The organism is Actinomadura fibrosa, assembly GCF_900659615.1.
Lineage (GTDB): Bacteria > Actinomycetota > Actinomycetes > Streptosporangiales > Streptosporangiaceae > Spirillospora > Spirillospora fibrosa.
In genome coordinates, this window is sequence record NZ_CAACUY010000046.1 from 1 (window position 1) to 52489 (window position 52489).

Annotated in this window: 59 protein-coding genes and 1 pseudogene; 52 read left to right on the forward strand and 8 right to left on the reverse strand. The window is 70.8% G+C overall.

The window, feature by feature from the left end; all coding sequences use genetic code 11:
• Nucleotides 1-103 precede the first annotated feature (103 nt).
• Nucleotides 104-922 (forward strand): annotated as a pseudogene (locus tag E1300_RS52545) (Sco1979 family transcriptional regulator); the annotation flags it as partial.
• Between the two features lie 51 nt (nucleotides 923-973).
• Complete coding sequence (locus tag E1300_RS52550; RefSeq protein ID WP_242619223.1) at nucleotides 974-1663, forward strand: PP2C family protein-serine/threonine phosphatase; 690 nt, start codon at nucleotides 974-976, stop codon at nucleotides 1661-1663.
• 54 nt (nucleotides 1664-1717) lie between these two features.
• Here E1300_RS52550 and E1300_RS52555 read toward each other — a convergent pair whose 3' ends face one another.
• Nucleotides 1718-2797, reverse strand: coding sequence for a barstar family protein (locus E1300_RS52555; protein ID WP_242619218.1), 1080 nt, complete (start codon nucleotides 2795-2797; stop codon nucleotides 1718-1720).
• 26 nt (nucleotides 2798-2823) lie between these two features.
• Nucleotides 2824-4308, reverse strand: a complete 1485-nt coding sequence (locus tag E1300_RS18030; RefSeq protein WP_131758184.1) for an MFS transporter — start codon at nucleotides 4306-4308, stop codon at nucleotides 2824-2826.
• A gap of 235 nt (nucleotides 4309-4543) precedes the next feature.
• Between E1300_RS18030 and E1300_RS18035 the strand changes: the two genes are divergently transcribed.
• Nucleotides 4544-5053, forward strand: a complete 510-nt coding sequence (locus E1300_RS18035) for a hypothetical protein (protein ID WP_131758185.1) — start codon at nucleotides 4544-4546, stop codon at nucleotides 5051-5053.
• A 15-nt stretch (nucleotides 5054-5068) separates the two neighbouring features.
• Here the strand turns inward: E1300_RS18035 and E1300_RS18040 are convergent, their stop codons facing one another.
• The gene (locus E1300_RS18040; protein ID WP_131758186.1) at nucleotides 5069-5875 is read right to left on the reverse strand and encodes an SAM-dependent methyltransferase; all 807 of its coding nucleotides are present in this window, start codon (nucleotides 5873-5875) and stop codon (nucleotides 5069-5071) included.
• 46 nt (nucleotides 5876-5921) lie between these two features.
• The gene (locus tag E1300_RS18045) at nucleotides 5922-7010 is read right to left on the reverse strand and encodes a hypothetical protein (RefSeq protein WP_131758187.1); all 1089 of its coding nucleotides are present in this window, start codon (nucleotides 7008-7010) and stop codon (nucleotides 5922-5924) included.
• A gap of 183 nt (nucleotides 7011-7193) precedes the next feature.
• On the opposite strand from E1300_RS18045, the gene E1300_RS18050 reads away from it, so the two are divergent.
• The 23 genes from E1300_RS18050 (at nucleotide 7194) to E1300_RS18160 (ending at nucleotide 31689) form a co-directional block, all read left to right on the forward strand.
• Entirely contained in the window at nucleotides 7194-7679 is a 486-nt protein-coding gene (locus E1300_RS18050; RefSeq protein WP_131758188.1) for a GNAT family N-acetyltransferase, read from the forward strand.
• Complete coding sequence (locus tag E1300_RS51610; protein ID WP_207399819.1) at nucleotides 7676-10153, forward strand: MFS transporter; 2478 nt, start codon at nucleotides 7676-7678, stop codon at nucleotides 10151-10153. Before E1300_RS18050 ends, E1300_RS51610 begins: the two co-directional genes overlap by 4 nt.
• Nucleotides 10150-10815 (forward strand): response regulator, encoded by a 666-nt coding sequence (locus E1300_RS18065; protein WP_131758189.1) that lies wholly within the window; start codon nucleotides 10150-10152, stop codon nucleotides 10813-10815. Before E1300_RS51610 ends, E1300_RS18065 begins: the two co-directional genes overlap by 4 nt.
• A gap of 99 nt (nucleotides 10816-10914) precedes the next feature.
• Nucleotides 10915-11136 (forward strand): DUF7489 domain-containing protein, encoded by a 222-nt coding sequence (locus E1300_RS18070; RefSeq protein ID WP_131758190.1) that lies wholly within the window; start codon nucleotides 10915-10917, stop codon nucleotides 11134-11136.
• 304 nt (nucleotides 11137-11440) lie between these two features.
• A complete protein-coding gene (locus tag E1300_RS18075; protein WP_131758191.1) occupies nucleotides 11441-12235 on the forward strand; it encodes an ABC transporter ATP-binding protein in 795 nt (264 codons plus the stop codon).
• A gap of 16 nt (nucleotides 12236-12251) precedes the next feature.
• Nucleotides 12252-12890, forward strand: a complete 639-nt coding sequence (locus E1300_RS18080; protein ID WP_131758192.1) for an SRPBCC family protein — start codon at nucleotides 12252-12254, stop codon at nucleotides 12888-12890.
• Nucleotides 12887-13759 carry an HpcH/HpaI aldolase family protein gene (locus E1300_RS18085; RefSeq protein WP_131758193.1) on the forward strand — a complete coding sequence of 291 codons (873 nt, stop codon included), beginning with the start codon at nucleotides 12887-12889 and terminating at the stop codon, nucleotides 13757-13759. Before E1300_RS18080 ends, E1300_RS18085 begins: the two co-directional genes overlap by 4 nt.
• Nucleotides 13756-14784 (forward strand): amidohydrolase family protein, encoded by a 1029-nt coding sequence (locus E1300_RS18090; RefSeq protein WP_131758194.1) that lies wholly within the window; start codon nucleotides 13756-13758, stop codon nucleotides 14782-14784. Before E1300_RS18085 ends, E1300_RS18090 begins: the two co-directional genes overlap by 4 nt.
• On the forward strand, nucleotides 14781-16421 hold the full coding sequence (locus E1300_RS18095) for a thiamine pyrophosphate-binding protein (RefSeq protein WP_131758195.1): 1641 nt from the start codon (nucleotides 14781-14783) through the stop codon (nucleotides 16419-16421). The genes E1300_RS18090 and E1300_RS18095 overlap by 4 nt, the downstream gene beginning before the upstream one ends.
• Nucleotides 16421-17260: a substrate-binding domain-containing protein gene (locus E1300_RS50120; RefSeq protein ID WP_165502895.1), complete on the forward strand. Its 840-nt coding sequence runs from the start codon at nucleotides 16421-16423 to the stop codon at nucleotides 17258-17260. Before E1300_RS18095 ends, E1300_RS50120 begins: the two co-directional genes overlap by 1 nt.
• Nucleotides 17248-18411 carry a DUF3500 domain-containing protein gene (locus E1300_RS18100; protein ID WP_165502896.1) on the forward strand — a complete coding sequence of 388 codons (1164 nt, stop codon included), beginning with the start codon at nucleotides 17248-17250 and terminating at the stop codon, nucleotides 18409-18411. The genes E1300_RS50120 and E1300_RS18100 overlap by 13 nt, the downstream gene beginning before the upstream one ends.
• Nucleotides 18408-19274, forward strand: a complete 867-nt coding sequence (locus E1300_RS18105) for a hypothetical protein (protein WP_131758197.1) — start codon at nucleotides 18408-18410, stop codon at nucleotides 19272-19274. Before E1300_RS18100 ends, E1300_RS18105 begins: the two co-directional genes overlap by 4 nt.
• Nucleotides 19275-19304: 30 nt before the next feature.
• Nucleotides 19305-20279, forward strand: coding sequence for a substrate-binding domain-containing protein (locus tag E1300_RS18110; RefSeq protein ID WP_131758198.1), 975 nt, complete (start codon nucleotides 19305-19307; stop codon nucleotides 20277-20279).
• A 25-nt stretch (nucleotides 20280-20304) separates the two neighbouring features.
• Nucleotides 20305-21165, forward strand: a complete 861-nt coding sequence (locus E1300_RS18115) for an amidohydrolase family protein (protein WP_131758199.1) — start codon at nucleotides 20305-20307, stop codon at nucleotides 21163-21165.
• Nucleotides 21166-21257: 92 nt separating this feature from the next.
• On the forward strand, nucleotides 21258-21962 hold the full coding sequence (locus E1300_RS18120; protein ID WP_131758200.1) for a GntR family transcriptional regulator: 705 nt from the start codon (nucleotides 21258-21260) through the stop codon (nucleotides 21960-21962).
• Nucleotides 21959-23548, forward strand: a complete 1590-nt coding sequence (locus E1300_RS18125) for a carboxylesterase/lipase family protein (protein WP_207399820.1) — start codon at nucleotides 21959-21961, stop codon at nucleotides 23546-23548. Before E1300_RS18120 ends, E1300_RS18125 begins: the two co-directional genes overlap by 4 nt.
• A 148-nt stretch (nucleotides 23549-23696) precedes the next feature.
• Nucleotides 23697-24560, forward strand: coding sequence for an ABC transporter permease (locus E1300_RS18130; RefSeq protein WP_131758201.1), 864 nt, complete (start codon nucleotides 23697-23699; stop codon nucleotides 24558-24560).
• 90 nt (nucleotides 24561-24650) lie between these two features.
• The gene (locus E1300_RS18135; RefSeq protein WP_131758202.1) at nucleotides 24651-25802 is read left to right on the forward strand and encodes a lactonase family protein; all 1152 of its coding nucleotides are present in this window, start codon (nucleotides 24651-24653) and stop codon (nucleotides 25800-25802) included.
• 80 nt (nucleotides 25803-25882) lie between these two features.
• Nucleotides 25883-26962 carry an ABC transporter substrate-binding protein gene (locus E1300_RS18140; RefSeq protein WP_207399821.1) on the forward strand — a complete coding sequence of 360 codons (1080 nt, stop codon included), beginning with the start codon at nucleotides 25883-25885 and terminating at the stop codon, nucleotides 26960-26962.
• An 85-nt stretch (nucleotides 26963-27047) separates the two neighbouring features.
• The gene (locus tag E1300_RS18145) at nucleotides 27048-28931 is read left to right on the forward strand and encodes a PD40 domain-containing protein (RefSeq protein WP_207399822.1); all 1884 of its coding nucleotides are present in this window, start codon (nucleotides 27048-27050) and stop codon (nucleotides 28929-28931) included.
• 144 nt (nucleotides 28932-29075) lie between these two features.
• Nucleotides 29076-29747 carry an EthD domain-containing protein gene (locus E1300_RS18150; protein WP_131758204.1) on the forward strand — a complete coding sequence of 224 codons (672 nt, stop codon included), beginning with the start codon at nucleotides 29076-29078 and terminating at the stop codon, nucleotides 29745-29747.
• 66 nt (nucleotides 29748-29813) lie between these two features.
• Entirely contained in the window at nucleotides 29814-30629 is an 816-nt protein-coding gene (locus tag E1300_RS18155) for an aminoglycoside 3'-phosphotransferase (protein ID WP_131758205.1), read from the forward strand.
• Nucleotides 30630-30801: 172 nt separating this feature from the next.
• Nucleotides 30802-31689 carry a serine protein kinase RIO gene (locus E1300_RS18160; protein WP_242619219.1) on the forward strand — a complete coding sequence of 296 codons (888 nt, stop codon included), beginning with the start codon at nucleotides 30802-30804 and terminating at the stop codon, nucleotides 31687-31689.
• 54 nt (nucleotides 31690-31743) lie between these two features.
• Here the strand turns inward: E1300_RS18160 and E1300_RS18165 are convergent, their stop codons facing one another.
• Nucleotides 31744-32223 carry a macro domain-containing protein gene (locus E1300_RS18165; protein ID WP_131758207.1) on the reverse strand — a complete coding sequence of 160 codons (480 nt, stop codon included), beginning with the start codon at nucleotides 32221-32223 and terminating at the stop codon, nucleotides 31744-31746.
• Nucleotides 32224-32511: 288 nt separating this feature from the next.
• On the opposite strand from E1300_RS18165, the gene E1300_RS18170 reads away from it, so the two are divergent.
• The 5 genes from E1300_RS18170 (at nucleotide 32512) to E1300_RS18190 (ending at nucleotide 35698) form a co-directional block, all read left to right on the forward strand.
• Nucleotides 32512-33390, forward strand: a complete 879-nt coding sequence (locus tag E1300_RS18170) for an aldo/keto reductase family oxidoreductase (RefSeq protein WP_131758208.1) — start codon at nucleotides 32512-32514, stop codon at nucleotides 33388-33390.
• A 153-nt stretch (nucleotides 33391-33543) separates the two neighbouring features.
• Nucleotides 33544-33885 (forward strand): ArsR/SmtB family transcription factor, encoded by a 342-nt coding sequence (locus tag E1300_RS18175; protein ID WP_131758209.1) that lies wholly within the window; start codon nucleotides 33544-33546, stop codon nucleotides 33883-33885.
• Complete coding sequence (locus E1300_RS18180; RefSeq protein WP_131758210.1) at nucleotides 33882-34325, forward strand: SRPBCC domain-containing protein; 444 nt, start codon at nucleotides 33882-33884, stop codon at nucleotides 34323-34325. The genes E1300_RS18175 and E1300_RS18180 overlap by 4 nt, the downstream gene beginning before the upstream one ends.
• On the forward strand, nucleotides 34322-34519 hold the full coding sequence (locus E1300_RS18185; protein ID WP_131758211.1) for a hypothetical protein: 198 nt from the start codon (nucleotides 34322-34324) through the stop codon (nucleotides 34517-34519). Before E1300_RS18180 ends, E1300_RS18185 begins: the two co-directional genes overlap by 4 nt.
• Nucleotides 34520-34570: 51 nt before the next feature.
• On the forward strand, nucleotides 34571-35698 hold the full coding sequence (locus E1300_RS18190; RefSeq protein WP_131758212.1) for a terpene synthase family protein: 1128 nt from the start codon (nucleotides 34571-34573) through the stop codon (nucleotides 35696-35698).
• A gap of 156 nt (nucleotides 35699-35854) precedes the next feature.
• Here E1300_RS18190 and E1300_RS52565 read toward each other — a convergent pair whose 3' ends face one another.
• Both E1300_RS52565 and E1300_RS18200 read right to left on the reverse strand, forming a co-directional pair.
• Nucleotides 35855-36238, reverse strand: coding sequence for a G5 domain-containing protein (locus E1300_RS52565; protein ID WP_131758213.1), 384 nt, complete (start codon nucleotides 36236-36238; stop codon nucleotides 35855-35857).
• Nucleotides 36239-36560: 322 nt separating this feature from the next.
• Nucleotides 36561-37073, reverse strand: a complete 513-nt coding sequence (locus tag E1300_RS18200; RefSeq protein ID WP_242619220.1) for a LysE family translocator — start codon at nucleotides 37071-37073, stop codon at nucleotides 36561-36563.
• 478 nt (nucleotides 37074-37551) lie between these two features.
• Here E1300_RS18200 and E1300_RS18205 point away from each other — a divergent pair, with 478 nt between their 5' ends.
• The 7 genes from E1300_RS18205 (at nucleotide 37552) to E1300_RS18240 (ending at nucleotide 45219) form a co-directional block, all read left to right on the forward strand.
• Complete coding sequence (locus E1300_RS18205) at nucleotides 37552-38280, forward strand: IclR family transcriptional regulator (protein WP_242619221.1); 729 nt, start codon at nucleotides 37552-37554, stop codon at nucleotides 38278-38280.
• Between the two features lie 129 nt (nucleotides 38281-38409).
• Complete coding sequence (locus E1300_RS18210) at nucleotides 38410-39564, forward strand: Rieske 2Fe-2S domain-containing protein (RefSeq protein WP_207399823.1); 1155 nt, start codon at nucleotides 38410-38412, stop codon at nucleotides 39562-39564.
• Nucleotides 39565-39799: 235 nt separating this feature from the next.
• Entirely contained in the window at nucleotides 39800-40765 is a 966-nt protein-coding gene (locus tag E1300_RS18220) for a PDR/VanB family oxidoreductase (protein WP_131758216.1), read from the forward strand.
• A 791-nt stretch (nucleotides 40766-41556) separates the two neighbouring features.
• Entirely contained in the window at nucleotides 41557-42201 is a 645-nt protein-coding gene (locus E1300_RS18225) for an AAA family ATPase (RefSeq protein WP_131758217.1), read from the forward strand.
• An 881-nt stretch (nucleotides 42202-43082) separates the two neighbouring features.
• Nucleotides 43083-43580 carry a Pycsar system effector family protein gene (locus E1300_RS18230; RefSeq protein WP_131758218.1) on the forward strand — a complete coding sequence of 166 codons (498 nt, stop codon included), beginning with the start codon at nucleotides 43083-43085 and terminating at the stop codon, nucleotides 43578-43580.
• A 175-nt stretch (nucleotides 43581-43755) separates the two neighbouring features.
• The gene (locus E1300_RS18235; RefSeq protein ID WP_131758219.1) at nucleotides 43756-44205 is read left to right on the forward strand and encodes a hypothetical protein; all 450 of its coding nucleotides are present in this window, start codon (nucleotides 43756-43758) and stop codon (nucleotides 44203-44205) included.
• A gap of 180 nt (nucleotides 44206-44385) precedes the next feature.
• Nucleotides 44386-45219: a class I SAM-dependent methyltransferase gene (locus E1300_RS18240; RefSeq protein WP_131758220.1), complete on the forward strand. Its 834-nt coding sequence runs from the start codon at nucleotides 44386-44388 to the stop codon at nucleotides 45217-45219.
• 59 nt (nucleotides 45220-45278) lie between these two features.
• Here E1300_RS18240 and E1300_RS18245 read toward each other — a convergent pair whose 3' ends face one another.
• Nucleotides 45279-45941 (reverse strand): GntR family transcriptional regulator, encoded by a 663-nt coding sequence (locus tag E1300_RS18245; protein WP_131758221.1) that lies wholly within the window; start codon nucleotides 45939-45941, stop codon nucleotides 45279-45281.
• A gap of 363 nt (nucleotides 45942-46304) precedes the next feature.
• Between E1300_RS18245 and E1300_RS18250 the strand changes: the two genes are divergently transcribed.
• From E1300_RS18250 to E1300_RS18315, 14 genes are all read left to right on the forward strand, one after another.
• A complete protein-coding gene (locus E1300_RS18250) occupies nucleotides 46305-46652 on the forward strand; it encodes a hypothetical protein (protein ID WP_131758222.1) in 348 nt (115 codons plus the stop codon).
• Between the two features lie 115 nt (nucleotides 46653-46767).
• Nucleotides 46768-47355, forward strand: coding sequence for a hypothetical protein (locus E1300_RS18255; RefSeq protein WP_131758223.1), 588 nt, complete (start codon nucleotides 46768-46770; stop codon nucleotides 47353-47355).
• On the forward strand, nucleotides 47352-47573 hold the full coding sequence (locus E1300_RS18260; protein ID WP_131758224.1) for a hypothetical protein: 222 nt from the start codon (nucleotides 47352-47354) through the stop codon (nucleotides 47571-47573). The genes E1300_RS18255 and E1300_RS18260 overlap by 4 nt, the downstream gene beginning before the upstream one ends.
• A gap of 97 nt (nucleotides 47574-47670) precedes the next feature.
• Complete coding sequence (locus tag E1300_RS18265; protein WP_131758225.1) at nucleotides 47671-47859, forward strand: hypothetical protein; 189 nt, start codon at nucleotides 47671-47673, stop codon at nucleotides 47857-47859.
• A 41-nt stretch (nucleotides 47860-47900) separates the two neighbouring features.
• Complete coding sequence (locus tag E1300_RS18270) at nucleotides 47901-48167, forward strand: hypothetical protein (protein ID WP_131758226.1); 267 nt, start codon at nucleotides 47901-47903, stop codon at nucleotides 48165-48167.
• Nucleotides 48154-48534: an RRQRL motif-containing zinc-binding protein gene (locus E1300_RS18275; RefSeq protein WP_131758227.1), complete on the forward strand. Its 381-nt coding sequence runs from the start codon at nucleotides 48154-48156 to the stop codon at nucleotides 48532-48534. Before E1300_RS18270 ends, E1300_RS18275 begins: the two co-directional genes overlap by 14 nt.
• Before the next feature lie 41 nt (nucleotides 48535-48575).
• Nucleotides 48576-48956, forward strand: coding sequence for a hypothetical protein (locus E1300_RS18280; protein ID WP_131758228.1), 381 nt, complete (start codon nucleotides 48576-48578; stop codon nucleotides 48954-48956).
• Entirely contained in the window at nucleotides 48956-49315 is a 360-nt protein-coding gene (locus E1300_RS18285) for a hypothetical protein (RefSeq protein WP_131758229.1), read from the forward strand. Before E1300_RS18280 ends, E1300_RS18285 begins: the two co-directional genes overlap by 1 nt.
• Before the next feature lie 122 nt (nucleotides 49316-49437).
• Nucleotides 49438-50025 (forward strand): hypothetical protein, encoded by a 588-nt coding sequence (locus tag E1300_RS18290; protein ID WP_131758230.1) that lies wholly within the window; start codon nucleotides 49438-49440, stop codon nucleotides 50023-50025.
• The gene (locus tag E1300_RS18295) at nucleotides 50025-50213 is read left to right on the forward strand and encodes a hypothetical protein (protein ID WP_131758231.1); all 189 of its coding nucleotides are present in this window, start codon (nucleotides 50025-50027) and stop codon (nucleotides 50211-50213) included. The genes E1300_RS18290 and E1300_RS18295 overlap by 1 nt, the downstream gene beginning before the upstream one ends.
• A 100-nt stretch (nucleotides 50214-50313) precedes the next feature.
• Nucleotides 50314-51417 (forward strand): hypothetical protein, encoded by a 1104-nt coding sequence (locus tag E1300_RS18300; protein WP_207399824.1) that lies wholly within the window; start codon nucleotides 50314-50316, stop codon nucleotides 51415-51417.
• 147 nt (nucleotides 51418-51564) lie between these two features.
• Nucleotides 51565-51747 (forward strand): hypothetical protein, encoded by a 183-nt coding sequence (locus E1300_RS18305; protein ID WP_131758232.1) that lies wholly within the window; start codon nucleotides 51565-51567, stop codon nucleotides 51745-51747.
• Nucleotides 51744-52040: a hypothetical protein gene (locus E1300_RS18310; RefSeq protein ID WP_131758233.1), complete on the forward strand. Its 297-nt coding sequence runs from the start codon at nucleotides 51744-51746 to the stop codon at nucleotides 52038-52040. The genes E1300_RS18305 and E1300_RS18310 overlap by 4 nt, the downstream gene beginning before the upstream one ends.
• The coding region (locus E1300_RS18315; RefSeq protein WP_131758234.1) for a hypothetical protein at nucleotides 52037-52489 on the forward strand (453 nt) is incomplete at its 3' end. The genes E1300_RS18310 and E1300_RS18315, both read left to right, overlap by 4 nt.

Below are 52489 nucleotides of genomic sequence, written 5' to 3' on the forward strand. Positions count from 1 at the left end.
GGGCACGCGCCGCCGCCGCCCGCGCCCGCTGCGCGGCGCCCGCCCCGGCCCGGGGAGGTGGGAGGTGACCGTCGAACGCCCGTCGGGCTCGACCGTCCTCCGCATCGTCCTCGGCCAGGAGCTGCGGCGCCTCCGCGAGGCGGCCGGGCTGACCCGCCACGAGGCCGGCGACAGCATCCGCAGCTCGGAGTCGAAGATCAGCCGGATGGAGCTCGGCCGGGTCGGCTTCAAGGAGCGGGACGTCGCCGACCTGCTCACCCTGTACGGCGTGACCGACCAGGCGCAGCGCGACTCCGTCCTGGAGAAGATGCGCGAGGCCAACACGCCGGGCTGGTGGCACCGCTACCGCGACGTGCTGCCCTCCTGGTTCCAGAACTACGTCGGGCTCGAAGAGTCGGTGTCGCTCATCCGGACCTACGAGATCCAGTTCGTCCCCGGGCTGCTCCAGACCCCCGACTACGCCCGCGCGGTCATCCGGCAGGGCAACCCCGACGCGTCCGCCGCCGAGATCGAGCAACGGGTCGACCTGCGCCTGCGCCGCCAGGTGCGCCTCTCCGAACCCGATGCCCCCTGGCTGTGGGCCGTCATCGACGAGACGGCGCTGCGCCGCCCGCTCGGCGGCCCCGCGACGATGCGCGGCCAGCTGGAGCACCTCATCGCCCTGTGCCGCCGGCCCCGCACCACGATCCAGGTCATGCCGTTCCGGTTCGGCGGCCACGTCGCGGAGGGCGGCGCGTTCAGCATCCTCCGCTTCCCCGAGCCGGACGTGCCCGACGTCGTCTACCTGGAGAACCTCGTCGGCGCGCTGTACCTGGACAAGCCCGACGAGGTCGACATCTACCTCGGCACGATGGAACGGCTGTGCCTGGACAGCACCACGCCGGAGTCCACGCCCGACGTCCTGGCCGACATCCTCCGCGAGGAGTACGGGACGGGCACGGCCACGCACACCATCCCCCAGCGCGGCGGAACGGTGCGCACGGAGAGCTGCCGCCTTCCGGCCACGCCCCGGATCAAGGGCGATCTCGACGCCGTCCTGCCCACGCCCTTCGGCACCCGCATCCTCGTCGGCGACGTCCTCGGCCCGCCCGAGACCGCCGAGCGGACCGCGGCCGGCGCGCTCCGCGCCTTCCGGCAGCTCGCGCCCAACGAACCGAGCCTGCCGGGCCTGGTCGAGCGGATGCGCTCCGCGCTCCTCCCGGAGCTGGGCGACGAGGAGTTCGTCACCGCCCTGCTGCTCACCGTCCACGACGACCACGCCGAGCTGGTGTGCTGCGGGAACCCGCCGCCTCTCCTGCTCCGCGAGGGGCGGGTCTCGCCGCTCGACCCCCTGCCGGCCTACCCGCCGCTGACCCTGCTCGACCTCGGCGACCAGTGGTGCGAGACGACGACCGTCCCGCTGCGTCCCGACGACCGGCTGCTCCTGCACACGTTCGGCCTGCTCCAGGCGCGGGACGACCAGGGGCGCGCCTACCCGCTCGCGGACCGGGTCACCGCGCTGCGCGCGGGCGGGCCGGCCGTGGCGCTGGAGGACATCGAGACCGACCTGTTCGACCACACCGGAGGCGACCTCAGCCTCCAGACGGCGCTCCTGCTCGCGCGCTTCGACCGCCAGGCCGCCCCGCGCAAGACCCGGCAGCGGACGGCACGGGCGAGCGACTGACACGTCAGGACCTGCGGGCCGCCCGCACCCGTCGGCGTCCACGGCGGGATCGCGTCAGGCGAGAGTGACGTTCATACCGCCTCGCGCCAGGACGTCCAGGACCTCGGCGAACAGGTCGAAGGGCCGCCCCTCCGGGGTCAACCGGTCGGACAGGTGCTCGCGCGCGGTCGCGGCGTCCCGCCAGAGCAGGGTCGCGGGGGCGGTGTATCCGAACCTGCCGCGCAGGCAGTCGTCGAGGGCGTCGAGCCCGCCGCCGAAGTAGCCGCCCGGCCCGTTCACCGCCTCGCCGAGCGCCAGGTAGAGCCCCGGTTCGTCGGTCGCGTGCCGGCCGTCGAGGACGTAGGCGTGACCGGCCGGCCGGTCGGCGCGGGCGCGCCGACCGGACCGCTCCCGCACGAGGGCGAGCCAGACCCCCCGACGGCGCGTGTCGAGGTCGGCCCAAGCGCCTTCGGTGCCCGGCGCGCCGGCGAGCCACCGCTCCCAGACGGGCCGGGCGTGGTCCGGAACCGGGGCGAAGAGCGTCCCTTCGAGTTCGAGATCGATCACGTCCCTTCCGTCGCGGGAGCGGCGCCAGCCGCCGACGCTGGCCCACAGGAGCCGCTCGGTGAGCGGCGCGCCTTGGCGGTCCCGTATCTTCAGGGCCACCTCCTCCAGGTTCAGCGCCCGCCGGGTGCCCTTCGCCAGCACCGCGCGCAGCTCGTTACTCGGCGTGAGCTCGCGCAGGACGAGCCGCGGCACCGTCCGCTCGGGCGGCAGGACGCGGACCACTGCCCGGCACGAGCCCAGCCATCGTTGCTCGTCGTGCGCGCGGACCAGACCGTCGTAGCTCTCGGGCGGACCCTCGTAGTCGTCCGAGCCGGTCAGCACGAGGCTTCCGGAATGCCGCCCAAGACTCTCCACGTCTTCCAGCAGCCAGGGACCGAGTGCCTCGTCCTCCGGCACCAGCCACACGCGGCGGCTGATCCAGCCCCGCACCTCGGCGCCCTGCGGTTCCCAGTCGACCAGTTCGTACGTCTCGTGCCAGGGCTCCTCGAAGAGCCCGTCCACGGCGGTGCACGTCCCCCAGACGGTGCCGTGCTCCGTGTCCGCCAGCGTGTACTGGCCGCGCCCGTGTCGGCCACCGTCCTCGTGCACGGCACAGATCATCCCGTACCCGGCGTTCAGTGGGCGACCAGTGTCTCGGGATCCGCCGCCTCCTCCGCGGCGGGCCGGATGTCGGGGCGGGAGGTGTTCATCAGGACGGCGACGATCAGGGCGCCGACGACGATGATCCCTGCGGCCCAGGCGCTCGCCGTCCCGAAGCCCTCCACGGCCGCCTGCCGGGCGATGGCCGGGGTCGCGCCGTGGGAGGCGAGGTAGTCGGCCGTGGCGGTGGTGGCGATGGTGTTGAGCAGGGCGGTGCCGATCGAGCCGCCGATCTGCTGGGCGGTGTTGACGCAGGCCGAGGCGACGCCGGCCGCGTTCGGGTCGATGTCGTGGGTGGCGTAGTTGAGGGCCGTCGGCATGATCAGGCCGGAGCCGAAGCCGAGGAGGAGTCCCGCGATCAGGACGCCGCGCGCGTAGGGGGTACCGGGCTCCAGGGTGAGCATCCACAGCATGCCGCAGGCGACGATCAGCATGCCGGGGACGATCAGCGCGCGCGGGGGAACCCTCGGCAGCAGCCGGGTGGTGAGCCCGGCGGCCGAGACCAGGACCGTGGTGACCATCGGGAGGAAGGCCACGCCCGTCCGGATCGGCGAGTAGCCCTTGACGGCCTGGAGGTAGTAGGTCATGAAGAGGAACGCGCCGAACATCCCGATGACGGCGATGCCCACGGTCAGGTAGGCGCCGCCGCGGGTGCGGTCGGCGACCACGTGCGGCGGCAGCAGCGGCCCCGCCGTCCGGCGCTCGACGAGCGCGAACACCGCGAGCAGCACCGCGCCGGCGGCCAGCAGGCCGATGGTCCGCGGCGAGTCCCAGCCGTCGGACTCGGCGCGGCTCGTCCCGTACACGACGGCGACCAGCCCGGTGGTCACGAGGAGCACGCCGGGAAGGTCGAGGCGGGCCTTGCCGGTGCGGTGCGACTCCGCCACCAGCGCGGTGGCGCCGACCGCCGCGACGAGGGCGAGCGGGATGTTGACGTACAGGCACCAGCGCCAGTCCAGGTAGTCGGTCAGCGCCCCGCCGGCCAGTAGCCCGACCGCGCCGCCCGCGGCGGAGATGGCGCCCCAGACCCCGAACGCCTTGGCGCGGTCCTCGGCCCGGGTGAACGTCACCGTCAGCAGCGACAGGGCGGACGGTCCGAGCAGCGCGGCGAAGGCCCCCTGCAGCGCGCGGGCGACCAGCAGCAGTTCGAAGCCGGTCGCCGCGCCGCCGAGCGCCGACGCCCCGGCGAAGCCGAGCGCGCCGACGAGGAAGGTCCGCCTGCGGCCGGCGCGGTCGGCGATCCGGCCGCCGAGCAGCAGGCTGCCGAACGCCAGCGTGTAGGCGGTGATGATCCACTGCCGGTCGCCGTCGGAGATCCCCAGATCCCGCTGGAGCGACGGCAGGGCGATGTTCACGACGGTGGCGTCCAGAACGATCATGAGCTGGGCCAGCGCGATGAAGAACAGCGCGGCCCAGCGGCGCGGCGCGGCCGCCGGGGCCTGCGCCCTCGTGGTTGCCATGACTTCGTCCTCACTCGTGGTGCGTGCCGCGCGGACCGGCCGCGCGGCGTCCTGACGACCACGAGACGCCGGTGGCCCGAGCCCTGTGACGGCCGGTGCCCTGTGACCTGCGCCACCGCCCTCAGGTGTCACAGGGCGGCGAGCGCCGGCGTCCCGTAACCGGCGCGTTGTGAACGAGATCGCGTCCGCGGGCGTCGAAGCAGGTGCCGGGGCTCCCCTCGTACGAAGGACGCGAATGTCACAACGCAAGGTGAGCCCTGCCGGCGCGCTCGTCGCGATCGGCCTCTGGCTCGTCGTCGCCCTGCTTCCCCTCGTCTTCGGCCTCGCGGACGCGCGCCTGGCGTTCGGCCTCACCGGCACACCGGGCACGGCCACGGTGGAACGATGTATCCACTACGGTTCCGGCAAGCACTCGCGCACCGACTGCCGCGGCCGCTTCGTCTCCGACGACCGCGCCGCGGCCACCCGCACTGTGGGGCTGCCTCCCGAGTCCGACGAGGGCGAGACCTTCCCGGCCCAGCTCAGGCCCGACGGCGAGCGGGCGCGCCCGACGGACGCGAAGGGCCGCCTGTCCACGCTGGCCCTGCCCGCCCTGGGGCTGCTCTTCCTGGTTCCCCTTCCCTGGGGGCTTCTGTACCTGTTCACCGATCGCCAGCTGGGCCGGTTCACCCGCTACCTGATGGCCGGCGCGGCGACGGCACTGGGCGCCGTCTGCCTGGTGGGCCTGACGGCCGCCAACCTCTGAACGCCCGGCCGTCCGTCAGGGCTTGCGGGCGACGCCGCCCCACATGCCCGTGGTGGCGGACGGCGGCGCGTCGCCGTCGTCGGGGCGCCAGTCCTGAACCGGCACGACACCGGGGTCGAGCAGATCGAGCCCCGAGAAGAACGCGGTGACGCCCTCGCGCGTCCGGAAGGTCACCTTGAAGCCCATCGCCTTGGTCAGCGCGTCCTCTGCGGCGGCCATCTGCTCGGGCATCTGGTCGACGCCCGGGTGGGTGACGGCCAGGAAGCTGCCGGGCGCGAGGGCGTCCATCAGCGTGCGGACGATCGCCCGCGGGTCCTCGTCGTCGGGGACGCAGTGCAGCACGGCGATCAGCAGCAGCGCCACCGGGCGGCCGAGGTCGAGCAGCCGCGCGGCCTCGTCGAGGATCCGGCCGGTGTCGCGGAGGTCGGCGTCGACGAACGAGGTCGGCGCCGTGACCCCCGCCAGCAGGGCCCGCGCGTGCACGAGGACGATCGGGTCGTTATCGACGTAGACGACGCGGCTGCCGGGGTCCTCGGCCTGCGCCACCATGTGCGTGTTGTTCGCGGTGGGGATGCCGGTGCCGATGTCGAGGAACTGGGTGACGCCCTGCCGGGCCAGCGTCCGGACGGCCCGGCGCAGGAACGCCCGGTTCGCGGTGACGCCCGGCTTGATCGTCGGAGTCGCCGCCATGACGCGCTCGGCGGCGGCCCGGTCGGCGGCGAAGTTGTCCTTGCCACCCAGCCAGTAGTCGTAGATGCGCGCGATGTGCGGGGTCGTGGTGTCGATCCCGCGGGGTGCGCTCTCCTGCTCGCCACCGGGCATGCGGGACAGGGTAGTGGTTTCCCGGCCAGGCCGGGCGTCCCGCCGGTCAGCGCTGCGGGATCTTCTGCTCGCGGGTCCAGAGGTCGATCAGTTCCATCGTGGTGTCGTTGTGGGTCTTGACGTTGACCTGGTCGCCGTTGTGCTCCATGTCGACGCCCACGGCGCGCAGGTCGGGGACCTGGCCGCCGGCGAGCGCCCGCTGCTCGGGCTGCCGCTCGTAGGCGCCGGGGCGCCACCAGTAGAGCTGCGCGGAGATCGGCTTCTCGCCGTCCCCGGCGAACGTTTGGGCGAGCCGCTGCATGATGTCCATCGCCTGGAAGATCACCGTCTCCCCGATCTCGTGGACGAAGACGTACTCCGGCAGGGGGAACGCGACCAGGGCGCCGACCCGTCCGGGCCGCACGTGCCGGCCCAGGACATGGACGTGCGCCCCGACGTACCGGTGCTGCCCGCCGATGATGACCATCGGGACGCCGCCGTACTCCTTGCGCTCGGTGTAGTGCTCCTCCTTCTCGATCGCGGCCCGCAGGCCGGCGGCGAAGGCCTCGCTCTCCGGGACGCCGCCGAGCTCGGTCCGGTTCACCGGGCGGATCGTGTCGGGGAGGTCCTCGGCGACGGCCTGGACCAGGCCCTGCGCCAGCGGGCGGATGAGCATCGCCTCGCGCAGGCCGGGCGGCTGGTCGAACGCGTCGGACGGGTAGAGCCGGACGCGCAGGGTCCCCGCCTCGATCATCCGCCCGATCTCGGACGTCCCCGCGCCCTGCCCGGCGGGGGGCCGCTGTGCCTGCGGCGCGGGCGCGGCTCCTGGAGTCCACGGGGACGGGGCGGGGGACGGGGACGGGGCGGGAGGCGGGGACGGGGCGGGAGGCGGGGCGCCCCACGAGGGCTGGGCCGCGGAACCGGCCCTCTTGGTCCGCTGCTTGAGGACCACCGCCTGGGCCCACTGGGCGGCGTATCCCGGAAGGGCATGCGGGGGAGTGCGGCCGGCGAACAGCCGCCATTCCGCGATGTTCACCGAGCCCTTGTCGCCCTCGGGGAAGCGGATGATGAGCGAGTCGGCGGTCTCAAGGTAGGCCGTGCACCCGTGGCCCGAGAAGGCGTGGATCAGAGCGACGGCGGCGTTGTCGGGGTGCACTGTTCTCCTCGCGGGTCCTCGTTCCGGTGGCGGAGAGTCACCGCAACGATGCCATGGCCAGGTGATCATAGGGCAGGGCGCGGGTCGGACGCCCCCTCGTTCCGGCCCGGCCGCGCGGCCGGTCCAGCGAACCCCCCATGTAAGGGTTGATGTGCACAAGCCCCTTACCGCACGCTGGCCCGCATGACGGATCGCACCGGTGTACGGCCGGCAACCGACGACGACATCCCAGAGCTCGTACGCCTGCGGGCGCTCCTGTTCGGCGAGCTCGGCGGCGACTTCTTCAACCCCTCCTCGGCGGGCGACGACTGGCGCGCCGCCCTGGCCGCCGTCCTGAAGGACAAGCTGAAGCACGACGACACGCGGATCCTGGTCGTGGACGGCGACCGCGACGGCGCGCTGGCCGCCTGCGCCATCGGGACCGTCGAGCAGTGGTTCCCCGGCCCGCACTCGCGCAACGGTCGGATCGGGCACGTCATCGGCGTGGTCACCGACCCGGCGCACCGGCGGCGCGGCCACGGCCGCGCCCTGATGGACGACCTGCTCCGCTGGTTCCGGGAGCGCGAGGCCGTCCGCGTGGACCTGTACGCCTCCCGGCAGGCCGAGCCGCTCTACCGGGACCTCGGGTTCTCCGACCACCCCGACCCCGCGCTGTGCTGGCGCCCATGACCCGGCTCCGGCCGCGCTGGGGCGCCGGTCGCGGAGGCGCCGGCCCGCCGTCCCGCCGGGCACGGGACGGCACGGCCGGCGACGGCACGGCCGGCCGCGACGCCTGGCGGTACAGGTGGACCGTCCTGGGCGTCGCGACGTTCACCCAGGCCGCCTCCGGCTTCTTCGTCCAGGGCATCGGGGCGATGGGCGTCCAACTGCGCGAGGACTTGCAGTTGAGCACCGCTCAGCTGGGCCTCCTGCTCTCGGCGTCCCAGCTGGTCCCCCTGGTCGGGCTGCTGGTCGCGGGGGAGCTGCTGGACCGCTACGACGAGCGCTGGGTCGTCGGCGCGGGGGCCTGCGTCGTCGCCGCGAGCCTGGGCGCGGGCGGCCTGGGGCAGGGCTACGTGTTCCTGCTGGTGGTCCTGCTCATGGTCGGCGCCGGGTACAGCACCGTCCAGCCCGGCGGCAGCAAGTCGGTGGCGTCCTGGTTCCGGACGTCCCAGCGGGGCCTGGCGATGGGCGTCCGGCAGGCCGGCGTGCCGCTGGGCGGCGTCGTCGCGGCGGCCGTGATGCCCGCGCTGGCCGCCGCGCACGGCTGGCGGTCGACCTTTTTGGCCGGCGGGCTCGTCGCGCTGGCCGGGGCCGTGGCCTTCATGGCCCTGTACCGCCGGCCACCCGTCCCGGACCTCGTCCGGGACGGGGCCGGCCGCGCCCCGGAGCCGCCGGACGCGCCGGGCTCGCGGCTCGGTGCCCGGCTGCGGATGCTCCGCGAACCGGCGATGGCCGAGATCGTCGCGTCCGGCGTCTGCCTGGTCTCGGTGCACAGCGGCATCGGCGTCCTGACCGTGCTCTACATGCACGAGGCGGCGTCCGTCGCGGCGGGCCCGGCGGCCCTGGTCCTCGTCGCCTCGCAGGCGGCGGGCGTCGCGGGACGCGTCTGCCTGGCGGCCTGGAGCGACCGCCGCGGGCCGGGGCGCCAGGCCACCGTCCGGATCTGCATGGTCGCCGCGGCCGCGGCGATGGCGGTGCTGATGACCCCCGCCGGGCACGAGCCCGCGGTCGCCTGCGCGCTGTTCACCTGGCTCGGCTTCTTCGGCATCGGCTGGTACGGGCCCTGGGTCACCCACGCGGCCGAGTCGGCGCCGCCGGGGCGCACCGGGTTCGCGCTCGGCCTCGTCATGGCCGTCACCCAGACCGCCGTCGTGCTGGCTCCGTTCCTGCTCGGCCTGCTCAAGGACGTGACCCACAGCTTCGTACCGGTCTGGGGTGCCCTGACCGCGATGACCGTCCTCGCCCTGGCCGTCACCTCGCTCCGGGACGCCGCCGCGGTGCCTGCCCGGATGCGCGTGCTGCTAGCGTCGGTCATCGTGCCGGACCGGTTCGAGGCGACGCTGCCAGCGAGGTGGCGCACGCTGCTGGTGGGGTGCGCGTTGGTCCTGCTGGCGCCGTTGGCCTTCGTCCAGCCCCACGGGCTTCCCGGCGAGTTCGGACGGGCCGCGCTGATCGCCCTCTTGATGGTCCAGGCGGGCGCCGTCTGGTGGGTGGGCGAGCGTCCCGCGGCGGTCACCGCGGCGGTGCTGGCCGCCGGAGCCGGGATCCAGTACCTGTATCCGGACGCCGGGCTCGGCATCGCGCTGGTCGTCGTGAGCACCTTCGCATGGATCCGTCCCGCTCGCGAGTCCCTGTGGGGGCTGGCGGGGGCGCTCGTCCCCGCCGTCGTCCTGCCGTGGGCGACCGGGCACGCCCTGCACGCACTGCTATGGCCCGCCGCCGCGCTGCTCGCCTGGAGCTGGGGAGCGCTCGGACGGGCCCGCTCCGCCCAGCGCCAGGCCGAGGCGCGGCGCGCCGTCCTGGAGGAGCGGGCCCGGATCGCCCGCGAGCTGCACGACGTCCTCGCCCACACGGTCTCGGTCATGGTCGTCCAGGCGGCCGCGGCGGACGACGTGTTCGACGCCGACCCCGCCAGGGCCCGCCAGGCGCTGCGCGACCTGGAGACCTCCGGCAGGGAGGCGCTCGCCGAACTGCGCACGTTCCTGCGCACCGTCCGGTCCCTGGACGGCGAGTCCGCCCTCGACGCCGACGTCCCCGCGGCGCCTCCGCCGGGCCTCGCCGACCTCGACGTCCTGACCAGGCCCCTCGCCGCGGCGGGGCTGCGCGTGACGCTGCACGCCGAGGGACTGGACGACCGGACGCTGCCCCCGGGAGTCGAGTTGTCGGCCTACCGGATCGTGCAGGAGTCGCTCACCAACACCCTGCGCCACGCCCGCGCCAGCACCACCGACATCACCGTCGCCGCCACCGACCGCGAGCTGACCATCGACGTCCGCGACGACGGCACCGGCGGCGGCCGCCCGCCCGGTCTTGGAACGGGCCAGGGCATCGCCGGCATGCGCGAGCGCGCCGCGACGCTCGGCGGGTCGCTGGCGGCGGGACCCGACCCGGCCGGGGGGTTCCGCGTCCGCGCCCGGCTGCCGCTGGGAGGGCCGCCATGACCATCAGGGTGCTCGTCGCCGACGACCAGGACCTGGTCCGGGCCGGCTTCTGCATGATCCTCGACGCCCGCGAGGACCTGGAGGTCGTCGGCGAGGCGGCCGACGGCGACGAGGCCGTCCGGGAGGCCGCACGGCTGCGCCCCGACGTCGTCCTGATGGACGTGCGGATGCCCGGCACCGACGGCGTCACCGCGACCCGGCGGATCACCGCCGCCGCCGACCCGCCGAAGGTCGTCATCCTGACCACGTTCGACCTGGACGAGCCGCTCTACGCCGCGCTGCGGGCCGGGGCGAGCGGCTTCCTGCTCAAGGACGTCCGCCCGCCCGAGCTGGCCGAGGCCGTCCGGGTCGTCTCCCGGGGTGAGGCGCTCCTGGCCCCGACCGCCACCCGCCGACTCCTCGACCGGTTCGTGGCCGTCCAGCCGAACGAGCCCGCCTCACCGGACCGGCTGGCCGAGCTCACCGAGCGCGAGGCAGAGGTGCTCGCGCTGGTCGCCCGGGCCGCGTCCAACGCCGAGATCGCCCGGCATCTGGGCCTCGCGGAGGCGACCGTGAAGACCCACGTCTCGGCCGTCCTGCGCAAGCTCGGCGCCCGCGACCGCGTCCAGGCCGTGGTGATGGCCTACGACCTCGGTATCGTCCGCCCCCGCCCGTCAGCCTGAAGTCGCACCTCGAAGACCCGACACGCGGCCGAGGCCCCGGACCCGCCGTCTCACTAGCGTCATCAGGGGAAATGAGAGCCGCACACGGAGGCAGGTCGGATGTTCAGGTCGCGCCGGACGCGCAAGGACGAGGCATGGGAAGGCGTCGTCACCGCCAAGTCCCGCAACATGCCGGACGGGTCGAATCTCTACCACTACGTCGAGGTCGCCTTCAGCGACGGCAAGACCAGGAAGATCCGCGTCAAAGGCTCGCTCTGGGAGTCGCTGCGCCCCGGCGACCAGATCGTCAAGAACGCCGGCTCCGACCCCGTGAAGGGGTAGCCGCCCGGCGGCGTCGCCCGCCGTGATGTGACCGACCACGACGTTCTCCTGCCGGGCGCCGCGCTGTACAGCGCGGCGCCCGGCTTTTTGGCGTACTCGGCCAGGACGGGCCGTCTGGGCGCTTCGCATGTAGCTCACGTTCAGACGACGCGGAGCTATTGTCCAACAATCTCTCAGGTGCTCGCGGGAGCCCTACGTCCATTGTGCCCCCTTTCCAGCGAGATCCTTGCTGTGAGGTGTCTGACATGTTACGTTCCTCGCATCGCTTGTCGGACAATCCGACCGGGGTACCAGGAGGGGAACGATGTCGACCAACCCCCATGCGGAGGCCCTCCGCTTCGAGGACGTCACGCTCCGGTTCCCGGGGGCGCGCCGGGCGGCGATCGAGGACGTCTCGCTCCAGGTCGGGCGCGGCAAGTTCGTCGCCGTGATCGGGCCGTCCGGGTGCGGCAAGAGCACGATCCTCAACCTCGCGGCCGGGCTGCTCGCGCCGACCGAGGGCGAGGTCCACTTCGCGGGCGAGCGCGTCACCGGCGTCAACTCGGCGGCGGCGTACGTGACCCAGCAGGCCAACCTGCTGCCCTGGCTGAGCGTGCGGTCGAACATCGGGCTCGCCCTGAAGTTCCGCAAGGTGCCGAAGGAGGAGCGCGAGGCGCGCGTCGACCACTGGGTGAGGCTGGTCGGGCTCACGGGCTTCGAGGACCACTACCCCCGCGAGCTGTCCGGCGGCATGCAGAAGCGCGTGTCGATCGCCCGGGCGCTCATCTACGACCCGTCCATCGTGCTGATGGACGAGCCGTTCGGCCCGCTGGACGCCATCACCCGGCTGAAGCTCCAGCAGGACCTGCTCAACCTCTGGGAGGAGCAGAACGGCACGCTCGTCTTCGTCACGCACGACCTGAACGAGGCGATCTACCTCGCCGACGAGGTCATCGTCATGTCCAGCGGCCCCGGCACGGTCCGGCGGGTCCTGGACGTGCCGTTCGCGCGGCCCCGCACCATCGGCTCCCTCGTCGAGTCGCCGGAGTTCGCGGAGCTCTACAACGACCTGTGGGGCCTCTTCACGTCCGAGCTGCAGACGACCGACGCCACCGCGTAGAGACCGAGGTTCCACGTTGATATCGATCACCGAGACGATCGACGTCCCGAGCCCGCCGGAGCGGGTGTGGGAGGTCATCTCCAGCCCCCCGGACGTCGTGTCCTGCATCGCCGGCGCCGAACTCGGCGAGGCGCACGGCGACGGGTCCTTCGACGGCGCGCTCGTCGTCAAGTTCGGGGCGGTCCGGGTCAGGTTCCGCGCCCGCGTGCACCTGGAGCTGGACGAGACCGCACTCCGGGGGATGCTCACGGCCCGCGGCAAGGACGGCCAGGCCGCGACCCGCTTCACCGCCGAGGCGACCTTCCACGTCGCCGAGGACGGGAACGGCTCCAGAGTGGCCATGAACGGCGAGGTCCAGCTCACCGGCAAGCTGACCTCGCTGATCGAGGCGGGCGCCGGCGTCGTCGTCTCCCGCATGACCAAGGACTTCGCCGCGCGGCTCGTCGAGCGGTGCGCCGCGCCCGCCGGACCGGAGGCCGCCGCGGCGGTACCGGCCGGGTTGTCCACGGCCCCCAAGGCAACCGCCACGAAGACCGCGCCGGCCGCGCCAGCCGGAACGGCCACACCGGCCAAGCCGGCCGCTCGGATCCGCGCCTGGTGGGCGGCGCTGTGGAGCAGGCTCGCGGAGCGTTCCAGCCAAGGAGGTAGGGCGTGACCGGGCTCAACGGGATCGTCCGCGAGCTGGAGGCGGGGCGGCACGCCTTCGCGAGCTTCGCGCCACCGGACCCGGCCGCCGCCGTGGAGTTCGCGACGGCCGGGTACGACGGCCTGGTCTTCGAGATGGAGCACAAGCCCTGGGACGTCGTCGGCCTCAAGGACAGCCTCCAGTACCTGCTGAACCGCAGGCAGATCGCGACCGCGGGCGACCTCGCCCCGGCGGTGACGCCGCTCGTGCGCATCCCCGTCAACGGCGCGGAGAAGGGGCAGTGGCACGCCAAGCAGGCGCTCGACCTCGGCGCCTACGGCATCGTCTGGCCGCACATCACGACGGTGGACGAGGCCCGCAACGCGGTCGCGGCCTGCCGCTACCCGCGGCCGCCGGACGCGCCGCGCTACGAGCCGGCGGGCGTGCGCGGGGACAGCCCGGCCGCCGCGGCCCGCTACTGGGGCCTGACCAACGCCGAGTACTACGCGAAGAGCGACGTCTGGCCGCTGGACCCGGACGGCGAGATCCTCGTCGCGCTGATGATCGAGGATCAGCTCGGGATCGGGAACCTCGCCGCCATCCTCGACCAGGTCCCGGGGATCGGGCTGGTCGTCATCGGGGAGGGCGACCTGAGCCAGGAGCTCGGCGTGCCCCGCCAGTACGAGCACCCGAAGGTCCTGGACGCCAAGCGCCGCGTCCTCGACGTCTGCGGGGAGCGGGGCGTCGCCGTCGGCCATCCGCACGTGACCGCCGGCAACGTGGAGGAGGTCATCAAGGACGGCTACCGCTTCCTGATGTCCGCCCCCGTGCGCTCGTATCCGGGCCTCGACCGGGGCCGCGAGCTGACCGGCCGCGCCGGGGGAGGGCGAGCGCGTTGATCATCGACTGCCACGGCCACTTCACCACCGCGCCGAAGGCCCTCGGGCACTGGCGCGAGCGGCAGATCAAGGCCTTCGGCGAGGGCGTGCGGGTAAGCCCGGACGAGCTGGAGATCACCGATGACGAGATCCGCGCCGCCATCGGGAACGGCCAGCTGAAGCTGCAGAACGAGCGCGGCACCGACCTCACGCTCTTCTCTCCGGGCGCCGGCAAGATGGCGCACCACTACGGCGACGAGCGCACCAGCCTCGACTGGTCCCGGGTCGCCAACGACCTGATCGGCCGGGTCTGCGGGCTCTTCCCCGACCGGTTCGCGGGGGTCTGCCAGCTTCCGCAGTCGCCGGGCGAGGCGCTCGCCGCGTCCGTCCGCAACTCGGTCGAGGAGCTGGAGCGCTGCGTGGAGGAGCTCGGCTTCGTCGGCTGCCTCCTCAACCCCGACCCGTCGGACGGCTACTACCAGGCCCCGCCGCTGACCGACACGGTCTACTACCCGCTCTACGAGAAGATGGTCGAGCTCGACGTCCCCGCGATGGTCCACGTGGCGATGTCGCGGAACGACGCCCTCCAGGGCACCTGCGCGCACTACCTCGCCGGCGACACCGCCGCCTTCATGCAGCTCTGCACGTCGGACCTGTTCGAGAAGTTCCCCGGCCTGCGGTTCGTGATCCCGCACGGCGGCGGCGCGGTGCCCTACCACTGGGGACGCTACCGGGGCGTCATGCAGGACCGGGGCCTGCCGCCCCTGGAGGAGGCGGTGCTCGGCAACGTCTTCTTCGACACCTGCGTCTACCACCGCCGCGGCCTGGAACTGCTGCTCGACGTGGTCCCCGCGGGGAACGTGCTGTTCGCCTCGGAGATGATCGGCGCCGTCCGCGGCGTGGACCCCGAGACGGGCCGCAACTTCGACGACGTGAAGTTCCTGCTCGACGGCATCGACATGACCGCCGGGGACCGCGCGGCGGTCTACGGCGGCAACGCGCGGCGGGTGTTCGCCCGCCTGGAGTCCCGGGGGGTGGCGGAGTGAAGGCCTACGAGGCGATGGCCGAGGCGTTCGTCAGGGAGGGCACGACCGACGTCTTCGGCATGATGGGCGACGCCAACATGCACTGGATGGACGCGCTCGCCCAGCGCGGCGTCCGCCTCTACGAGGTCCGGCACGAGGGCTCCGGCCTCGGCATGGCCGACGGCTGGGCGCGGGCGGCGGGACGGCCGGGCGTCGTCACGACCACCAGCGGTCCCGGCGTCTCGCAGCTCGCCACCTCGATGCTGTGCGCGAGCCGCGCCGGGACCCCGCTGGTCGCGTTCTGCGGCGAGACCGCGTGGGGCGACGAGGGCGCGGTGCAGTACCTCGACCAGCGCCGGTTCGCCGCCGCCATCGAGTGCGGCTTCGTCCACCTGTCGAAGGCGGACCAGGCCGAGGAGGCCGTGCAGCGCGCCTTCTACCTGGCCCGCACCGAGAACCGGCCGGTCATGCTGAGCGCGCCGATCGACGTGCAGGTGCAGGCGTACGAGCCGGGCGACTACATCCCGTCGTCCGACCTGCTCCCGGCGTCCCGGCCGCTGCCCGACCCGGCCGCGATCGAGGCCGCTCGCGCGCTGATCGAGGGCAGCAAGCGCGTCGTCGTCATCGCGGGACGGGGCGCCCGCCGCGCCGGGGCCGGCGAGGAGATCCTGGAGCTCCAGGCGAGGACCGGCGCGCTGCTCGCCACGACGCTCCAGGCCAAGAACTGGCTGTGCGACCGCACCGAGTACCACGTGGGGCTGTCCGGCCTGTTCGGCAGCAAGCCCGCGCAGGAGCTGCTCCAGGAGGCCGACTGCGTGGTCGCGGTCGGCGCGAGCCTGAACCACTACACCACCGAGCACGGCTACCTCTATCCCGAGGCCCGCTACGTGCAGATCGACACGGCGCCGAACGTCGTGATGGGCACCGGCAGGCCCGCCGACTGCTACGTCCAGGCCGACGCGGTCACCGCGCTCACCGAGCTGAACCGGGCCCTCGGCACGACGCGTGTGGAGGGCTTCCACACCGCCGAGACGAGGAGCCGGCTGACCGGCTGGCTCGACGCCCCGATCGACTACGTCGACGAGCCCGGGCGCATCGACCCCCGCGAGGCGATCAAGGTGCTGGACGCGGCGATGCCCGGGGAGTTCGACCTCGTGCTCGGCAGCGGCCACCAGACCGACTTCGGCACGATGCTCTTCCAGCGGTCCCGCCAGGTGACGTCCAACTACGGCATGTTCGGCGCGATCGGCCAGGCGCCGCTGCTGACCATCGGCCAGATCGTGGCGACCGGGCGGCCCGCGTTCGTGGTCGAGGGCGACGCGAGCTTCCTGATGCACCTCCCGGAGTTCGAGACCGCGTGCCGCTACGGCCTGCCGCTGCTGGTCGTCGTCATGAACGACGAGGGTCTCGGCGCCGAGTACCACAAGCTCGGCGCCAAGGGCCTCACCAAGGACCTGGCGATCATCCCGAACCCCGAGCTGGGCGGGGTGGCGCAGGCCCTCGGCGGCGGTGGCGCGACCGTGCGGAGCGCGGCGGAGCTGGAGGCCGCCGTCGCCGAGTACGTCGCCGACCCGCGCCCCTTCGTGATCGACGTGCGGATCACGCGCGAGGTGCTGAGCGTCCCGTACCGGCGCCTCTGGTACGGCGAGGACGTCTGATGAGGATCGTGCTGGGCGACTACCCCCGCGTCCGCGCCGTCAAGGACCTTCCGGGGCACGAGTTCGTCGAGGTCAAGCCGCTGTACGCCGCGTTCGCGCGGATGGTGCGGAGGCTGGAGTTCGACGTCTGCGAGCTGGCGCTCGCGACGTACCTCCAGGCCAGGGACAGCGGCGTGCCGGTGACCCTGCTGCCGGTCGTCATGATCGGCGGCACCCACCACCGGTCGCTGACCCGCCTCCCGGACGCGCCGGCCCTTCCGCCGGACGGGCTCCGGGGCCGCCGGGTCGGCGTCCGCTCCTACAGCCAGACCACCGGCCTGTGGGTGCGCGGCCTGCTGCGCGAGGAGTACGGCGTGGACGCCGCCGACGTCACCTGGGTCACCACCGAGGAGCCGCACGTCGCGCAGTACACCGAGCCGCCCTACGTCGAGCGGTCGGACGCGGCGAGCGTCGCGGACCTGCTGAAGGCGGGCGACGTGGCGGCGGCCGTGCTCGGCCCGCGCGCCGCCGGCGGGCAGGGCGCGGGCCTCGTGCCGCTGATCGAGGACGCCGAGGCGGCCGGGCGCGCCTGGGTGGAACGCCACGGCACCGTCCCGGTCAACCATGTCGTCGTCGTCCGGGACGCCGTCCTGGAGGAGGACCCCGAGGCGGTGGACGAGATCTACGCCGCGCTGAAGGCGGCGACCGCGGACGCCGAGCCGCCCGTGGGCGCCGGGTGGAGCGACGAGCTCGCGAAGGCGCTGGAGATCGGCGGCCGGTACGCCGTCGAGCAGGAGCTGGTGCGGGCGCCCGTCGACGTCGCCGCGATCGAGGAAGGAGCGGCCCGATGGTCGGAGTGAGGCCCGGGATCGGGATGCGGCACCGCACCGGCGCGTACACCCGCGAACCCGACGAGTGGACGCCCGAGCTGCTGGAGAAGGTGGCGTGGCGCCGCGAGGCCGCCGCCGAGCCGTTCCGCGGCGTGGCGACGTCCGCGGGGATCCGGCCCGGTCTGTTCCCGCTGCGCGCCACCGGCCTGGACGTCGAGCCGCAGCGCAGGGCCGCCGAGGACTACCTCGCCCTGCTCACGCCCAAGGAGCTGGCGGAGGGCCGGTTCCCGATGGACGACGTGACGTGGCGGCACTGGGCCAACGGGGCCCGCTACTTCCTGCGCCACGGCCTGTGCATGGAGGACCTCGGCGAGCCCGCGCGCCGCGCGATCATGACGATCCTGCGCCGGAGCCTCAGCCCCTACGGCTACCAGCAGGTCGTCGACCTGATGCACCTCAACCTCACGGTCGGCGAGCTGCGCGGCGAGGAGCACCTGCTCAACGAGTGGATGTACTGGTTCAGCCTCTACGGCGAGCCGGAGGACGGCGGCCCCTGGGGCTGGCAGATCGACGGCCACCACGTGAACGTCAACTGCGTCTTCGTCGGCGACCAGATGGTGCTGACCCCGACGTTCCTGGGCGCCGAGCCGGTGGTCGCCGAGGCCGGGAAGTACGCCGGGACGGTCGCGTTCCGCCGCGAGGAGGCCATCGGCCGCGCGCTGTTCACCGGCTTGACCGACGCCCAGCGCGACCGCGCCGTCATCGCCGGCGAGCTACCCCGCGGCCTGTACGCCGGGGCGTTCCGCGACAACTGGGAGATGGACTACGCGGGCCTGCCGCTCAGCGAGCTGACCATCGAGCAGCGCGAGACCGCCGTCGACCTCCTGGACCTGTACGTCGGCCGCGCGGGGGAGGGCCACGCCGAGCTGCGCATGGCGGAGGTGCTCGGGCAGGAGACCTTCTTCGGCTGGGCCGGCGACCCCGCGGACGTCTTCTACTACCGCCTGCACAGCCCCGTGCTCCTCGTCGAGTTCGAGCACCAGTGGGGCGTGATGTTCGACAACGACGAGCCGATGCGGCACCACATCCACACCGTCGTGCGCACCCCCAACGGCAACGACTACGGCGCCGACCTGCTGCGGCAGCACCGCGAGCGGCACCACGCGAAAGGCAGCGAATGAAACTCGTCATCGGACGTGACGACCTGGCGCGGGCCGCGGTCGGGGCCACGGGCGCCGAGCGGCTGGCCGTCAAACCCGTCCACAAGGCGTCGAAGAGCTTCGTGAACGACCAGGCGGTGGACCTTGCCGAGCTGGCGATCGTGACGCTGCTCCAGGCCGTCGCGCACGGCAAGCCGGTCGTGCTGCTGCCGGTCACCGCGCTGGGCCGCTTCCAGCACCAGACGCTCGTGACGATCGGCGCGCTGACGGTCGCCGACATCGAGGGACGCCGCGCCGGCGTCCGGTCGTGGAGCCAGACCACCGGCGTGTGGATGCGCGGCTTCCTGGCCGAGCAGTACGGCGTCGACCTGCGCGCCGTCGACTGGGTGACCTACGAGGGCGCCCACGTCGAGGAGGCGCGGGACCCGGAGTTCGTGACCCGGGCCCCGGCGGGCGCCAAGCTCCAGGACGACTTCCTGGCCGGACGCCTCGACTTCGGGATCATGGGCAACGAGCTCCCCGCCGACGACCGGATCCGCACCGCGATCCCCGGCGCGTACGAGGCCGCCGCCGAGTGGTCGCGGGCCACCGGCTTCGCCCCGGTCAACCACGTGCTCGGCGTCACCGAGCAGGCGGCGCGGGAGCACTCCGCCGCCGTGTGCGCGGCGTACGACGCGATGCGCGAGGTGATCGCGGCGCGACCGCGCGGCGACGCGCCGGTGGACCTGCACCCCGTCGGCTTCGCCGCGCTGCGCGGACCGGTCGCGCGGGCGGCGGCGTACGCCCTGGACCAGGGCGTCCTGCCGCGGCCGGTCGAGTACGGCGAGCTGGTCGAGGCGTCCTGCGCGGCGCTCGGCGTGCCCGCGGCCCGGCTCGGCGGCTGACTTCCCCCGGATCCGTCCAGAAGGAGTGTGATGGACAAGCTGACGGTCGCCTTCGGCGACTACCCGCACGCGAACGGCCTCGACGTGGCCGGCTACCGGGTCGAGCCGGTCGAGGTCCGCCCGATCATCGGCGCCTACCGGCGGATGATCCGCGACCTGGAGTTCGACGTGTGCGAGCTGGCCCCCGTGTCGTACCTGATGGCGGTGCAGGCGGGCGTGCCGCTCACCGCCGTCCCCGTCTTCCTCAACCGGCGCTTCCACCACGGCGACGTCCAGTGCGCCGCCGGCAGCGGGATCCGCGTGCCGCGCGACCTGGAGGGCCGCCGCGTCGGGGTCCGCGCGTACACGGTGAGCACCGGCGTCTGGGTGCGCGGCATCCTCGCCGAGGAGTACGGCGTGGACGTCGGCGCGATCACCTGGGTCGTCGATGACGAGGACCACGTCGAGGGCCGCGCCCCCGGCAACGTGCGGCGGGTCGCCGACGGCCGCTCGCTGGGCGGGCTGCTGCGGGCCGGCGAGATCGACGCCGCGTTCAGCGGCAACGCGGGGACCGGCCGCGCGGGCGCCCCCCGCGCGGGCTGGGCCGCCGCCGAGCCCGAGCGTGATCCCCGCCCCGGCGCGGACGGCCCCTACCCGCTGTTCGCCGACGCCGACGTCCTCGGCGTGGACCACTACCTCCGCACCGGGATCTACCCGCTGCACTCGGTCGTGGCGCTGCGCGCCGAACTCGTCGAGCGGGACCCGGACCTCCCCACGAAGCTGTACGCCGCGCTGGCCGCCGCCAAGCAGCGCCAGGTCGCCGCCGATCCGGCCTGGTCGGCGCAGAAGCGCTTCGCCAGGCAGGCGCTCCAGATCAACGGCGACCCCGCGCCCTACGGCATCGCCCGCAACGAGCCGACCCTGTCCGCGCTCGTCCGCTACTCGCGCGAGCAGGGCCTGCTCGACGCCGACTTCCCCGCCGACCCGAAGGCGCTCTTCGCCGCCGGCGACTACCCCGACGCCTGATTCCGCCCGAGAGGGGACTTCTCACATGGACGTCGTCGACGCGCACTGCCACATCATCTCCGCCGATGAGGACGCCTACCCCAGGGCGCCGCTGGGCGGGAAGCAGTCCGACTGGGCCGCGACCCGGCCGGTGACCGCCGAGGGCATGGCGGCCCGCATGAACGAGGCCGGCATCGCCCAGTCCGTCCTGGTGCAGGCCACCACGGCCTACGGCTACGACAACTCCTACGTCGTCGACAGCGCCCGCAAGGAGCCGGGGCGGTTCATCGCCGTCGGCACCTTCGACCCGCTGCGGCCCGATGCCCCCGCGGCGCTGGCGGAGGCCGTCGGCACCGGCGGGCTCTCCGGCGTGCGGCTGTTCACGACCGGCAGCACGATGCAGACCCAGGGCGAGTGGTTCGCCGCCCCCGAGTCGTACGCCTTCTGGGAGAAGGCGCAGGAGCTGGACGTGCCCGTCTGCCTCCAGATGCGGCTCGGCCCGGCGACCGCGCAGGCGGAGGAGGTGCTGGACCGCTTCCCTGGCGTCCGGGTGCTCCTGGACCACATCGGCTACCCCGACATCGCGGCGTCCCCGGCCAAGGCGGGGGAGGAGGTCGCCGCGCTGGCCCGGCACGAACGCCTCCACCTGAAGCTGACCCACCGCAACCTGGAGCGCCTCCAGGACGCGGGGGAGCGGGCCGCCGACTTCCTCCGGCCGGTCGTCGGCGCCTTCGGCGCGGACCGGATCGCGTGGGGGTCGAACTGCCCCGCCGCCGAGCAGTCCCTCCCGGATCTGCTGAAGCTCGCCGAGGACGTCCTCGCGGTCCTGCCGGATCATGAGCGCGCGGAGATCCTCGCGGGCACGGCGCGCCGTCTGTACCCGGAACTCGCCAAGGCCGACCGCTAATTTCGACACGTCGGATCCACGGGTGCGGCGCTCCTCCCGGACGGCACCGGATCCGGCAGCGGCCGGCTCGCCGAGACGAACAGGTGATCATGATGGATTCCAGCGGACACAACGGCGTGGCCGAAGCGGGCCGCGGCTCGCGGACGCGGCACGACGAGGCCTACGAGGGCCTGCGGTCGCTGCTGCTGTCCGGCAGCATCGCGCCGGGCACGCGGCTGACCGAGGCCGACCTGACGAGGATGTTCAACGTCTCGCGCAGCACGATGCGGGCGGTCCTGGTCCAGCTGACGCAGGAGGGCTTCGTCACCAGCGAGGTCAACCGCGGCGTCCGCACGCGCAGCTTCTCCGTCGAGGAGGCCTTCGACATCCTGGAGGCGCGCGAGACGCTGGAGTCCGCCCTCGCCGGCAAGGCCGCGGAGCGGGCCACCGAGGAGGAGATCGAGGCGCTGCGCCGCACCCTCGACGACATGGCGGACTGCAAGGCCCGCGGCGACCAGGAGGGCTACTCGCGGGGCAACCGCCGGTTCCACCAGCAGGTGAAGGAGGCCGCCCACGCGAAGACCCTCGCCCGGGCGTACGACACCCTCCTGTATCCGCTGGTGATGCGGCAGTACCGCAACCTGTCCGCGCGGCACCCGCGCGGCGGGTCGCTGGAGGAGCACCAGGCCATCCTGCTGGCGATCGTCACCCGCAACCCCGAGGCGGCCATCGCCGCGATGCGCCACCACGTCGCCTCGGCCCGGCGCGCCCTGCTGCTCCAGACCAGCGAACCGTCCGACGAGCGGACGTCACCATGATGCGGCAGCCGGTGGCGATCGACTCGGGCCTGGTCGAGGGCTGCCCATGCCGGGACCGGTCGGTGACCGTGTTCCGCGGCATCCCCTACGCCGCCCCGCCGGTCGGCGACCTGCGCTGGCGCCCGCCGCGCCCGCCCGTCCCGTGGGACGGCGTCCGCGAGGCGCACACCTTCGGCCCGATCTGCCCGCAGCCGCCGGGCGCCGAGCTGGACGGCCTGGACCTGCCGATGAGCGAGGACTGCCTCACCCTCAACGTCTGGACGGGAGCCGGGTCCGCCGCCGAGAGCCGGCCCGTCCTGGTGTGGATCTACGGCGGCGGCTTCCGGCTCGGCACCGGCGCGAGCCCCCGCTACGACGGCGAGAACCTGGCGCGCAAGGGCCTGGTCGTCGTCACCTTCAACTACCGGCTCGGCGCCTTCGGCTTCCTCGCCACGCCCGAGCTCAGCGCGGAGTCCGGGCACGGCGCGTCCGGCAACTACGGGCTCCTCGACGGCATCGCCGTGCTGGAGTGGGTCCGGCGCAACATCGCGGCGTTCGGCGGCGACCCCGGCCGGGTGACGGTCGCCGGGCAGTCCGCGGGCGCCGGAACGGTCAACTTCCTGGCGATGTCGCCGCTGGCCAAGGGCCTGTTCCGGAACGCGGTCGCGCAGAGCCACGCCCGGTACTCCCGCGACCCCGAGCTGCGCTACCTGTCGACGTCCTACCGCACCCTGCCGGACGCCGAGAAGGCGGGCGCCGCGTACGTGGAGGAGCGCGGGACCAGGTCGCTCGCGAGGCTGCGCGAGCTGCCGTGGCAGAAGCTGCTGGACGGCGTGGCCGTGGACCCGGCCGTGCACACCGGCGGCCCCGCCAAGCCGCTGCTGTTCCGCCCGGTTGTGGACGGCTGGGTGATCCCCGCTGGCTACGACGAGACGTACGCCAAGGGCCTGCAGAACGACGTCGGCTACATCGCCGGCGGCAACCTCGACGAGAGCGGCGCCGTCCCCGAGGGCGCGCTCGCGGCGTACCGCGCGGCGGGCCGGCGGAACCGGCGGCCGGGCATGCCGCCGGTGCATCTGACGCTGGACGGCTTCGTCGCGGCGGCGCACGAGAGGTTCGGCCCGCTGGCCGCGGAGTTCCTCGCGCTCTACCCGGCCGCGACCGACGCGGAGGCCGCCCGGGCGAGCAGCGCGGCGATCCGCGACAACGCGCGCGTCTCCACCTACCTGTGGGCGGCCGACTGGTCGAGGCGCACGACCCGTCCCGTCCGCACCTACTTCTGGACGCACCGGTCGCCCGCGGACGGCCGGGGCCACCGGAGCGCCTCGCACGGCTCCGAGATCGACTTCGTGTTCGGCAACCTCGACCCCCGCGCCGCCGCGTGGACCGCCGGGGACCGCGAGGTCGCGGAGACCGTGTCCGGCTACTGGGCCAACTTCGCCGCCTCGGGCGACCCGAACGGCCCGGGGCTCCCGCACTGGCCGGCCTACGAGCCGGGCTCGGAGACGGTCATGGAGATCGGCGGCCGCTTCGGGCCGATCCCGATCGCCGAACCGTCCCGATCCGCGTTCTGGAAGCGCTTCTTCCAGACCTGGCGAGCGTGGTGACAGGAGGAACCGCCACCATGACCACCCCCTTGAGAACACCGGCCCCCCTCCGGACCCAGGAGGCGGCCGACCACATGAGCACCGGCCCCGGCGGCACCGCCGGCGGGCACCGCGGCAGCGCTGCCGGACACGGAAGAGGAGACCGACCATGGTGACCGCGACCAGAAGTGCGGAGGAGCGCGCGACCGGGACCGCGACGAGGCCCCGGCGGCAGGGCGGCCGGTGGCGCGGCGCGACCACCGTGGTGCTGCTGCGGATCGCGGTGATCATCGTCGCCGGCGTCCTCTGGCAGGTGCTGAGCGGCCCGGTCCTGCCGGAGTACGCGGTCAGCAAGCCCACGGACGTGGTCGACGCCCTCGGCACCTTCCTGCGGTCCTCCCAGGGCTGGACCGACATCAAGGTCACGTCGATCGAGATCCTGGCCGGCTTCGGCATCGGGGTGGCGCTCGGCACCGTGGCGGGCCTGGTCCTCGGCTCGTTCCGCGTCCTCGGGCAGGTGCTGGAGCCGCTGATCGCCGCGATCAACGGCATCCCCAAGATCGCGCTCGCCCCGCTCTTCCTGCTGTTCTTCGGCATCGGCATCTGGTCCAAGATCGCCATCGCGGTCACCGGCGTCTCGTTCGTGGTGTTCTACAACATCTACCTCGGCCTCCGGCTGCGGCAGCGCGAGCTCGTCGAGATCGTCCAGGTGATGGGCGGGCGCCGGCACCACGTGCTCAGCTACGTCACGATCCCCACGCTGGCGGCGCCGTTCTTCGCCGCGCTGAAGACCAGCGGGCCCCTCGCCATCCTCGGCGTCATCGGCGCCGAGTTCATCGCCTCCGCCGAAGGGGTCGGCCACGAGCTGTTCGTGGCCGCCAGCAACCTCGACGCCCCCAACGAGTTCGCCGGCCTCATCGTCCTCGTCGTCATGACGCTCATCCTCAACGGGATCCTCGGCTGGCTCGACGCGTTCGCGCTGAAGAAGCTCGGCCTCGCCGGACGCGAACGCGCCCGCGCCCGCAAGGCCTGAACCCGGGCGCGCGGCCCCGCGACGTCCGGCCCGATCACCCCCACCCCCTCGCCTTTCGCGGTCCGTCGGCCGCGGTTGGGAGTTCTCGCCATGCCCGAATCACACCCGTCCCGCCGCAGCGTCCTGGGCGCGGTGGCGGCGACCGCCGCGGCCCCCCTTCTGGCGGCTACCCCGTCCGCCAGGGCCGCAGGCCGCCGCGACGACCTCCTGTTCGTCAGCCCGTGGAAGGGCACCCAGATCCACGGCGCCCGCTTCGACGCGGCCGCCGGCACCCTGACCCCGCTCGGCCCGGTCGGCGACGCACCGTCCAACTGGACCGCGCTGCACCCCGCGAAACGCCTCCTCTACGTCGGCGGCAGCGAGGACGGCGGCATCGTCCACACCTACGCGATCGACCGGACGACCGGCGCGCTGACCCGGACCGGCACGCCCGTCCGCACCGACGAGGGCGGCACGGCCGGCGGAGGCATCTCCCACCTCGCCGTGGACGCGCCGTCCCGCACGCTGCTGGTCGCCAACTTCGAGGCGGGCCTGGCCGCCTCACTGCCGCTGTCCAACGGCGTGCCGGGACCGCCGGCGTCGGTGGTGCGGGACACCGGCAGCGGCCCGAACCCCCGCCAGAACGGCCCCCACGTCCACCACGTGACGGTCGATCCGAGCGGGCGCCACGCCCTGGTGGCCGACTTCGGCGCCGACCGCGTCTTCGTCCGCCGCTTCGACCGCTCGACAGGCGTCATCACGCCCGGTACCGGGGCGTACGCGTCCGCCCCCGGCTCCGGGCCGCGCCGCGTCCTGTTCCACCCCCGCGGCCGGACGGCGTACGTCCTGAACGAGCTGTCGGGCGACGTGGAGACCCTCGACTGGCGCGACGGCACCCTGACGCGGCGCCAGCGCCTGGCACTGGACTCCGACGCCTTCACCGGCACCAGGAGCGGCGCCGAACTCGCCCTCAGCCGCGACGCCCGCTTCGTGTACGCGTCCAGCAGGGGCGAGAACGTCCTGGTCGTGTTCGCCGCCGACGAGCGGACCGGTTCGCTGCGACTCGTCCAGCGCGTCTCCAGCGGCGGCCTGAAGCCCTGGGCCTTCACCCTGCACCGCAGCGGCCGGTGGCTCCTCGCCGCCAACCAGGCGAGCGGCACCGTCACGGTCTTCGCCGTGGACCGCGGGACGGGCACCCTCACCCCCGCCGGCGACCCGGTCGCCTTCCCCGCACCTGCATGCCTCACCTTCCTCGACCGATAGCGCAGCCACCGACCGGGGCTCCCGACTCACCCGGCCACCACCTCGAAACCCCACCCCGACCCTGGTGACAGGAGACCCTCATGACACACCGCGACCCGATGACCGGCCCGTCCGGCGGCACACCCGTCACCCGCCGCCGCGCGCGCGTCCTCGCGCCAGCGGCCGCGCTGCTGCTCGGCTCGGCACTGCTGACCGCGTGCGGCGGCTCCTCCGGCTCCGGCGGAGACACCGCGGTCACCATCGGCAGCAACGGCAACATCTTCGACATGCCCCTGAAGCTGGCGGACTCCGCCGGCTACTTCCGCAAGCGGGGCCTCAAGGTCAAGTTCGTCACCACGACCGCGTCCACCGGCACCTCGGCACTCCAGTCCGGCTCCGTCCAGTTCCTGAACAACAGCCCGACCGGCTTCACGTCCGCGCTGGCCAAGAAGGTCCCCGAGACCGCGATCGCCGTGTCCGGACTCGGCAACCCGCTCGGGCTCGTCGTCGGCAAGAAGTTCGCCGAGCAGCACAAGCTGACCGCGCAGACCCCGGCGGCGCAGGTGGCCCAGGCCCTCGCCGGCTCGAAGGGAGGCGCCAGCTCCGCCAACACCAAGGCCGAGGCCAACCTGTTCATCAAGGCGAACGGCGTCGACTCCGGCACCGTCAAGTGGGTGACGCTGCCGAGCGCCACCGCGAACAAGGCCGCGCTCAGCAGCGGGCAGATCGACTGGTTCATCACCTCCGAGCCCATCCCGCTCCACGTCCAGAACGAGGGCGACGGCGTCGTCGTCGCGGACCCGCAGAAGGCACCCATGTGGGCCGCCGCGCAGGCCGGATACGGAGAGGTCGTCGTAGCGACCAAGACCTACCTTTCGGGGCACGCCGAGGCCGCCAAGAAATTCGTCGCGGCCGTCCAGGAGGCGAACGCCTACCTCGCCGCCCATCAGGCCGACCCCACCGTCATGGACGTGGCCCGCAAGGCCCAGCCCGGCGTCCCCGACGAGGTCCTGAAGGCCAGCATCGCGCTGGTCGAGTGGCCCAAGACCGGCGCGATGGACGAGGCCGGATGGGCCAAGACCCTCGCCTTCGTCAACTCGCTCGGAGCGCTGCCCAGCGGCACGAAGGTCACCACGGACGACTGGACCAACACGTACCTCCCGGCCGGCGCGCAGTCCTGACACGGCCCGCGCCGGGCCGCCGAGCGGCCCGGCGAACCCCACCCCCGGCCTAGCGAGAGGAAATGGTGGAGCGATGGAAACCAGCATGAGGCGCAGGACGTTCCTGGCGGCCGGCGCGGCCACGGTCGGCGCCGGCCTGCTGCCCGGCCCCTTCTCCGTGGCGGCCGCCGCGGCCGGCAAGAAGGGCGTGCTGCTGATGAACCGGATCGGACCGTCCTCGTCGGACCTCTACATCGCCGACATCGACGGCACCAACGAGCGCCCGCTGCTGGCGGCGCGGGGCTTCGACTACCACGCGAGCGTCTCCGCGGACGGCCGGTCGGTCGTCTTCACCTCGGAGCGCACGGGCGACGGCAACTCCTGCCTCTACCGCGCCCGCATCGACGGGACGAACGTCCAGCCCCTCGTGACCGGCCCGGCCATGGACGACTCCGGCGTCCTGTCACCGGACGGGACGAAGCTGGCGTTCGTCTCCACTCGCGGTGACCACCGGGCGCACATCTGGGTGCTGAACCTGCGCACCAACGCGCTGCGCTGCCTGACCAGCGGCCCGGCCGTCGCCGGCGACCCCAGCCTCCCCGACGGCCACTTTCGGCCCGCCTGGTCGCCCGACGGCCAGTGGATCGCCTTCTCCAGCGATCGCAACACCCCCTGGCGCGGGCACGACGACGGCCACGGCTGGGAGCACACGCAGGAACTCAGCGTCTACGTCATCCGGCCGGACGGCACCGGGTTCCGGCAGGTCGCGTCCAGGTCGGGCTACTGCCTCGGCTCCCCGAAGTGGTCACCGGACGGCCGCCGGATCGTCTTCTACGAGATCACGACCGAGGGGACCTGGCTCGCCCACCGCCCGGAGGGCATCGGGAAGGTCGCCTCGCAGATCGTCTCCGTCGACGTCGCGACCGGCGCCCGCGTTGAGCACACGTCCGGCGCCGGCCTGAAGGTCTCACCCCAGTACGTCAACGCCACCGAGATCGGCTACCTCGTCAAGGGCGGAGCCGACGAGGGCCTGGCGTACACCTCCGGAACCTTGCCCCCGGTCAAGCGGGCATTGCGCTCGCCGGTCTGGACACCGGACGGCAAGTCCGTCATCTACCAGAAGGTCGGGTTCGCTCCGCGCCCGGTCGACACACCCCTCTACAGCTGGGACGCGGACTGGGAGTACCGCCACTGCGACGTGTTCCCCGTCCTGTCGAGGCAGGGCCGCCTCGCGATCACCGAGAAGCAGCTCGGCAACTCCTCGATCGTCACCCTGCGCCCGGACGGCACCGACCGGAAGGTCGTCTTCGACAACGCCGCCAGCGGCCTCGACCCGGCGCTGATCGCCAAGGGGCTCGCCGGCGCGTTCCGTCCCGCGTGGTCGCCGGACGGCGCCTGGATCGCCTTCGGCCTCGGCGGATGGTTCCAGGAGCGCCGGGAGATGACCGCCGTCGTCGCCCGGGTGCGCAGCGACGGCTCGACCTGGGAGAAGCTCACCGACGGCACGACCAACGCCGGGTTCCCGAGCTACTCGCCCGACGGCAACGAGATCGTCTACCGCGTGTGGGGCGAGGACGCCAAGGGCCTCCGCGTCCTCGACCTCAGGACCGGCGCGACGCGCGTCCTCACCGAGGAGTACGACAACCTGCCCGACTGGTCCGCGGACGGCAGGCTCATCCTCTTCACCCGCAAGACGAGCGCGACCAACTTCGACGTGTGCACCGTCCGCCCCGACGGGACCGGCCTGCGCGTCCTGACGAGCAGCGGCGCGAACGACGGCCACGCCGTCTGGAACCACGACGGGCGCATCCTCTACAACAGCGGCATGTACGGCTTCCGCCAGGAGGCGGCGCTGTACGACAACACCTTCCAGCCCTACGGCCAGATCTTCAGCATGAAGGCCGACGGCTCCGACAAAGAACTGCTGACCGACAGCCAGTGGGAGGACTCGATGCCGCTCTACCTGCCGCAGGACGTCCTGTCCCGATGACACGCGAGCCCCCTGTCCGCCGCGGTGGGCAGGGGGCTGCACGGCCGCGGCCGGCTGGACTACCATCGCTCCCGCCTTGATCGAAGGCGCCGCCGTCCGCCTTCCGGCGTCGCAGCGAGCGCCCCGGCGGAGGGTGCCGAGACCGTGACCAAGCTGATCCTCGCCCTGCACGGCGCCGGCCTCGGCGACCGCCTGCTCGCGCCGCTCCTGCGCACGGCCCTGGCCGACGCCGGGGCGACCGCCGTCCAGGTCAACCTCGACGACGCCGACGTGGCGCCCGCGCTGCGCTTCGGCCCGGCGGAACCGATCACCGCGCTGGTCTCCGTCTGGACCGGCGGGGACCCCGAGCCCGTCATCGCCGCCGTCGCCGACGCCGCCGCGGAGCCGCAGCCGTACGCCTACCGCGTCACCGAGCGGGTCCGCCTCGACCCGGCGCCCGTCCCCGACGGCACCCGCGCGAACGTGTACGCCCAGATCGCCCTGCTGCGCCGCCCCGAGGCGATGACGCGGGAGGAGTACCTGGACTACTGGATGGTGCACCACACACCCATCGCCATCCGGACGCAGAACACGTCGGCGTACATCCAGAACATCACCGAGGAAGCGCTGACACCGACGTCACCGGACGTCTCCGCCATCGTCGAGGAGCACTTCCCGATGGCCGCGATGACCGACCCGCACGCCTTCCACGGAAGCGACGGCGACCAGACCGAACTCCAGCGCCGCTCGAAGGCGCTGATGACCAGCGTCGCGCGCTTCGGCGCCGACCAGGGCCTGGACCTGGTCCCCACAAGCCGCTACTTCTGGTCCCTCTGACCGACACCCCCCGAGGCACCGAAATCGGTTGGCGATGGCCGGACGGTCCGGGAAGATCATGTTCCTATGAGCAGTCGTCCGGCCAACTCCGAGGTACCGACCGGGACGCTGCGCGTTCCCGGCATCGTGACGGCGCTCGCCGGCGGCGCGGCCATCACCCCGGTCTGGCGCAACGAACTCGGTGGGCTGACCTTCCGCCTCGATGACGCGACCGGCGGAAGCAGGTACGTCAAGTGGATCGCCGCGGGCACCCCCGAGATCGACCTGCCCGGCGAAGCCGAACGTCTGGCCTGGGCGCAGCAGTGGGCGCGCGTCCCGCCCGTCCTCGACCAGGGCGCCAACGCCGAGGGGACGTGGCTGGTCACCGCCGCCGTCCCCGGCCGGCCGGCAGTGGACTCCCGCTGGAAGGCCGAGCCCGCTCCCGCAGCGGCCGCGATCGGCCGTGGCCTGCGCCTGCTGCATGACGCCCTTCCGGTGGACCGGTGCCCGTTCGACTGGAGCATCGAGCGCCGTTTGCTGCGCGCGGACGAGCGCATCGCCGACGGCGAAGGACCGGCCGACTGGGCCCCCGAACACCGGCACCTCCAGCTCACCGAGGCCCGGGCACTGCTCGACAACCCACCGGCGATCGACCGCCTCGTGGTCTGCCACGGCGACGCCTGCACCCCCAACACCCTGCTGCACGACGACGGCACGTTCGCCGCACACGTCGACCTTGGTTCGCTCGGCGTGGCCGACCGGTGGGCCGATCTCGCCGTCGCGACGTGGAGCCTCGAATGGGACTACGGTCCCGGCTCCGACGGCGTCCTGTACGACGCCTACGGAGTTGATCCCGACCCGGAACGCATCACCTACTACCGCCTACTCTACGACCTGGCGTAACCGCCAACCACCGTCCGGTTAATACGTTGCGAGGTCCCGGAGCGGACGGGCATGCTGGGCCCGATCGAGCGGCGACGAGCGCTGCCTGGACTTAAGGAGGGCTGACGGATGTCCATCACTGTGCTGCGGCATGTCCGCATCAGTCCCACCTTCATGTTCAGGAGCACACCCGTTGTCTTCCGAGTACGAACTCTCTGACTCCGACCTCGACTCCCGCTCGCCCGCTTCGACCGAGGACTTCGTCTTCACGTTCCATTCGGTCGACGAGAAGCTGGGCCCGGATCAGCGTTGGTCCACCTGGCTGGACGTCGAGCGGGGTTGTCGCGGCCCGGAACCACGTCCCTCGTGGGTCGTGACGGAACAGGCCGCGATCGACACCGAGCTCGGCATCCTCAAGACCGGCAAGGAAGCCGACGTCTTCCTGCTCGAACGGGCCGTCGAAGCCATCGGCGACAACCCCGCGAAATCCTCGCTGCTGGCCGCGAAAAGGTACCGCACCGAGGAGCACCGGTCCTTCCACCGCAGTACCTCCTACGTCGAAGGCCGCCGTACCCGCAACAGCCGCGACAGCCGCGCGATGGCGAAGAAGACCTCGCACGGCCGCAGCGTCGCAGCAGGTCAGTGGGTCTACGCCGAATGGGACGCCCTCACCCGGCTGTGGAAGGCCGGCGTCCCGGTGCCGTATCCCGTACAGGTGGACGGCACCGAACTGCTGATGGAGTTCATCGACGACGGCGAGGGCGGTGCCGCGCCCCGGCTCGCCCAGGTCCGCCCGTCGAAGGAACTGCTCGGCGTGTACTTCGAGCAACTCCGCGACGGCATGCGCGAATTGGCCCGCGCGGGGCTCGCGCACGGCGACCTCTCGCCGTACAACGTCCTGGCGCAGGCCGAGCGGATCGTGCTGATCGACCTACCGCAGGTCGTCGACATCGTCGGCAACCCGAAGGGCATGGACTTCCTGATGCGCGACTGCCACAACATGGCCGCCTGGTTCACCAACCGCGGGCTCGAAATCGACGAACAGGAGCTGTTCGCCGACCTGCTCGCGATGGTGTTCTGATCGCCTCGCCTCGTACGCGTCCATCGAATATCGGAAGCGGCCACCGGGAACGGCCTATGCCGTGTCGTAGACGGTGACGTCGATGCCGGGGTCGACGAGCTCGCTGACGATGAGGGGCTCGATGCGGTCCCATCGACCACCGGCCAGGCCCGTACCGATGCGGGGGAGATGGACGGTCGCCTTGAGCTCGATGGCGTGTGCGGCCAGGCGGTGCAGGCATCGCTGCACCGCCTGGTAACGGATCGGCGGCCCGGAGCTACGGCCGTGCCGGGCGCCGTGCTGGCCGATCATGTTGGCGACCCAGATGTCGCGCTGGACCTGGACCAGTTGGGTCGCACCGAGCGCGAAGTCGTTGTCCGCACGCTCGCGATGCCAGCGCCGGTAGGCCGCCTCGGGCTCGGGCCAGCGTCGGGACACCGCCAGAACGAACCCTTTGCCCCATCCGCCGCGGTCATTGCAGACATGCGCGATGATCTTGGGACCCTTGGCCTGCGGAGACGTGGCGTCACCCTGGACGTAGCGGATCTGCGCCATGATCAGCACGATAACCGCGTGTCCGGTCATCCATCAGGCCCGGGAGCGGTGGGGCCGGACGGTGGAGTGGCGCACGGACGGTCATGGCGGATTCTGGCTGACCCCGGCCAGAAGACGAGAGAGCTCGGAGTACCGCATCGCCTTCATCGTCGCCACCGACCGTCCCCCTCTCCAGTGGGCGGGTTACGCACTTTTGGGTGCCTACTTCCCGATAGGTAGTGTCTTCCTCATGCTGATGCAGGGACGCCCCCGGCGCCACCCCTCAACTGCATGACGAAAGGCAACCTGATGAGCACTCTTCCCGGCGGCACTTGGACTCTGGGCGACCTGACCGTCACCCGGTTCGGCTACGGCGCCATGCAGCTGGCCGGCCCGCAGGTCATGGGACCACCGGCCGACCGCCAGGGCGCCCTGGCCGTCCTGCGTGAAGCGGTCGACCTGGGCATCACCCACATCGACACCAGCGACGCCTACGGGCCGCGGGTCACCAACGAATTGATCCGCCAGGCCCTGCACCCCTATCCCGAGTCACTGCACATCGTGACCAAGGTGGGCGCGACCCGCGACCCCCAGGGCGGCTGGCCCCCGGCCCGGCGACCTGAGGAGCTGCGCCGCCAGGTCCATGACAACCTCACCTCTCTCGGGCTGGACGTTCTCGACCTGGTCAACCTCCGGCTCGGCGACGCCGCAGGCCCGCAGCCCGGCTCGCTCGCCGAGGCGTTCGAGACGCTCGTCGAACTGCAGCAGGAGGGCCTGATCCGCCACCTGGGGGTCAGCAACGCCACCGAAGAGCAGGTCGCCCAGGCGCGGAGCATCGCGCCGATCGTGTGCGTGCAGAACATGTACAACCTCGCCCACCGCCACGACGACGAGCTCATCGACCGGCTCGCCGCCGACGGCATCGCCTACGTGCCCTTCTTCCCCCTCGGCGGGTTCACCCCGCTGCAATCCTCGGCGCTCTCAGCGGTGGCCGCCCGCCTGGAGGCCACGCCGATGTCCGTCGCACTGGCCTGGCTGCTGCAACGATCGCCGAACATCCTGCTCATCCCCGGCACGTCGTCCACGGCACACCTGCACGAGAACATCACCGGCGCAGGACTCACCCTCTCCGACGAGGACCTGAAGAAGCTGGACGACATCGGGCTCGGCGCAACCGCCACCAACTGAGCCGGACCATCGTGCGGTGGGTGTTCCAAGACCGGAACACCCACCGCCCGGGCCGACCCCCCAAGCCAACGTGCTCGTAGGAGTGCTCCACACCCTCGGCTCAAACTTAAGCCTCCACTTGACTATTCCAATCCGGCGCCTAAAGTTAAGTACATGCTTAAGCGTCAGGAGGAGGCGGACCGGGTGTTCCACGCGCTCGCGGACGCCAACCGGCGGGCGGTGATCGAGCGCCTGACCCGCGGCCCGGCCACCGTGTCCGAGCTGGCGGCCCAGCTCGGAGTGACCGTCGCCGCCACCGTCCAGCACCTCCGGGTGCTCCAGGACAGCGAGCTGGTGCGGACGGAGAAGGTCGGGCGGGTCCGCACCTGCCAGATCGATCCGGCCGGCCTCCGCAACGCCGAGGCGTGGTTGCGGCGCCAGCGCACGGCGTGGGAGCACCGCCTGGACCGCCTCGGCGCGGTCCTCGACGACCAGGCGAAGGAGCCAGGATCATGACCGACCACTCGGTGAAGCACAGCACGTTCACGCTGGAGCGGACCTACGCCGCCTCGCCCGCCGCGGTCTTCGCGGCCTGGTCCGATCGCGACACCAAGGCGAAGTGGTACGCGCCCGAGGACGGCCGTTACGCACTGGACTTCCGGGTCGGCGGCACCGAGGCCGTGCACGGCGGTGACGGAGCAGACCTCGTCGCCAGGAGCGAGTACCACGACATCGTCACCAACGAGCGCATCGTCTACACCACGGCCCTGTTCACCGGCGAGGTCCTGTCAACGGTGTCACTGACCACGGTGCAGTTCGCTCGCGATGGCGACGGGACCCACCTGGTCCTCACCGAACAGGACACCTTCCTGGACGACCAGGAACAGCCTGAGTGGCGCGAGCAGGGAACCGGCGACTGGCTGGACGCCCTCGGCCGCCAGGTCGGCCGGCGATGACGGCCGACAGCGACCGGGGAATCCGCGAACTGCTGGAGACCCACACCCAGGCACTCCGCCGCCGGGACGCCGCCACCGCTGCCGCCGCCTACGACGACGACCTCGTCCTGTACGACGCGGTCGGCCCGTTCGCCCCTGGCTTCTCGCCGCCACCCGCCGGGCACGGGACGGCTTCGTACCAGCGACTACTCTGACCCTTCGAGTCGGCACGTGTACCGATCGTTACCAGTGAGCATGAAGCCGGTATGGACGCCCCCGTGCGACACCCCGCCTTCCACATGCCGTTCGCCGCACGCACCAACCCTCATCTGGAGCAAGCGCGCCAGCACGTGAAGCAGTGGGCCCACCGGGTCGGGCTGCTCGCCCCCGAGTACACCACCGCTTGGCCGGAGCGGTGGAGCGAGCGCAAGTTCGACGAGGCGGATTTCCCGTTGTGGACGGCGATGACGCACCCCGACGCCGGAGCCGATGAGCTGAACCTGGTCACCGACTGGCACGTGGCCCTGTGGTTCGTCGACGACCTGTTCCTTCCGCTGTTCAGGCAGCACAACGACCACAGGACCGCCCGCCGTCAGGTGAGAAGACTGCTGCAATTCCTGCCCGTCGACGCCCTGCCCCGGCCGCACCTGGTACCCCGGAACCCAGTGGAGCGGGCGTTCGCCGACCTATGGCCCAAGACCGCGCCGACAATGACACCTGGCTGGCGGATGCGGTTCCGGGGCGACATCGACCGCTTCCTCCACGGCGTGCTGTGGGAACTCGACCACATCGAGCAGGAAGGCCGACCAGGAACAGCCGTGCGCAAGGGAATCGTCGACCCGATCGAGTTCGTCCATGTCCGCCGGGAGTTCGGCGGGCTGCCCATGACCAGCACCCTGATGGAGCACGGCCTGGGCGAAATCCCAGACGGGATCCACCGCCTGCGTCCCTTTCAAAGCGCCCTGCACGCTTTCGCCGACATCATCAGCCTCCACAACGACATCGTTTCCTACGACCGTGAGGTCGCCGAGGGAACCGTCGACAACAACGGCGTCGAGGTACTACGCAAAGCTCTGAACTGCGACCGGCAGCGGGCGGTCGACCTGCTGAACGCCCAACTCACCGCCCGCGTCAACACGCTGCAACACACCGTCGACACCGAGATGCCCCGCGCCTTGGAAGCCGAAGACCTGCCCGGCCCCCTGCCCCCGTGGATCGCCGCGTACCTTGAGGCGCTCAAAACCGCCACCGCCGGTTCCTACGCGTGGCACACCCAGACCGGCCGTTTCCGGAAACCACCGCTCCGTGCCCGCATCCCGCAGGGCCCCACCGGCCTAGGCACCTCCGCCGCCCACCCCACCAGGCCAGCCACCGCGACCCGCCCAGGCCACTGACCGAGCCCTCCAGGCTGCATGCCTACGTCGCGCTCAGCCTGCTGACCAGCACCCGCACCGACAGGAAGCTGCCCACTCAGGCCGCCGAGGCTCTGCGCAGGCATCACGCGCCAGGCCGGGCAGAAGCTCAGGATCGGTACGGCGTGGCAGACCAACTCACTCGCAGGCGATGCCATCGCCGTCACGGTCTAGGTCGTAGATGTCCGATCCGATGACGCGGACGGGACCTGTGACATAGCCGGGACCGTCGCCACTGCCGCCCGCGCAATCGACATCGCTCGTGATCGGCACACAGGCACCGCTGTAGTTCGGGTCGCACTGCCGCGTCGGCTTCGTGCCGACGGCGACGATCTGAGTGACCGGCGCCTTGCTGACCACTCTCCGTAGCAGTTTCCTCCTGGTCTCCACGCCGTCCGTGATGGTGACTCGATAGGTAAGCGTTCTCACGCCCGCGACGCCACGAATTCTCACCTTGGACTTGCCTTTGGCGAGTACAGGGTCCTTCACACTCTTGGTCTTGTAGGGGATCGCTTGGGTCATGGTGACTGTGCGGATCTTGACCGTCGGCGTTGAGGAAGGTGTGGGTGACGATCTGCCTGGAGGAGCGGATGACACACCTTTGGCGTCAGTCGTCGCGGGTGTTGTGGTCGATCCACACCCCGTGCTGGACGTGAGAAGAAGAGCGGTGACGGCTATGGCCGTGCCCGAGCGTCTCATGAAGCCCCCTTCGACAGGAGAATCCTGCACTCGGCGGCCCTGGGCCGACAGGGACCAGAGTCCCGTGAGCGCGCCTCATCACCTTCTACTCGGAGGAGGGGGCGTAGAAGGGCGGGTTTGGAGACGGTGTCAATGGTCGGTGCATTTAGCGCGCTTCGGCGGCTAGGCGGAGCGCCAGCCCGATCAACACCGTACCGGCGAGGTACTCCATGCGGCGCCTTATCGCGGCCCGCTGGAAGAAGCGGTGCGCCCACGTGATCAAGAAGACGATCACGACGTACCATGCCAGGTCGATCAGCGTCGAGATGAGCGCCAACAGCAGCAGGACCGCCGGCACCGGGGCGCCCGCCGGGACGAACTGCGGCAGGAACGAGATCGCGAACACGGCGGCCTTCGGGTTCGCGAGGTTGGTCAGCAGGCCCAGCCGATAGCCCCGCCACCACGACGGCCCCGGTTCCTCGGCCGCCTCACCGGAGCCCGGCCCGGCGAATGAGCCGAGGCGAGCCTGCCGAACCATCCTGGCGCCGAGGCACACCAGGACGACCGCACCGGCGATGCGCACCACGTCATATGCCAGCCGCGATGCCAGCAGCATCGCCGAAAGGCCGAGTGCGGCGGTCACCGACCACAGCAGCCACCCGGTCTCGTTGCCGAGCACGGCGGCGGTTCCCGCGGACCGTCCGAAGCGCACCGTGGCGCATGATCACCATGGTGGTGGGGCCGGGTGCCATAGAGATCAGCAGCGACGCCACCGCGAAGGCGGCCAAACCGTCCGTCATGCGCCCTCCTCGACCGACGGCGAGCGCCCTGGGAAGGCGGTGCGCTCCACCAGTGCCCATCGCCCGGATCACCGGAACCCGCGAATCGAAGCTATTCGCAGGTGTCCTGATCGGCCAAGGCCCCCGGAGAAGAGTCCGCTCGGTTCGAGGAGGGCGTGGAATCCTGGACGGACGAGACTCGCTAGGTAAGCCGCTCGCCGGGTATCGGCCACGTTCGGCTAACGTGCGAAAGATGACGTGTCCGCCGCCCAGAAATCGGTGTGACGTGCGCGGGTCGATAAAGGGCGGCATGCCTGGGGTGAGCAGGAGCGCGAGAGCATGACCAGGAGGGGGCATCCCACTGGCCCTAGTGGGCCGGTGGTCGGACGTGCCCTGCGGCTGCTGGACGCGTTCAGTGCCGAGCGGCCCGAGTTGACTCTGAGTGACATCGCCCGCCGAGCGGACGTGCCGCTGGCCACCACGCATCGCTTGCTGAACGAGCTGCGTGCCTGGGGGGCCGTCGAGCGCGGCGAGGACGGCCTGTACCGCATCGGGCTGAGGCTGTGGGAGCTGGGCACGCTCGCCCCTCGCGGTCAGGGCCTGCGAGAACGCGCCCTGCCCTTCCTTGAGGACCTGTCCCAGATCACCCGGGAGAACGTGCAACTGGCCGTCCGGGAGGGCACGAAGGTCGTCTTCATCGAACGGATCGCCGGCTCCGGTGCCGTCCCCGTCCTGACCCGGGTGGGCGGGCGGTTCGCGCTCACCGCGACCGGGGTCGGCCTGGTCCTGCTCGCCCACGCTCCCACCGAAGTGCAGGACGAAGTCCTCAGCGGCCCGATCGAGCGCTATACCAGCCGGACCGTGACCGATCCCGTCCGGCTCCGCCGCATGCTGGCCGACGTTCGTACCAGCGGCTACTCCATCAGCGACCGCCAGGTGACGCTCGACGCCTGTTCCGTGGGCGCCGCCATCCACGACCGGCGCGGGCAGGTGGTGGCGGCGGTCTCACTGGTCGTCCGGCATGGCAGTGCCTCGCCCCATGCCTTGGGCCTGCTGGTGCGCACGAGCGCCCGCTCGATCTCCCGGGCCCTGGCCGGTCCGGTCTGACCGGCCGGCGAATCTCTTCCATTTTCCGGAAGGCGGGCTCGGCTCGGACGGCATGTCCAGCCACTCTGTGACTCACGGCACAACACAGCCTGACGAGAAACTGCTCCTCGCGTTCGAGAGCACGACCGCATGTCGGCGCCGCTCGCGCCCTTCCCGGTCGGTCGTGCGCCTCTCCGGCAGAGCCGGACGCGTGGAGCCCGTCCAGGCGAACCCGAGGAGGCGATCCTGATGATCGGCATTCCGCGCGACCAGTGGTATGTCGCCGCGTACAGCTCTGAGATCGGCCAGGAGTTGTTCTCCCGAACGATCTGCTCAGAGCCGATCCTGTTCTGGCGCACCCGGAGCGGACAGGTGACCGCGGTGTCCGACCGATGCGTGCACCGCCGCTTTCCGCTCTCGCAGAGCCCTTCCCGGCTGGTGGACGACCAGGTGGTCTGCGGATACCACGGCTTCACCTACGGACCCGACGGCAAATGCACCGCGGTCCCTGGACAGACCCGCATTCCGCGTACCGCCCGCCTTCAGCCGTATCCGCTGGTCGAGCAGGACTCCCTGGTGTGGGTGTTCATCGGAGATCCGGCCAAGGCCGACGCGGCGTCCATTCCGCGCGCCCCCTACCTGGACTCGCCCGGCTACACGACCGTGGCCGGGATGGAGCCGCTCAAGGCACGGTTCTCACTACTGGTCGACAACCTGCTCGATCTCAGCCACGAGACCTATCTGCACGGTGGGTACATCGGCACGCCCGAGGTCGCGGCCACACCGATCACCACCGAAGTCGACGAGGACGCCGGCGTCGTTCATGTGTCGCGCCACATGGACGACGCCGAGTGCCCGCCCTTCTACGCCAAGTCCACTGGACTGCAAGGCCGCATCTCACGCTGGCAGGACATCGAGTACACCCCTCCCTGCCTGTACAAGCTGCACAGCCGCATCGCTCCGGTCGGGTCCGTCCCGAATCCGGACGGCAGCGACCCGGACGCCTTCCACGTCGAGGTCGTCTACGCCATCACGCCCGAGACCGAGCACTCCACCCATGACTTCTGGGCGGTGGCCCGGGACTTCGCGCTCGACGACCAGGAGGTCTCGGACTTCCTCGCGGAGAACAACAGGACCGTCGTGCTGCAGGACGTGACGGCCCTTGAAATCCTCGAACGAGTCGTCGCGACCGAACCCGAGGGCTACCAGGAACTGTCGATCAACATCGACACCGGCGGGCTCGCCGCACGCCGGATGCTCAAGCGCATCGGTGCCCAGCAGCAGTCCGTCCCGGCCCGCTCATGAGCGGCGTCCCCGCCCGGCGGTCGATGCTTTCCGGTGACCGCGTCAACCGCATCCACTGGATCCCGGGAACCGACCAGCTCCGTGCCGTTTGCCACTGTTCGGCGGAGCGCGACTTCGAGGACCCGGTCCAGCTCTGGGAATGGCTGCTGTCCCATCCCGATGGGCACGACACGCCACCGCCCACGGTCCGCGATGTGGCTCCGTCCTCCGACCGCCGACAGGAGGTGACCATTCCATGAAGGTCACCCCTCATGCCGAGCATGAACTCGACCTGATCCTGGACCGCAAAGAGGTTGTCGCCGAGGGGGTCGTGCGGCTGACGCTGCGATCTCCTGACGGGTTGCGCCTGCCTTCCTGGGAGCCGGGCGCCCACGTGGATCTCGTGCTCCGCGAGGGACTCGTACGGCAGTACTCGCTGTGCGGGGATCCCAACGATCTCTCCACCCTGCAAGTCGCGGTACTTCGCGAGGAAGGCGGACGCGGAGGATCGCGGTACGTCCACGACGTCCTCGCAGAAGGGCAGCCGATCCGCGTCCGCGGACCGCGCAACCACTTCGCTCTGGTGGAGGCCAAGAGCTACCTGTTCATCGCGGGAGGCATCGGCATCACACCGATCCTGCCGATGATCGAGGCGACCGAGCAGGCGGGCCGCGCTTGGCGGCTGGTCTACGGCGGCCGGACCCGGACCTCCATGGCCTTCGCGGAGGATCTTCAAACCCGGTACCCGAGCCGCGTGGACATCCGCCCTCAGGACGAGCACGGCCTGCTCGACCTCCCGACCCTGCTGGCCTTGCCGGACGACGCCACCGATACCGCCGTCTACTGCTGCGGCCCCGAACCACTGCTACAGGCCGTCGAACAGCACTGCGAGACCTGGCCCCCCGGTGCGCTCCATGTCGAACGCTTCGTTCCCAAAACCGACACCGGGCCCCGGGACGCGTTCGACGTCGAACTCGTCCAGAGCGGCATGGTCGTGACCGTTCCGGCCGACCGCTCCATCCTCCAGGTCGTGGAGGACGCCGGAGTGCCCGTGCTGTCCTCCTGCCGGGAAGGCACCTGCGGCACCTGCGAGACGGCCGTTCTCGGCGGCGAGCCCGACCACCGCGACTCCCTGCTCACCGACGAGGAGAAGGCCGCGAACGACACCATGATGATCTGCGTGTCCCGATCACGCTCCGCACGCCTGCTCCTAGACCTCTGAAAGCCCCACCCACAAAGGGCCCCCAACACCGCCCCGGTGGTCTACCTCGACCGCCACGAAGTGTGGAAAGCAAGAAGGTACGGGCATCCACCGATGCGTCGGTCAGCCCATCGCCCGTCTGGAAGCCGAGCAAGTCCTCTGAATGTGGTGGCGTTGGCTCTCTGATTGGCTCCCGCGGGACTTCGGAGATCGAACAAGGGCTCCGATTTGTCTCTCGGAGCCCTTCTGACCTGCGGTTTCGCTGTCGGGACGGCGGGATTTGAACCCACGACCCCTTGACCCCCAGGACGGCGGGGGAGCGGTTTGCGCAGCTTGAGCAACTTTCGAACGCGTGCGCGAAGTGCTGTGATCGGCGGTGTGTTCGCCGTGAGGCATAGCGTGTGGTCCCCGCGTGGTCCCCGGCGTCGGCCTGTTAACCGGGTTCTTCTCAGATATCCACAGTGATCTGCTCAGATGTTTTTGTTCAGTGTTTGACCTGCGCTTAAGTCGCTCGCTGGTTCTCGTCGCTTACCGGTGGTTTTGGCTGCCATGTGCCCTCGACGTGCACTAAGCTGCCTGGAAGGGCCTAGGGGCCTGCACGTTGGCCCTTGGATGCTCTATGGCACGACTGCTGGCGGCCAGTCCAACCTGGGACGAGTCAGGGACCTCCCGAGCCTTCGGTGATACTCCTGGATTCGCGTCCTCTGGCATGGATTCCGGTATACGGGTGTTGGTAAGAATCGACTGTCTACGCGTCCTCATTGTCTTCTATGACATACGAGGGGCATTTGGAACTTTATTTGCCTGACTACGTGGAGGACGAAATGGCGAAATGGTGGGAATTAACAATTCCTGTCGTTGGAGCTTTGGGTGGGGTTGGGATTACATCCGGCATACAGATGGTGACTGAAGCAAGGAAGAGAAAGCATGAGATTGAGCTGAAGCATCATGATGAAAAAAAGCTGGCTTACGCCAATTTTGTAATCCACGTGGACGAACTGTTGAAATGCAATCAAGAGATTAGTGAAATTCGCACACGAGTTGACAAATACAGGAAGATGCTTGAAGGGCTTAATGATCGAAGAATTGAGGCGGAGCATACTATTATTGATCTTGAAGAAGAAGCTAGAGTCGGCAATTCTCGGCTTGGAAGTGAAGGGCTAGAGCGTCTTGCAGAACTAAAAAGAACCCTGGAAGAATTGCCGTTGGAGCGAAATGATATTGATGCAAAATTCGACCACGAAGAGGAAAGACTTGAAGCTCTCACTAAAACTCTCAATGAACTTGCAGTCGAGGTGCGAAAATCCACTTCGGTAATTGAGTTTCTTGGTTCGAATGCAGTAAGGCGTTGTGCGAATAAACTGTCTTACAGTATTCTAATCCCGGAACTAGCGACTGACGTTACCAAGGCTAAAGAGGAATTTATATCTGCCGCCAGAAAAGATTTGGGGGTATGACCAAACATTGGCGGAGCTGGACGGCGCCGGACTTGCGTGGGGGCGGGGCCTCGTAGCCTGAATCGGCGGACGGGCAGCACCTGCCCGCCCGCATCTGCCCGTCGTGAGGCCCCGCGCGGGACCCCGCGCAAGTCGGGACCGGCCAGCGGCACGGGCGCGGCCAGCTCAACCCCGTGACTGGTCCCCGTCTTCGTGCGGCTCCGTGACTCCTGCTGCTCTCCGCGCCTGCCGACCGGCGTCGGCCTGGTCCCGTAGCCAGCGCACTAGCAGAGGCGGAGGGCCAGGCGCCGAGTCGGCGGCGCGTGCGGCCCGGTTCGCGGGCCGCCTTGAGACCTCGTGAGGAAAGGTTCACACCGGTTCGACGAAGCGGTTTTTTGAGCGGGCGACAACCATGACCACAACAGGGGGGTGCGGATGTTGCGCCCGACTGCTCAGACTCGTTCGACCACGTCAGAGCGGGAGTGGCGAGGCTGCCGCGCCGCGCCTCGCCGAATCTGAGGGCCTCTCGCGGAGGCCCTCCGCTCCCACTCTCGTGCCCACTTGCCGTGGGCACAACTCGCCTGCAGTCCTTCAAGGCGGTCGGAGGAGGGGTCGCCCAGAGCCTTCGACCGAGGCGCACCCGCCCCCAGGCCGGCGGGGCCAATTGCCTGATCACCGTGTTGACACTTAAGCGTCAACAGGAGCGCGAAGCTTTGGACACGGCTCTGGAGGGTTGCTGCTCCAGTCCGCCCCTTTGTACGCCCGCTGACCTGCCCAGGAACCGGCTTGTTCAGACTGCGTCGATCGGATCTTGTGTTGGACTCAGTGACTTGATTTCTAGGGGCAGGAACCTTGGCTTGATCATCTGCGTCAGACTGTTCTGATGAGAGGTAGGAGTGCTGATGGCGCAGCAAGAAGAGGGCCCTCAGAATGAGGGGATTGCAAAAGCAATTGCTGATGCCAACGATCAGAGTAAGACTGCAGATCAAAAAGCGGCAATACTTCTTGCAGCGGTGGGTATTGTAATTGCGATCCTTGTTTCGCTGCTGAGTGGCAACTCAATGAATACCCTTCCCAAGAACTATCCATGGCTAACAGGAACGGCCCTCGCGACAGCTATGTGTAGTGCAATAATGCTCCTTCTATCGGTCAGGCCCCGCTTCTCCAGGCACAGTGATAACCGATCCAACTTCAATTATTATGCTCAATTTGAAGGACGCGCGAGGGAGTTGGAGCGGGAATTGAGTCAAGGACAGGCTGGTATCGACAATGTCGCGAGACTCATTGAGTCATCTAGACTTGCACGTGTCAAGCACGCACAGACCAGACTGGCCGTGGATTTTCTATTGGCAACGGTTGTAGTAGTATCAGTTGAGCTCATCGTTGCCATTTTTGATTGATTGATAATGATTGAAGGATTCGATGGCATCCTTGGCTATGCACCCCATGTCAAGGGAGATGATTTTTGTGGACGGTAATCCATATATAATAACTCTGATAGCTATTACTGGAAGCCTCCTAGGCGCCATAGCGACGGGATTGTTCCAAGTTAGATCTGTAAGAAGACAGCTCAAGATGCAATCCGTCGAAGCCGAACGAAAGCGGCTTGGCGATCTGGAGCAATGGGCTCATTCTGCATTAGAAGATCGCCATAAGGTGCTGTGGGCAGAGCGTAAAGCGCTCTACTCTCGTTTGATTGGACTGACCGAAAAATGGATTCGCTGTAATATCGACTTGATTGGGATTGAACTGCCTGATGGTGTAATGGTTCAAAGCCACGAAGATGCGGCGAATGCTTCTCCTATAGTCGCCCGGTATTTTGAGGCGGCTCACAATTTTGGTGAATGTTTCTACGAAATAGAGATACTTGGTCATGCGGAGGTCATTGCGAAGGCTAATGCTCTCCATTTGAGTCTGATACAAGGAACAAAAGCTGCCCTCGAAGGTGAAAATAATCGAGAACGGTCTGAAGCAGCTAAACGAGACCTGTTGCGTGCGATGCGTCGAGGTTTGACTGAGATGTAGTCGCTAATGACCAGCCAATTAACGGTCATCGGTGACCTGAGTTGGACGGTCCGGGGCTTGCGTGGGGGCGGGGTCTCGTAGCCTGGTGTGGCGGACGGGCGGCACCTGGCCGCCCGCTATGGCCCGTCGTGAGGCCAAGGGTGGGTGACATGGACCCGTGCAGTGCGGGAGACTTGCCGCATGGCCAAGTTGACCATCACACCTCGTCGCTGGGACGAACTCACCGCACTGCTGGAGGATGAGGAGAGACTTCGGAATGAGCACCCGAAGGTGGCCGAGTACCTGGACATGTCGGCACGGCTGCCCGGAACCGGTGACGATCAAGTCGATGCAGACTTCGACCTACGGCTTGTGCACTACATGACCGGTGGGAGTGTCGCCAGTGCTAATCCGTACTGGGACATCGTTGAGCCTTTCGTCAACGCGCATGACGGTCGCCGAGTGGTAAATGGCGGTTGCGTTGACGGGAGTGCGCGACTCGCCTATGCCCAGATGCTGTTGCAAGCCGTCTATGCGTACGCGATACCTGCTCCGCAAACCATCGAATGGGTGGCGGACTTTTGTGCAGGTTCAACGATCGTGGAACTCGGAGCCGGACGCGGGTATTGGGCGGCGCAGCTGGCTCGTTCGGGTTTGGAGGTCCGAGCGTATGACTCGGAGCCACCGGACCGGACCAATAATGCCTCGTTCCCTGAGGCTGCGGGCCAGTCAAGCGTCTGGCATCCTATCGAGGATGTCACGGAGTTCGCGACTTGTTTCCAGTCGGCCGACCATGTGTTGTTCCTTTGCTGGCCGCCAGGGTGGGGCAACGCGATGTCGTCTGAGGCGCTCAGTTCATTCGAGGCTGTTGGGGGAGAGCGACTCATCTACGTCGGGGAGCCGAAGGGCGGAAGAACGGGCAATGACGCCTTCTTTGATGCTCTCTCCGCCCGTTGGAGGCTGGGCTGTGTAGATCGGCAATTTGTTTCCTGGTGGAGAGATGCGGACGTGGCGCAAGGTTGGATCCGTAAGTGATTCCCAAGCCCAAAAGGGGGGTGCCGACCTGGTCGGCACCCCCCCTTTTTTGGTGGTTTCTAGAGCGTCATCCGGAACACGAACGCGTCGTACCGGTCGCGGGGATACGAGATATCGGAGATCATGATCACACGGCCGTCAGCAGCAATGAAGCGCTGGTGGACCGTCTTGACGAGGTCACCGGGCGGTGTCTGGAGCCAGTCGGCGTGCGGCGCCGTCGGTAGTTGGTCGGAGATCGTTTCTTCCAGAAAGGCGGCCCCCGAGATGTCGGTGACCTGCACCGAGTGGTAGGTGTCCGAGATAGAGATTCGCTGTCCGTCCTCGGTGGCTCGGGTGATCACGTGCTTGATCTCTTCCCCTTCGTGCACACCGAGGGCCTCCACGAGGTCGCCGGCGGCAGGGGACTGCTCAGTCTCACGTTCGACGTGGATCTGTCGATCGGTCTCGTTCTGGAACGAACGCTCGGCGGTCTCCATCTGGCGCTCAGGAGACACACGTACGAGGTTGGGGCGGTCGGCCACGAAGATGCCTCGCCGTCGAACGGAGCGGACAAGCCCCTGCCGCTGGAGGAGTTCGAGGGCCTTCCGGACCACGATGTCCGAGACGCCGTTCTGCTGGGCGATCTCGGCGTAGCTCGGTAGCTGAGTGCCGGGCGGTAGGTCCCCGCCGCGGATACGTCGGGCGTACTCGCCTGCGATGCGGACGTAGGCCGGTTCTGCCATCGCGTTCCAGTCCCCTCGGACTCCGTCGCCGGTGCGTTCACCAGCGTATACGCATCATCGTATACCTAGGGGTTGTGCGTATACGTAACTACGTATACGCTGCCGTCAGGCGGCTCGCGCCCACAAGCGAAGCGCCTGGTCATCACAACTTCATGGCGCTGGTGATCGACGTCGAACGGCTCACGTGTCCAGGTCCCGATGCTCCACAAAGTCGCCTGGATGGATGCGATCTTCACAGCGCTCGTCTTACCGCGAGACAGCTTCCGCTGTCTGTCCACCACAGCGTCCGGCCGCACTGGAATGCCGGTCTGTGGCGGGCAGAGAGTGCAAGGTTCTCGCTCCACTGCCTTCCCGGAGGTTCGCGTGACCCGCCATAACAACCGCCCGGTCATCGCCGCAAGCACGCTGGGTTTCGAGCGGCTCAGCCTCCACGCCGGTGAGCCGGTCTCGATGGTGTGCCCGACCTGCGAGCGCTGGACGCTGTGGCGCCGGGGCATGCTGAAAGCCCACAGCGCCGATCACGTCACCGGCGCGCGCTGCACCGGCTCCAATCAGCGAATCTACCTGGATGTTGACCCTGCGCAGTGGTTGCGCTGGCTGCCGGAGTTCAAGGCCGCGGTCGAGCTGGCCCGGCGCCGGACGGATCGCGTGCATCTGCCGCACGGCCACCGGACGATGGCGCCGCCCCCGCTGCTGCGGCCGGCGGCCTGACGCCCACCGCCCCGCTTGAGCGCCCCGCCCACGACGTCGTGGGCGGGGCGCTGCTTTGTCCTGTCCGCTCGCAACCGTCCCCGCCGAGCGAGCGGGGAGGACGGAGGTTCCCCGCATGATGTTCCGCTTCCACGACGCAGAAGACCGCGACCGCGCGTCCGATGGGGTGAGCCGGTACGGCGTCTACCTGCGTCGCCACCCCAGGCTGTTCACCGACTTCGAGGACCCGGTGACGGTCGATCCGGTGCTGTTTGTGATCGGGGCGTGGCAGGTGGCGACGGCACCGATCATGTCGCCGCCGTATCTGGACTGGACGGCCGAGCGGCTGCTGTCGGTGGAGCTGTCGGGTAGTGAGCACGACGGGTCGCTGATCGCCCGCTGCCAGTTCGCGGCAGACCGCCCGGCCGCGCTGCGCGAGGTCGGCGGGTTCGCCGACTGGCAGTGCGACGCCGGCTGGTCCGGCGTCCGCGGCTATCAGGCCCCGGATGACGATGTGCTGGCGCGTGGCCCGGTGATGCTGACCAGTACCGCGGTGCTGTGGTCGATCCCGGCGGACCGGCTGTACGCCCCGGCCGACGCCCCCGAGACGCTGACCACCATCGACGCCAAACAGGCGGTGCGACGGCTGGCCGAGCTGCTGGACGCCCGGCTCGCGCCCGTCCTGGCCGCCCTGGACACCAGCCCTGGCCGGGGCGCGTGGTGAGCGCGCCCCGGCCGCGGCTGGTCAAGATCCGGCTGGCCGGCCACCTCGACGACGTCACCGCGCTGGCCGAGCTGCTGGCCGGCCTGCCCGGTGAGCGGTGCGCGGTCAGCGCGATCTCGGCGCCGTACGCCAACCGGCGGGATGCCGGGGTGCGCTGCTACCTGGACGTCGTGCTCACCGGCCCGCCGTCCGGCACCGGCTCACCAGACCAGCAGTAGATCCCCTCTCTCCACCCGGCGGCCCCGGCCCGCTCGCCTCCGCATCTGGGGGGCGGGCTGGCCGGGGCCGCTGGCGCGTTCGGAAGGAACCCCCGCGATGTCGATCTCCTATGTCCGGCCGCGCCCGGTGGTGCGGCATGCCGGACCGGTCAGGCGCTGCCCGGCCTGCCGGAGCGTGCTGGACGGCGGCCCGGTGCTGTTTCGCTGCCCGAGGTGTGAGCACGCGGTGCACGCCGCCGACGTGCCCGCCGAGGTCGGCGCCAACCCGCCGCGGCCCGCGGCATGACCGCCCCGCATACCACCCGCCCCACTCCCGGCCCCGGTGGCGTGTCTGTGCCGTCGGGTGCGGCCGGGTTCTACGTCTCGGTGCGCACCGGCGCCCGGATGGCGCAATCGGCGCTCGCGCTCGGCCCGTTCCCGGACCGGAACACCGCCGCCGACCACGTCGCGGTGGTGCGCCGCTACATCGCGGCGCGGCACCGCGGCGCCGAGTGGTGGCGGCTGTCGACCACCCGCCGCACCGCCGCCCCCGGCCGGCCGCTGCCGGTCGGCACGCTGAACGAGCTGCTGGGGGTGCGCTGTGGGCCGCCGTAGCTCCGCACGGTTCTGGGATCCGCGCGGGGACCGGCACGGCATCCCCACCTACCCGTGGCGGATGGCCCCGCCCCATTTGGCCACCCGCCGCCAGTTGGCCGCCGCCGGGCTCCGTCCCGGCGGTCAGGACGTGGCCGCGCAAGTGCTGTGGTGGCGGTCGCGCGGTATCGGGGTGGCCTACCTGTACGACGTCCGGCTTGCGCTGCCCAAGCGCACCCCGTCCGCCGCGCAGCGGGCGGCGCTGGCCAGGGCGCTGGCCGCCCGCCGGATCTGCCCGCGCTGCCGCACCGATGCCGGCTACGTGCTGCCCCGCCGACTGGGCTGCTGCCTGGACTGCGCGGAGCCGTGGGAACTGGACGCCGCCTGACCTCTCCCTCTTGCTGACCTGTTGGAAAGGACACCTCACCGATGACCGCCTACCTCCCGTTCATCTCCGCCATGCCCGGCCCCGCCCGCGGGACGTCCGCGCCGTGGACGCTGCCCGAGGACGGGTTCGTGGACCCGATCGCGGTGGAGATCGCCGCGTCCGGTGCGCGGCGCGTCGCGCTCACCCCGGCCGAGCGGCTGCTGGCCGCCGCGTGCATCCTGGCCGCCGGTCTCCGGCAGACCGACATCGCCGAGCGGCTGCACGTCAACAGCGACACCGCCCGCACGCTGGCCGGTCAGGTGCGCCGCTGCCGCCTGCTGCCGGTGCCGGACCTGTGGGCGCTGGCCTACCCCACCGACACCGACACCGACACCGACGCGGACACCGACGCGAGCACCGACGCGGGCGTCCCCGCGGCCTGATGACCACCGCCACCGTCCGGTACTTCGGCAGATGCCCGATCAAGGGCTGCACGACCCGCCGTGTCGTGGACGGCGACACGCGCATGGCCGTGAAGATCGATGACCGGTGGACCCTGCTGAACGCCTACGAGTACGCCGGGTTCACCGGCGAGCGGCGCCGCGCGTTCATCGCGAGCATGCGCGCGCACGACCTGGCGTGCGGCGAACACAAGGCGTTCCTGCGCTGGCAGCCCGGCCGGTACTCCTACAACCCCGACACCGCGTGCGCGCCCGCCTGCGAGGCGGCGACGGGCCCGCGGTGTGACTGCTGCTGCCGGGGCGCCAACCACGGCGGCGGCCACGTGGTGACCCTGCACTGATCTGACGCCCCGCCCGGGGCCCGTCTCTGACGGACGGGCTCGGGACAGGACGCCAGACCTTCCCGCCGACCGGCCGAAGGTCACCGTCCCCGCCCATTCCCCTGGTGGCAAGGAGCTGCCCCATGTCCTCTTCTGTGACCTCCCGCCCGACCGCGCCCGCCGGCCCGGACACCGGCCCGGATGCTGGCCCGGACGCCGTGCTGGCCGCGGACCTGGCCGAGATCACGCGCCGCGAGCGGATCGAGCGCCGCACCCGCACCGGCCTGGGGGTCGGGTTCGCGCTGATCGGCGCCGCGCTGACCGCACCCGTCATGCCCGCCATCCCGCTGCGGCTGCTGGCCGCCGCGCTCGCGGCGGCGCTGTCGGTCATCGGCGCCGCCACGCTGGCCGTCCTGGTCGCCGAACGGTTCCACGGCCGGTACGAGGTGGTGCCGCACGCGTGGGGGTGGCGGATCGTGCGCCGCTGGTACGCCCCCGGCGCCACCGTCTGGCACGCCAACCCCAAGAGCGGCGCCGTGACCGGCTCGGGGCCGCTGGCGGTGCTGGGCTGGCACCACGATCCGGCGTGCGCGGAGGCGTGGGCGCTGGTCTACGACGGCACCCCGCGCATGACCGGCGGTGGTGCCGTGTGGCTGCCGCTGTCGGCGCTGAGCCCCACCCCGCCCCCGGCCGAGCCGCTCGCGCAGGACGTGGACGGGGGTGCGCGCTGATGTGGGCGCGCTGGTGGGCCCGCCTGGCCCCGATCGACCTGCTGATCGCCAGCGGCATCGGCGCCGAAGTGGTCTGGCTGGCCTGCACGCATCTGACCGCAATGCGCACGCCGGCGGCGGCGCTGCTGGCGGCGCTGGCCGCCGTCGCCGTCTTCGGCCTGCTGGCCCGGCACCGGCGCCGCCCCTGACCCCTCACGCACCCGCCCCGGGTGCTGTTCACCGAGCGGCACCCCGCCCCCGAGCCGGACGGCCCGGGGGCGGGGTGCCGCCGCCTTTCAAGGAGTGTTCATGAACACCGACCCTGTGCCCGCTGGTGAGCGTTCACCGGCGGGGCCCGATGCGTTCACGGCGTTCACGGCGGGCGCCGGTCCGGTGAACAGCAGCGTGAACGCCGAACAGATCCGTTCAAACGAGCGCGCGCTGTCGGCCGGCACCTGGTTGATCGTGTTCGGCGCGATGCTCTACAGCGTCCTGACCGTCACCCCGTTGATGCGGGAGCACACGCCGAAGGGGTGGGAGTGGACGGCGCCGATCCTGCCGCTGGTCGTGGACGCCGCGGTGGTGATCGTGGTCCGCCTGGATGCGCTGCTGGCCCGGCTCGGGCAGGACGGCGGCGGTTGGCCGCTGGTGCTGCGCTGGATGACCGGCATCATGACCCTGTCGCTCAATGTCGGCCGATCGGCGGCTGATCAGGACTGGGGCGGGGTGGCGGTGCATGCGGTGGCTCCGTTGCTGCTGATCGTGACCGCCGAAACCGGGCTGGCCTACCGCCGCGCCATCACCCGCGCGCTGGCCGCGCAGCAGCGCCGGCAGCACGCCGAACAGGCCGCCCGCGAGCACGCCGCCCGCCAGCAGGCCGAAGCCCGGCAGGCCCGGGAACAGGAGGAGCGGGAGTATCAGGCCCGGATGGCGCGCGAGCAACGCGAGCACGAAGCCGCCCTCGCTCGGCAGGAGGCCGAGCATCGCGAGCGGCTGGCCGCCGAGGAACGCCGCCGCACCGCCGACGCCGAGCGTGAACGCCAGGCCGAACGTGAACGCGCCGCCCGCGAGCGCCAGCAGGCCGAGCGTGAACGCGCCGAAGCCCAAGCGCGTGAACGCGAGCGTGAACAGGAACGCCAGCGCGCCGAACAGCAGCGCGCCGAGCGTGATGAACGGCGTCGGCAGCGGCTGCTGGCCGCCGGTCCCGCCCCGGCCAAGCTGCCTGAGGAGCAGGCCCGGCAGATCGTGACGGCCGCGTTCCTGGCCGGGCTGCCGGTCCGCGCCGCCGCGCAGCGGTGCGGCTGGTCCATCGGCTGGGTCGCCGGCCGCTACCAGGAACTCCGCGAGCACCACCCCAACGGCCAGGGCACCGAACCGCCCCGCCCGCTGGCCGAGCTTCCACACGGCACCTGACCGTTCCCGCCCCCGGTCCGTCTCTCGGACCTCGCCCGCACACCTCGCCCCGCACGGGCCAGCGCTGTGCGGGCGAGCGGTGTGTGGGCGGGGTCGGCGGTACGGACCGCCGAACCCCCGCCCGTTCCCGACCGAAGGGACGCTTCCATGCTGCTGCTGGCCATGCTGACCGGCGGGCTGATCTTCATGATCTGGGCCCGCCAGGTCTCCTATCTGATGCTGTTCGCGCTGTGCTCGTGGGGGCTGCTGGCCGCCTCCACCCCGCCCGGCACCAAACTGGTGGAGGGCCTGAACTCCCTGTCCGGGATGCTGGACGGGGTGTTCACATGACCCCCCGCACCCGCGCCCACCCTTCCGCCGTGCGGCGGCCGGGTCCGGTGCGGCGGCTGGCCGTCCGGCTGTGGGCCAACCGCCCCACCTGGGGCGCGTTGGCGTTCCTGCTGGCCGGTCCCGGCGTGGCCAAGGTGGTTCTGGGGTGGCCGCTGTGGTGGACCGCGGCCGGACAGTGGAGCCTGTGGGCCCTGCTGCTGGTCACGGTGTCCATCGTCGAGACCCGCCGCCCCGCGCCGCCCCGCGGCGAGGACGGTGGCCGGTCCGGCGACGGTGAGGAGGCCGACCGGTGATCGAGCTGCTGTTTCTGGGGTCGGCCGCGTTCGCCGGCGGTGCGCACGCCACCCGCCGCGCCCGTCACCAGTCCCGCCCTCAGCCCCGGCGCCGCGTCCGGGACCATTCGCTGCTGGTCAAGGCGTGGAACTCCGCGGGTGCCCCGCACACCGAGGAAACCATGCTCGGTGACGCGCTGGCCGATCTCGGCGGACGGGCCATCGGCTCGACCGTCCGGCGCACCGCCCCGCGCGTCCGCGCCCGCGGCCAGCGCATCCGGCGCGGCGCCGAATCACGCTGGCAGCGCCGCCGCTCCGAGGACCGCACCGTGACGTTCTTCCGCCGCCGCACCCGCCCCACCACCGGGACCGCAGCGGCGCCCGGCACCAGCACGGGCAAGCGGGCGGGGGATGCGCCGCCGCTGCCGTCTGGCCGCACCCCGCCGTCGCTGCCGGCCGGGCGGGACCCG

What these genes read in the sequence shown, in the direction of transcription:
- E1300_RS18220 (WP_131758216.1), top strand. Translation starts at nt 39,800, where the DNA reads ATGAAGGTCACCCCTCATGCCGAGCATGAACTCGACCTGATCCTGGAC.
- E1300_RS18235 (WP_131758219.1), top strand. Translation starts at nt 43,756, where the DNA reads ATGCAATCCGTCGAAGCCGAACGAAAGCGGCTTGGCGATCTGGAGCAA.
- E1300_RS18305 (WP_131758232.1), top strand. Translation starts at nt 51,565, where the DNA reads ATGCTGCTGCTGGCCATGCTGACCGGCGGGCTGATCTTCATGATCTGG.
- E1300_RS18110 (WP_131758198.1), top strand. Translation starts at nt 19,305, where the DNA reads ATGGACAAGCTGACGGTCGCCTTCGGCGACTACCCGCACGCGAACGGC.
- E1300_RS18170 (WP_131758208.1), top strand. Translation starts at nt 32,512, where the DNA reads ATGAGCACTCTTCCCGGCGGCACTTGGACTCTGGGCGACCTGACCGTC.
- E1300_RS51610 (WP_207399819.1), top strand. Translation starts at nt 7,676, where the DNA reads ATGACCCGGCTCCGGCCGCGCTGGGGCGCCGGTCGCGGAGGCGCCGGC.
- E1300_RS18210 (WP_207399823.1), top strand. Translation starts at nt 38,410, where the DNA reads ATGTCGGCGCCGCTCGCGCCCTTCCCGGTCGGTCGTGCGCCTCTCCGG.
- E1300_RS18165 (WP_131758207.1), bottom strand. Translation starts at nt 32,223, where the DNA reads ATGGCGCAGATCCGCTACGTCCAGGGTGACGCCACGTCTCCGCAGGCC.
- E1300_RS18185 (WP_131758211.1), top strand. Translation starts at nt 34,322, where the DNA reads ATGACGGCCGACAGCGACCGGGGAATCCGCGAACTGCTGGAGACCCAC.
- E1300_RS18140 (WP_207399821.1), top strand. Translation starts at nt 25,883, where the DNA reads ATGACACACCGCGACCCGATGACCGGCCCGTCCGGCGGCACACCCGTC.
- E1300_RS18290 (WP_131758230.1), top strand. Translation starts at nt 49,438, where the DNA reads ATGTCCTCTTCTGTGACCTCCCGCCCGACCGCGCCCGCCGGCCCGGAC.
- E1300_RS18190 (WP_131758212.1), top strand. Translation starts at nt 34,571, where the DNA reads ATGGACGCCCCCGTGCGACACCCCGCCTTCCACATGCCGTTCGCCGCA.
- E1300_RS18245 (WP_131758221.1), bottom strand. Translation starts at nt 45,941, where the DNA reads ATGGCAGAACCGGCCTACGTCCGCATCGCAGGCGAGTACGCCCGACGT.
- E1300_RS18040 (WP_131758186.1), bottom strand. Translation starts at nt 5,875, where the DNA reads ATGCCCGGTGGCGAGCAGGAGAGCGCACCCCGCGGGATCGACACCACG.
- E1300_RS18065 (WP_131758189.1), top strand. Translation starts at nt 10,150, where the DNA reads ATGACCATCAGGGTGCTCGTCGCCGACGACCAGGACCTGGTCCGGGCC.
- E1300_RS18255 (WP_131758223.1), top strand. Translation starts at nt 46,768, where the DNA reads ATGATGTTCCGCTTCCACGACGCAGAAGACCGCGACCGCGCGTCCGAT.
- E1300_RS18180 (WP_131758210.1), top strand. Translation starts at nt 33,882, where the DNA reads ATGACCGACCACTCGGTGAAGCACAGCACGTTCACGCTGGAGCGGACC.
- E1300_RS18240 (WP_131758220.1), top strand. Translation starts at nt 44,386, where the DNA reads ATGGCCAAGTTGACCATCACACCTCGTCGCTGGGACGAACTCACCGCA.
- E1300_RS18135 (WP_131758202.1), top strand. Translation starts at nt 24,651, where the DNA reads ATGCCCGAATCACACCCGTCCCGCCGCAGCGTCCTGGGCGCGGTGGCG.
- E1300_RS18115 (WP_131758199.1), top strand. Translation starts at nt 20,305, where the DNA reads ATGGACGTCGTCGACGCGCACTGCCACATCATCTCCGCCGATGAGGAC.
- E1300_RS18280 (WP_131758228.1), top strand. Translation starts at nt 48,576, where the DNA reads ATGACCGCCTACCTCCCGTTCATCTCCGCCATGCCCGGCCCCGCCCGC.
- E1300_RS18295 (WP_131758231.1), top strand. Translation starts at nt 50,025, where the DNA reads ATGTGGGCGCGCTGGTGGGCCCGCCTGGCCCCGATCGACCTGCTGATC.
- E1300_RS18285 (WP_131758229.1), top strand. Translation starts at nt 48,956, where the DNA reads ATGACCACCGCCACCGTCCGGTACTTCGGCAGATGCCCGATCAAGGGC.
- E1300_RS18030 (WP_131758184.1), bottom strand. Translation starts at nt 4,308, where the DNA reads ATGGCAACCACGAGGGCGCAGGCCCCGGCGGCCGCGCCGCGCCGCTGG.
- E1300_RS18155 (WP_131758205.1), top strand. Translation starts at nt 29,814, where the DNA reads ATGAGCAGTCGTCCGGCCAACTCCGAGGTACCGACCGGGACGCTGCGC.
- E1300_RS18130 (WP_131758201.1), top strand. Translation starts at nt 23,697, where the DNA reads ATGGTGACCGCGACCAGAAGTGCGGAGGAGCGCGCGACCGGGACCGCG.
- E1300_RS18125 (WP_207399820.1), top strand. Translation starts at nt 21,959, where the DNA reads ATGATGCGGCAGCCGGTGGCGATCGACTCGGGCCTGGTCGAGGGCTGC.
- E1300_RS18075 (WP_131758191.1), top strand. Translation starts at nt 11,441, where the DNA reads ATGTCGACCAACCCCCATGCGGAGGCCCTCCGCTTCGAGGACGTCACG.
- E1300_RS18070 (WP_131758190.1), top strand. Translation starts at nt 10,915, where the DNA reads ATGTTCAGGTCGCGCCGGACGCGCAAGGACGAGGCATGGGAAGGCGTC.
- E1300_RS18120 (WP_131758200.1), top strand. Translation starts at nt 21,258, where the DNA reads ATGGATTCCAGCGGACACAACGGCGTGGCCGAAGCGGGCCGCGGCTCG.
- E1300_RS18050 (WP_131758188.1), top strand. Translation starts at nt 7,194, where the DNA reads ATGACGGATCGCACCGGTGTACGGCCGGCAACCGACGACGACATCCCA.
- E1300_RS18230 (WP_131758218.1), top strand. Translation starts at nt 43,083, where the DNA reads ATGGCGCAGCAAGAAGAGGGCCCTCAGAATGAGGGGATTGCAAAAGCA.
- E1300_RS18145 (WP_207399822.1), top strand. Translation starts at nt 27,048, where the DNA reads ATGAGGCGCAGGACGTTCCTGGCGGCCGGCGCGGCCACGGTCGGCGCC.
- E1300_RS50120 (WP_165502895.1), top strand. Translation starts at nt 16,421, where the DNA reads ATGAGGATCGTGCTGGGCGACTACCCCCGCGTCCGCGCCGTCAAGGAC.
- E1300_RS52565 (WP_131758213.1), bottom strand. Translation starts at nt 36,238, where the DNA reads ATGACCCAAGCGATCCCCTACAAGACCAAGAGTGTGAAGGACCCTGTA.
- E1300_RS18035 (WP_131758185.1), top strand. Translation starts at nt 4,544, where the DNA reads ATGTCACAACGCAAGGTGAGCCCTGCCGGCGCGCTCGTCGCGATCGGC.
- E1300_RS18175 (WP_131758209.1), top strand. Translation starts at nt 33,544, where the DNA reads ATGCTTAAGCGTCAGGAGGAGGCGGACCGGGTGTTCCACGCGCTCGCG.
- E1300_RS18265 (WP_131758225.1), top strand. Translation starts at nt 47,671, where the DNA reads ATGTCGATCTCCTATGTCCGGCCGCGCCCGGTGGTGCGGCATGCCGGA.
- E1300_RS18310 (WP_131758233.1), top strand. Translation starts at nt 51,744, where the DNA reads ATGACCCCCCGCACCCGCGCCCACCCTTCCGCCGTGCGGCGGCCGGGT.
- E1300_RS18105 (WP_131758197.1), top strand. Translation starts at nt 18,408, where the DNA reads ATGAAACTCGTCATCGGACGTGACGACCTGGCGCGGGCCGCGGTCGGG.
- E1300_RS18300 (WP_207399824.1), top strand. Translation starts at nt 50,314, where the DNA reads ATGAACACCGACCCTGTGCCCGCTGGTGAGCGTTCACCGGCGGGGCCC.
- E1300_RS18100 (WP_165502896.1), top strand. Translation starts at nt 17,248, where the DNA reads ATGGTCGGAGTGAGGCCCGGGATCGGGATGCGGCACCGCACCGGCGCG.